This window comes from Microcella sp., from assembly GCF_051860105.1.
Classification (GTDB): Bacteria; Actinomycetota; Actinomycetes; order Actinomycetales; family Microbacteriaceae; genus Microcella.
Genome location: NZ_JBHYEO010000012.1, coordinates 1 through 57289, shown reverse-complemented (window position 1 = coordinate 57289; position 57289 = coordinate 1). Strand labels below are relative to the sequence as shown.

At 71.3% G+C, this 57289-nt stretch carries 50 protein-coding genes, 1 tRNA gene and 1 pseudogene (1 of these 52 cut by a window edge); 40 read left to right on the top strand and 12 right to left on the bottom strand.

Features of this window, described 5'->3' with window-relative positions:
- On the top strand, window positions 1-367 hold the 3' portion of the coding sequence (locus ACTIE9_RS08415) for a UDP-glucose dehydrogenase family protein (protein ID WP_439565131.1). 962 nt of this gene lie to the left of the window's left edge; 367 of the gene's 1329 nt are visible here — the last part of the coding sequence; the start codon falls outside the window, past its left edge; the stop codon is at window positions 365-367.
- Here the strand turns inward: ACTIE9_RS08415 and ACTIE9_RS08410 are convergent.
- A complete protein-coding gene (locus tag ACTIE9_RS08410; RefSeq protein WP_439565130.1) occupies window positions 333-944 on the bottom strand; it encodes a DedA family protein in 612 nt (203 codons plus the stop codon). The genes ACTIE9_RS08415 and ACTIE9_RS08410 overlap by 35 nt on opposite strands.
- Window positions 945-1054: 110 nt before the next feature.
- On the opposite strand from ACTIE9_RS08410, the gene ACTIE9_RS08405 reads away from it, so the two are divergent.
- The 4 genes from ACTIE9_RS08405 (at window position 1055) to ACTIE9_RS08390 (ending at window position 4787) form a co-directional block, all read left to right on the top strand.
- Window positions 1055-2221, top strand: coding sequence for a glycosyltransferase family 4 protein (locus ACTIE9_RS08405; protein WP_439565129.1), 1167 nt, complete (start codon window positions 1055-1057; stop codon window positions 2219-2221).
- Window positions 2222-2250: 29 nt separating this feature from the next.
- A tRNA-Lys gene (locus tag ACTIE9_RS08400) sits at window positions 2251-2323 on the top strand.
- A gap of 210 nt (window positions 2324-2533) precedes the next feature.
- Entirely contained in the window at window positions 2534-4147 is a 1614-nt protein-coding gene (locus ACTIE9_RS08395; protein WP_439565128.1) for an L-lactate permease, read from the top strand.
- Between the two features lie 28 nt (window positions 4148-4175).
- Window positions 4176-4787, top strand: coding sequence for a LysE family translocator (locus ACTIE9_RS08390; RefSeq protein WP_439565127.1), 612 nt, complete (start codon window positions 4176-4178; stop codon window positions 4785-4787).
- Here ACTIE9_RS08390 and ppsA read toward each other — a convergent pair.
- The 3 genes from ppsA to ACTIE9_RS08375 form a co-directional block, all read right to left on the bottom strand.
- Window positions 4784-7171 (bottom strand): phosphoenolpyruvate synthase, encoded by a 2388-nt coding sequence (gene ppsA, locus ACTIE9_RS08385; protein ID WP_439565126.1) that lies wholly within the window; start codon window positions 7169-7171, stop codon window positions 4784-4786. The two genes, ACTIE9_RS08390 and ppsA, sit on opposite strands and share 4 nt — an antisense overlap.
- Complete coding sequence (locus ACTIE9_RS08380; RefSeq protein WP_439565125.1) at window positions 7168-8028, bottom strand: pyruvate, water dikinase regulatory protein; 861 nt, start codon at window positions 8026-8028, stop codon at window positions 7168-7170. Before ACTIE9_RS08380 ends, ppsA begins: the two co-directional genes overlap by 4 nt.
- 159 nt (window positions 8029-8187) lie before the next feature.
- Window positions 8188-9810 (bottom strand): hypothetical protein, encoded by a 1623-nt coding sequence (locus ACTIE9_RS08375; protein WP_439565124.1) that lies wholly within the window; start codon window positions 9808-9810, stop codon window positions 8188-8190.
- Window positions 9811-9982: 172 nt separating this feature from the next.
- Here ACTIE9_RS08375 and ACTIE9_RS08370 point away from each other — a divergent pair, with 172 nt between their 5' ends.
- Window positions 9983-10618 carry a LysE family translocator gene (locus ACTIE9_RS08370; protein ID WP_439565123.1) on the top strand — a complete coding sequence of 212 codons (636 nt, stop codon included), beginning with the start codon at window positions 9983-9985 and terminating at the stop codon, window positions 10616-10618.
- Here ACTIE9_RS08370 and ACTIE9_RS08365 read toward each other — a convergent pair.
- Window positions 10615-10812 carry a hypothetical protein gene (locus ACTIE9_RS08365; RefSeq protein ID WP_439565122.1) on the bottom strand — a complete coding sequence of 66 codons (198 nt, stop codon included), beginning with the start codon at window positions 10810-10812 and terminating at the stop codon, window positions 10615-10617. The genes ACTIE9_RS08370 and ACTIE9_RS08365 overlap by 4 nt on opposite strands.
- Window positions 10813-10945: 133 nt before the next feature.
- On the opposite strand from ACTIE9_RS08365, the gene ACTIE9_RS08360 reads away from it, so the two are divergent.
- Genes ACTIE9_RS08360 through ACTIE9_RS08350 form a run of 3 tightly spaced genes read left to right on the top strand, consistent with a single transcriptional unit; the run spans window position 10946 to window position 16235 of the window.
- Window positions 10946-11503, top strand: coding sequence for a TetR/AcrR family transcriptional regulator (locus ACTIE9_RS08360; RefSeq protein WP_439565121.1), 558 nt, complete (start codon window positions 10946-10948; stop codon window positions 11501-11503).
- 11 nt (window positions 11504-11514) lie between these two features.
- Window positions 11515-14376, top strand: coding sequence for an MMPL family transporter (locus ACTIE9_RS08355; protein ID WP_439565120.1), 2862 nt, complete (start codon window positions 11515-11517; stop codon window positions 14374-14376).
- The gene (locus tag ACTIE9_RS08350; RefSeq protein WP_439565119.1) at window positions 14373-16235 is read left to right on the top strand and encodes a YhgE/Pip domain-containing protein; all 1863 of its coding nucleotides are present in this window, start codon (window positions 14373-14375) and stop codon (window positions 16233-16235) included. Before ACTIE9_RS08355 ends, ACTIE9_RS08350 begins: the two co-directional genes overlap by 4 nt.
- Before the next feature lie 96 nt (window positions 16236-16331).
- Here ACTIE9_RS08350 and ACTIE9_RS08345 read toward each other — a convergent pair.
- Window positions 16332-17847: pseudogene (locus ACTIE9_RS08345) on the bottom strand (amino acid permease).
- 190 nt (window positions 17848-18037) lie between these two features.
- Between ACTIE9_RS08345 and ACTIE9_RS08340 the strand changes: the two are divergent.
- The 5 genes from ACTIE9_RS08340 to ACTIE9_RS08320 are packed head-to-tail and all read left to right on the top strand — an operon-like array spanning window position 18038 to window position 23103.
- Window positions 18038-19417 carry a glutamine synthetase family protein gene (locus ACTIE9_RS08340; protein WP_439565118.1) on the top strand — a complete coding sequence of 460 codons (1380 nt, stop codon included), beginning with the start codon at window positions 18038-18040 and terminating at the stop codon, window positions 19415-19417.
- The gene (locus tag ACTIE9_RS08335) at window positions 19398-20168 is read left to right on the top strand and encodes a gamma-glutamyl-gamma-aminobutyrate hydrolase family protein (protein ID WP_439565117.1); all 771 of its coding nucleotides are present in this window, start codon (window positions 19398-19400) and stop codon (window positions 20166-20168) included. Before ACTIE9_RS08340 ends, ACTIE9_RS08335 begins: the two co-directional genes overlap by 20 nt.
- Window positions 20165-21523 (top strand): aldehyde dehydrogenase family protein, encoded by a 1359-nt coding sequence (locus ACTIE9_RS08330; protein ID WP_439565116.1) that lies wholly within the window; start codon window positions 20165-20167, stop codon window positions 21521-21523. The genes ACTIE9_RS08335 and ACTIE9_RS08330 overlap by 4 nt, the downstream gene beginning before the upstream one ends.
- Before the next feature lie 10 nt (window positions 21524-21533).
- Complete coding sequence (locus ACTIE9_RS08325; protein ID WP_439565115.1) at window positions 21534-22322, top strand: 3-oxoacyl-ACP reductase; 789 nt, start codon at window positions 21534-21536, stop codon at window positions 22320-22322.
- A gap of 10 nt (window positions 22323-22332) precedes the next feature.
- On the top strand, window positions 22333-23103 hold the full coding sequence (locus ACTIE9_RS08320; RefSeq protein ID WP_439565114.1) for a FadR/GntR family transcriptional regulator: 771 nt from the start codon (window positions 22333-22335) through the stop codon (window positions 23101-23103).
- On the opposite strand, the gene ACTIE9_RS08315 is transcribed toward ACTIE9_RS08320, so the two are convergent.
- Window positions 23096-23947, bottom strand: a complete 852-nt coding sequence (locus tag ACTIE9_RS08315; protein ID WP_439565113.1) for a sugar phosphate isomerase/epimerase family protein — start codon at window positions 23945-23947, stop codon at window positions 23096-23098. The two genes, ACTIE9_RS08320 and ACTIE9_RS08315, sit on opposite strands and share 8 nt — an antisense overlap.
- A gap of 199 nt (window positions 23948-24146) precedes the next feature.
- Between ACTIE9_RS08315 and otsA the strand changes: the two genes are divergently transcribed.
- The 15 genes from otsA (at window position 24147) to ACTIE9_RS08240 (ending at window position 42368) form a co-directional block, all read left to right on the top strand.
- A complete protein-coding gene (gene otsA, locus ACTIE9_RS08310; protein WP_439565112.1) occupies window positions 24147-25577 on the top strand; it encodes an alpha,alpha-trehalose-phosphate synthase (UDP-forming) in 1431 nt (476 codons plus the stop codon).
- The gene (gene otsB, locus ACTIE9_RS08305) at window positions 25567-26370 is read left to right on the top strand and encodes a trehalose-phosphatase (RefSeq protein WP_439565111.1); all 804 of its coding nucleotides are present in this window, start codon (window positions 25567-25569) and stop codon (window positions 26368-26370) included. Before otsA ends, otsB begins: the two co-directional genes overlap by 11 nt.
- Before the next feature lie 67 nt (window positions 26371-26437).
- Window positions 26438-29419, top strand: coding sequence for a Na+/H+ antiporter subunit A (locus ACTIE9_RS08300; RefSeq protein WP_439565110.1), 2982 nt, complete (start codon window positions 26438-26440; stop codon window positions 29417-29419).
- Window positions 29416-29844 carry a Na(+)/H(+) antiporter subunit C gene (locus tag ACTIE9_RS08295; protein WP_439565109.1) on the top strand — a complete coding sequence of 143 codons (429 nt, stop codon included), beginning with the start codon at window positions 29416-29418 and terminating at the stop codon, window positions 29842-29844. The genes ACTIE9_RS08300 and ACTIE9_RS08295 overlap by 4 nt, the downstream gene beginning before the upstream one ends.
- Entirely contained in the window at window positions 29844-31421 is a 1578-nt protein-coding gene (locus ACTIE9_RS08290) for a Na+/H+ antiporter subunit D (protein WP_439565152.1), read from the top strand. Before ACTIE9_RS08295 ends, ACTIE9_RS08290 begins: the two co-directional genes overlap by 1 nt.
- On the top strand, window positions 31418-31972 hold the full coding sequence (locus ACTIE9_RS08285; RefSeq protein ID WP_439565108.1) for a Na+/H+ antiporter subunit E: 555 nt from the start codon (window positions 31418-31420) through the stop codon (window positions 31970-31972). The genes ACTIE9_RS08290 and ACTIE9_RS08285 overlap by 4 nt, the downstream gene beginning before the upstream one ends.
- Window positions 31969-32274: a monovalent cation/H+ antiporter complex subunit F gene (locus ACTIE9_RS08280; protein ID WP_439565107.1), complete on the top strand. Its 306-nt coding sequence runs from the start codon at window positions 31969-31971 to the stop codon at window positions 32272-32274. Before ACTIE9_RS08285 ends, ACTIE9_RS08280 begins: the two co-directional genes overlap by 4 nt.
- Window positions 32261-32713 carry a monovalent cation/H(+) antiporter subunit G gene (gene mnhG / locus ACTIE9_RS08275; RefSeq protein WP_439565106.1) on the top strand — a complete coding sequence of 151 codons (453 nt, stop codon included), beginning with the start codon at window positions 32261-32263 and terminating at the stop codon, window positions 32711-32713. The genes ACTIE9_RS08280 and mnhG overlap by 14 nt, the downstream gene beginning before the upstream one ends.
- A gap of 9 nt (window positions 32714-32722) precedes the next feature.
- On the top strand, window positions 32723-34417 hold the full coding sequence (gene ilvD / locus ACTIE9_RS08270; RefSeq protein WP_439565105.1) for a dihydroxy-acid dehydratase: 1695 nt from the start codon (window positions 32723-32725) through the stop codon (window positions 34415-34417).
- A 51-nt stretch (window positions 34418-34468) separates the two neighbouring features.
- Entirely contained in the window at window positions 34469-36301 is a 1833-nt protein-coding gene (locus ACTIE9_RS08265; RefSeq protein WP_439565104.1) for an acetolactate synthase large subunit, read from the top strand.
- A gap of 4 nt (window positions 36302-36305) precedes the next feature.
- Entirely contained in the window at window positions 36306-36815 is a 510-nt protein-coding gene (gene ilvN, locus ACTIE9_RS08260; protein ID WP_255158816.1) for an acetolactate synthase small subunit, read from the top strand.
- Window positions 36816-36885: 70 nt separating this feature from the next.
- Window positions 36886-37911 carry a ketol-acid reductoisomerase gene (ilvC, locus tag ACTIE9_RS08255; protein WP_439565103.1) on the top strand — a complete coding sequence of 342 codons (1026 nt, stop codon included), beginning with the start codon at window positions 36886-36888 and terminating at the stop codon, window positions 37909-37911.
- A 239-nt stretch (window positions 37912-38150) separates the two neighbouring features.
- Window positions 38151-41534 carry a lamin tail domain-containing protein gene (locus tag ACTIE9_RS08250; RefSeq protein ID WP_439565102.1) on the top strand — a complete coding sequence of 1128 codons (3384 nt, stop codon included), beginning with the start codon at window positions 38151-38153 and terminating at the stop codon, window positions 41532-41534.
- Window positions 41535-41586: 52 nt separating this feature from the next.
- Entirely contained in the window at window positions 41587-42060 is a 474-nt protein-coding gene (locus ACTIE9_RS08245; protein ID WP_439565101.1) for a hypothetical protein, read from the top strand.
- On the top strand, window positions 42057-42368 hold the full coding sequence (locus ACTIE9_RS08240) for a hypothetical protein (RefSeq protein ID WP_439565100.1): 312 nt from the start codon (window positions 42057-42059) through the stop codon (window positions 42366-42368). The genes ACTIE9_RS08245 and ACTIE9_RS08240 overlap by 4 nt, the downstream gene beginning before the upstream one ends.
- Window positions 42369-42374: 6 nt before the next feature.
- Here the strand turns inward: ACTIE9_RS08240 and ACTIE9_RS08235 are convergent, their stop codons facing one another.
- Window positions 42375-42776, bottom strand: coding sequence for a DoxX family protein (locus ACTIE9_RS08235; protein WP_439565099.1), 402 nt, complete (start codon window positions 42774-42776; stop codon window positions 42375-42377).
- A gap of 121 nt (window positions 42777-42897) precedes the next feature.
- Between ACTIE9_RS08235 and serA the strand changes: the two genes are divergently transcribed.
- Window positions 42898-44490 carry a phosphoglycerate dehydrogenase gene (serA, locus tag ACTIE9_RS08230; protein WP_439565098.1) on the top strand — a complete coding sequence of 531 codons (1593 nt, stop codon included), beginning with the start codon at window positions 42898-42900 and terminating at the stop codon, window positions 44488-44490.
- Between the two features lie 58 nt (window positions 44491-44548).
- Here serA and ACTIE9_RS08225 read toward each other — a convergent pair whose 3' ends face one another.
- Entirely contained in the window at window positions 44549-44806 is a 258-nt protein-coding gene (locus ACTIE9_RS08225) for a DUF6458 family protein (protein WP_439565097.1), read from the bottom strand.
- 154 nt (window positions 44807-44960) lie between these two features.
- On the opposite strand from ACTIE9_RS08225, the gene ACTIE9_RS08220 reads away from it, so the two are divergent.
- The 6 genes from ACTIE9_RS08220 (at window position 44961) to ACTIE9_RS08195 (ending at window position 50730) form a co-directional block, all read left to right on the top strand.
- Window positions 44961-46007, top strand: coding sequence for a 3-isopropylmalate dehydrogenase (locus ACTIE9_RS08220; protein WP_439565096.1), 1047 nt, complete (start codon window positions 44961-44963; stop codon window positions 46005-46007).
- Between the two features lie 173 nt (window positions 46008-46180).
- On the top strand, window positions 46181-47293 hold the full coding sequence (locus ACTIE9_RS08215; protein WP_439565095.1) for a branched-chain amino acid aminotransferase: 1113 nt from the start codon (window positions 46181-46183) through the stop codon (window positions 47291-47293).
- Window positions 47286-47735, top strand: coding sequence for a hypothetical protein (locus ACTIE9_RS08210; protein ID WP_439565094.1), 450 nt, complete (start codon window positions 47286-47288; stop codon window positions 47733-47735). Before ACTIE9_RS08215 ends, ACTIE9_RS08210 begins: the two co-directional genes overlap by 8 nt.
- Entirely contained in the window at window positions 47732-48049 is a 318-nt protein-coding gene (fdxA, locus tag ACTIE9_RS08205; protein ID WP_409652127.1) for a ferredoxin, read from the top strand. The genes ACTIE9_RS08210 and fdxA overlap by 4 nt, the downstream gene beginning before the upstream one ends.
- 15 nt (window positions 48050-48064) lie before the next feature.
- Window positions 48065-49264 carry a succinyldiaminopimelate transaminase gene (dapC, locus tag ACTIE9_RS08200; RefSeq protein WP_439565093.1) on the top strand — a complete coding sequence of 400 codons (1200 nt, stop codon included), beginning with the start codon at window positions 48065-48067 and terminating at the stop codon, window positions 49262-49264.
- A gap of 149 nt (window positions 49265-49413) precedes the next feature.
- A complete protein-coding gene (locus ACTIE9_RS08195) occupies window positions 49414-50730 on the top strand; it encodes a citrate synthase (RefSeq protein WP_439565092.1) in 1317 nt (438 codons plus the stop codon).
- Window positions 50731-50914: 184 nt separating this feature from the next.
- Here the strand turns inward: ACTIE9_RS08195 and dapD are convergent, their stop codons facing one another.
- Window positions 50915-51922: a 2,3,4,5-tetrahydropyridine-2,6-dicarboxylate N-succinyltransferase gene (dapD, locus tag ACTIE9_RS08190; RefSeq protein WP_439565091.1), complete on the bottom strand. Its 1008-nt coding sequence runs from the start codon at window positions 51920-51922 to the stop codon at window positions 50915-50917.
- Window positions 51923-52030: 108 nt separating this feature from the next.
- Here dapD and dapE point away from each other — a divergent pair, with 108 nt between their 5' ends.
- The 3 genes from dapE to ACTIE9_RS08175 all read left to right on the top strand — a co-directional run bounded on the left by dapE (window position 52031) and on the right by ACTIE9_RS08175 (window position 54689).
- Window positions 52031-53074 (top strand): succinyl-diaminopimelate desuccinylase, encoded by a 1044-nt coding sequence (gene dapE, locus ACTIE9_RS08185; RefSeq protein ID WP_439565151.1) that lies wholly within the window; start codon window positions 52031-52033, stop codon window positions 53072-53074.
- Window positions 53056-54411: a hypothetical protein gene (locus tag ACTIE9_RS08180; RefSeq protein WP_439565090.1), complete on the top strand. Its 1356-nt coding sequence runs from the start codon at window positions 53056-53058 to the stop codon at window positions 54409-54411. Before dapE ends, ACTIE9_RS08180 begins: the two co-directional genes overlap by 19 nt.
- A 110-nt stretch (window positions 54412-54521) precedes the next feature.
- Window positions 54522-54689 carry a DUF3117 domain-containing protein gene (locus ACTIE9_RS08175; protein WP_293172295.1) on the top strand — a complete coding sequence of 56 codons (168 nt, stop codon included), beginning with the start codon at window positions 54522-54524 and terminating at the stop codon, window positions 54687-54689.
- Between the two features lie 48 nt (window positions 54690-54737).
- On the opposite strand, the gene ACTIE9_RS08170 is transcribed toward ACTIE9_RS08175, so the two are convergent.
- Complete coding sequence (locus ACTIE9_RS08170; RefSeq protein ID WP_439565089.1) at window positions 54738-55367, bottom strand: O-methyltransferase; 630 nt, start codon at window positions 55365-55367, stop codon at window positions 54738-54740.
- A 62-nt stretch (window positions 55368-55429) separates the two neighbouring features.
- On the opposite strand from ACTIE9_RS08170, the gene ACTIE9_RS08165 reads away from it, so the two are divergent.
- On the top strand, window positions 55430-55822 hold the full coding sequence (locus ACTIE9_RS08165) for a twin-arginine translocase TatA/TatE family subunit (protein WP_439565088.1): 393 nt from the start codon (window positions 55430-55432) through the stop codon (window positions 55820-55822).
- Window positions 55823-55923: 101 nt separating this feature from the next.
- On the opposite strand, the gene ACTIE9_RS08160 is transcribed toward ACTIE9_RS08165, so the two are convergent.
- Window positions 55924-56850 (bottom strand): LysR family transcriptional regulator, encoded by a 927-nt coding sequence (locus ACTIE9_RS08160; protein WP_439565087.1) that lies wholly within the window; start codon window positions 56848-56850, stop codon window positions 55924-55926.
- Window positions 56851-57289: the final 439 nt, after the last annotated feature.

Sequence of the window (57289 nt, the reverse complement as noted above, 5' to 3'; positions counted from 1 at the left end):
CAAGCCCGACTCCGACGATGTGCGCGACTCGCCCGCCCTCGACATCGCCCGTCGGCTCGCCGTCGAGGGCGCCCGCGTCGTTGCGACCGACCCGGCCGCGGTCGAGACGGCGCGGCCCCTCGCGCCCGCCCTCGACTTCCGCGGCGGCGTGATCGAGGCGGTCACGGCGGCGGATGCGGTGCTGGTGCTCACCGAGTGGCAGCAGTACCGCGACCTCGACCCGGTGCAGCTCGGCGCCCTCGTCGGCGGCCGCATCGTCATCGACGGCCGGCTCTGCCTGGATGCAGAACTCTGGCAGCGCGCCGGGTGGCAGTACCTGGCACCCGGGCGCATCACTCCGCGTTCTCGCGCCCTTCTCGGCGTCTGATCGCCCGCGCCACGAGCGCGTCGATCGCGAGGCCGAGGGTGATCGCGACGACGACCGAGATCACCACCGCGAGCACGGGTACCTCGGCCAGCAGCGCGCCGAAGAAGGCCCCGACGGCGGTGTTGTAGAGCGCCCAGGCCGTGCCCGCCGCCGCGGAGAGGGGCAGGAAGCGCTGCACCGATAGTCCGCTCGCCCCCGCCGTGAGGTTCACGGCGATGCGGGCGAACGGCACGTAGCGCGCGGTGAAGATGAGCGCCGCCGGTCGCGACAGCACAGCGTGCCGCGCGCGGTCGATCGCGACGCGTACGGGGCGCATCCGCTGCCACCGCCAGCGATCGGTGCCCGCTCGTCGGCCGATCGCGAAGCACAGGGCATCGCCCACGATGGCGCCCGCCGCGGCGACGGCGATGATCGGGGCGAGCGGGGGTGAGCCCGTCGCCCCCGCGAGGGCTGCCAGGGCCACGACGACGGTCTCGCTCGGCAGGACGACGAGGAAGGCGTCGCCGACGACGAGCGCGAAGAGCGCCGGCAGCAGCCACGGCGACAGCGCGAGCACTGCGAGCCACGAGTCATCCACGGGGCAGGTCTACGGGCCCGAATCGAGCGGTCGGGGAACAGTGCGTGAACTCTCGATGCGCGAGCCCGTTTCCACCCCCGCGGCCGACGCGGAGCCGTCACCCTGGAGGGGTGAGAATCGCGCTGGTCGCCGAGACGTTCCTGCCCCAGATGAACGGAGTCGTGGGCTCGCTCCTGCAGGTGCTGCGGCACCTCCACGAGCAGGGTCATGAGACCCTCGTGATCGCCCCGCGTCACGATCAGTCGCCCGACGCGCACGCCCTCCACGGTGCCGAGATCGCGCTGCTGCGCTCGATCCCGACCCCCGGCTACCCCGAGCTGCGGCTCACCGTCACGAGCGCGGTGCGGCTCGGGGCGATCCTGCGCGAGTTCCGGCCCGATGTCGTGCATCTCGCCTCTCCGTTCCTGCTGGGGTGGCAGGCGCTGCGGGCGGCCGACGCCCTAGGCATCCCGACCGTCGCGGTCTACCAGACCGACGTGCCCGGGTATGCGCAGCGCTACGGCATCCCCGCCCTGGCACCCGCCTTCTCGCGGCACGTCGCGCGCATCCACCGGCGGGCGACGCTCACGCTGGCTCCCTCGACCGCGTCGATCGCCGAGCTCGAAGCGCTCGGGGTGACGCGCCTGCGGCACTGGGCGCGCGGCGTCGACGGGGTGCGCTTCCATCCCGGGCAGCGCGACGAGCACTGGCGCCGCTCGGTGGCGCCCGCCGGCGAGCTCGTGATCGGGTTCGTGGGTCGACTCGCGCCCGAGAAGCAGGTCGGCGACCTCGCGGCGATCGCCGACATCCCGGGCACGCGGCTCGTCATCGTCGGTGACGGCCCCGAGCGCGCCTCCCTCGAACGGGCGATGCCTGGTGCGGCCTTCCTCGGGTTCCTCGGCGGTGAGCCGCTCGCGCGAGCGGTCGCGGGCTTCGACGTCTTCGTGCATCCGGGCGAGAACGAGACCTTCTGCCAAACGGTGCAGGAGGCACTGGCGAGCGGTGTACCGGTCGTGGCGACCGGGCGCGGCGGACCGCTCGATCTCGTGCAGAGCAGTCGCACCGGCTGGCTCTACCGCCCCGGCGACCTCGACGACCTGCGCGCGCGCGTGCTCGATCTGGTCGGCGACGACGCCAAGCGGCGCGCCTTCGCGGCGGCCGCGCGCGAGTCGGTGGCGCACCGAACGTGGTCGCGACTGGGAGACGAGCTGCTCGCGCACTACCGACACGCGATGAGCACGGTCGCCGGGTCGACGCCCGGCGGCGCCGGTTTGATGAAACGCGCCGAAGCCGCGTAGACTCTGTCTCTGGCCGCCCGAGCGGCCGCGCACCTCTAGCTCAATTGGCAGAGCAACTGACTCTTAATCAGTGGGTTCCGGGTTCAAGTCCCGGGGGGTGTACGAACGGCCCCGTTGCTCTCGCCAGCGCGGGGCCTTTCACATGCCGGCGGGCTGTCGTGTGCGCTGGGCCGTCGGCCTGCGCCGGGCCTCACCCGCGTGAGGGACCTTCGTCACGAATCCTCGCGGAACGCGTGCGCTGACCGCCGCGGAGCCGCAGACTGGGGCAGCGCCGCCTCGGCGCCCCACCCCTCGCGAGCGGAGCCACCACCCGTGTTCGAGCAAGACATCGACCCCGTCTTCGGGTCGCTCGCCCTCTCGGCGATCGCCGCCGCGCTGCCCCTCGTGCTGCTGTTCGTGCTGCTCGGGGTCGCCAAGGTGCGGGCGCCGTTCGCGGCGCTCGCCGCGCTCGGGCTCTCGATCGTGCTCGCGATCGTCGGGTGGAACATGCCGCCGGTGCAGGCGCTCAGCGCCGCCGGCGCGGGAGTGTTCTACGGGCTCTTCCCGATCCTCTGGATCCTCGTCAACGCCCTGTGGGTCTACCGCCTCACTACGGTGACGCCGTGGTTCGAGGTGTTCGGCCGCACGATCCGCTCGGTGAGCGACGATCTGCGCATCCTGTCGATCCTCATCGCGTTCTGCTTCGGAGCGCTGCTCGAATCGCTCGCGGGCTTCGGTGCCCCGGTCGCGATCTCGGCGGCGATGCTGCTCGCGGCGGGCATGGCACCGCTCAAGGCCGCGCTCGTGTCGTTGCTCGCCAACACCGCGCCCGTCGCCTTCGGGGCGCTCGCCGCCCCGGTGATCGCGCTCGCGGGCGTGACCGGTCTTCCGCTGCAGGACCTCGCCTCCATGGCGGGGCGGCAGACGCCGTTCATGGCCCTGCTGGTGCCGCTCATCCTGGTCTTCCTGGTGGATGGCCGCCGCGGGCTGCGGCAGACATGGCCGGTCGCACTCGTCGCGGGCGTGGTGTTCGGTCTCGCGCAGTTCATCACGTCGAACTTCTTCGCCGTCGCGCTGACCGATGTCGTCGCCGCCGTGGCGACGATCGTCGCCGTGCTGCTCATGCTGCGCGTCTGGCAGCCGGCCGAGCTCGTCGGCATGGGCGGGGCGGTCGAGGCCGATGCCCCGGCCATCGTGCGCCCTCCGGCGCGCGAGGTGATCATGTCGGTGGCGCCCTACCTCATCATCATGGTCGTGTTCTCGCTCGCCCAGCTCGGGGCGGTCAAGGAGGTCTTCGCCGCCGCGAGCATCACCTTCCCGTGGCCGGGCCTCGATGTGGTCACGGCGGCCGGCGAGCCCGCGGCGGCTCAGCAGTTCCATCTCGACACCATCGGGGCGACGGGCACCCTGCTGCTGCTCTCGGGGCTGCTCACTGCCGCGCTCTACCGCATCGGCCCCCGCATCGCCGTGCGGGCCTACGGCGCGACCCTGCACCAGCTGCGGTGGACCATCGTCACGGTCACCGCCGTGCTCGGGCTCTCGTTCGTCATGAACCTCTCGGGCCAGGCGACCTCGCTCGGTGTGGCGCTCGCGTCGGCGGGCGGGTTCTTCGTCGTGCTCTCGCCGATCATCGGCTGGATCGGCGTGGCGCTCACGGGGTCGGACACCTCGTCGAACGTGCTGTTCGGGCCGGTGCAGGTCGCCGCCGCCGAGCAGGTGGGCCTGCCGCCCGTGCTCATGGCCGCCGCCAACTCGTCGGCGGGTGTGCTCGGCAAGATGCTCTCGGTGCAGAACCTCGCGGTGGCCGCGGCCGCGGTCGGCATGGTCGGCAGCGAGGGCACCCTGCTGCGCAAGCTGCTGCCGTGGAGCCTCGGCCTGCTCGCTCTCATGATCGTGCTCATCGTGCTGCAGTCGATTCCCGCCGCGCTCGGCTGGATGGTGCCCTGATCGCGTCGCGACGCGGCAGGATGGTGCCGTGAGCATCGACACCTGGCTGATCTTCCTGGTCGCCGCGATCGGCCTGTCGTTCACCCCCGGGCCGAACGGGCTGCTCGCCCTCACGCACGGCGCGATCTACGGGGTGCGCCGCACGGTGTTCACCGTGCTCGGCGGCGCGCTCGGCTTCCTCATCGTCATCGCCATATCGATGTTCGGCATCGGGGCACTGCTGCTCGTCGTGCCCGACGTGCTCACGGTGCTCAAGTGGGTGGGCGGCGCCTATCTCGTGTTCCTCGGCGTGCAGGTCTGGCGGGCGCCGACCATCGCGGTGGCGGCGAGCGGCGATCGCCCGACCGCCTCGGGCTGGTCGCTCTTTCAGCAGGGGCTGCTGGCCGCGGTCACGAACCCCAAGGGCATCCTGTTCTTCGTCGCCTTCCTGCCGCAGTTCATCGACCCGCAGCGTGACCTGGTGCTGCAGTTCGCGATCATGGCGAGCACCTTCATCGTCATCGAGATCATCTTCGAGCTCGTCGTGGCGTCGCTCTCGCAGTCGCTGCAGCCGATGCTGGCCCGCGCGGGCCGCTGGTTCAACCGCGCGACCGGCGGGCTGTTCATCCTGATCGGCGTGCTGCTGCCCTGGCAGCTCTAAGTGGCGCTCGCCGCCTCGCGCGCCGCGAGACGCGTCCAGGTCTCGACGACCGTGTCGGGGTTGAGCGACATCGACTCGATGCCCTGATCGACGAGCCAGTCGGCGAGATCGGGGTGGTCGCTCGGCCCCTGCCCGCAGATGCCCACGTACTTGCCGGCCGTACGGCACGCCTCGATGGCCATCGCCAGCAGTGCGAGCACGGCGGGGTTCCGCTCGTCGAACGAGCCCGCGACGAGCGCCGAGTCGCGATCGACGCCGAGGGTCAGCTGCGTGAGGTCGTTCGAGCCGATCGAGAAGCCGTCGACATGCTCGAGGAACGCGGCGGCGGTGAGGGCGTTCGACGGGATCTCGCACATCATGATCACGCGCAACCCGTTCTCGCCGCGGCGGAGGCCGTTGGTGGCCAGTTCGGCGATCACCGCCTCGAGCTCCGCGACCGTTCGCACGAACGGGATCATGAGCTCGACGTTCGTCAGGCCCATGTCGTCGCGCACCCGGCGCATCGCCGCGCACTCGAGGGCGAAGCTCTCGCGGAAGTCGGACGAGGCGTAGCGGGATGCCCCGCGCCAGCCCAGCATCGGGTTCTCCTCGTCCGGCTCATAGCGCGCGCCGCCGATGAGCCCGGCGTACTCGTTGGTCTTGAAGTCGCTCAGGCGCACGATGACGGGCTCGGGGGCGAAGGCGGCGGCGATCATCGACACACCTTCTGAGACGCGCTGGATGAAGTAGTCGCGCGGTGAGCCGCACGGCGCGGTGCGGGTGTCGACGACAGCGCGCAGGTCGTCGGGCAGGGTGTCGCGCTCGAGCAGCGCCCGGGGGTGGATGCCCACCTGGGTGTTGATGATGAACTCGAGCCGCGCGAGGCCGACCCCGCGGTTCGGCAGCTGCGCGAAGGAGAAGGCCTGATCGGGCGTGCCCACGTTCATCATGAGCTTCGTCGCGATCGGCGGCATGGCGTCGAGGGTCGTCTCGACCTCGTCGACCGCCAGCAGACCGCGGTAGACGCGCCCCTCATCCCCCTCGGAGCACGAGACGGTGACGTCGGAGCCGTCGACGAGCGTGCCCGTCGCGTCGCCCGTGCCGACGACGGCGGGGATTCCGAGCTCGCGGGCGATGATCGCCGCGTGGCAGGTGCGACCGCCGCGGTTCGTGACGATCGCCGAGGCGCGCTTCATGATCGGCTCCCAGTCGGGGTCGGTCATGTCGGCCACGAGCACGTCGCCGGGCTGGAAGCGATCCATGTGCGCGATCGAGTCGAGCACGCGCACGGGGCCCGCGCCGACCTTCTGCCCGATCGCGCGACCCGTGACGAGCACCTCGCTGCGCTCGCGCAGGGTGAAGCGCCGCAGCACCGCACCCGCGCGCGAGACGACCGTCTCGGGCCGCGCCTGCAGGATGTAGAGCAGACCGTCGACGCCATCGCGCGCCCACTCGATGTCCATCGCCCGCCCGTAGTGCTCCTCGATCGTGAGGGCGTGGCGGGCGAGCTCGAGCACCTCGTCGTCGGTGATCGAGAAGCGCCCGCGGTCGGCGGGGTCGACGTCGGTGAAGACCGTGCTCGTCGTCGTGCTCGCGCCCCCGGCGTAGATCATCTTCACGGCCTTCTCGCCGAGAGACCGCGACAGGATCGCGGGCCGACCGGCCCGCACCCCGGGCTTGTAGACGTAGAACTCGTCGGGGTTCACGGCGCCCTGCACGACGGCCTCGCCCAGCCCGTACGACGAGGTGATGAACACGGCGTCGGTGAACCCCGACTCGGTGTCGACCGTGAACAGCACGCCCGAGGCGCCGACGTCGGCGCGCACCATGCGCTGGATGCCCGCCGAGAGGGCGACCTCGTCGTGCGCGAAGCGGTTGTGCACGCGGTAGGCGATCGCGCGATCGTTGAAGAGCGAGGCGAAGACGCTGCGGATCGCCTCGAGCAGGTTGTCGATGCCCGCGATGTTGAGGTACGTCTCCTGCTGGCCGGCGAACGACGCGTCGGGCAGGTCTTCGGCCGTGGCGCTCGACCGCACCGCCCACGACACCGCCTCGGGGTCGGGATCGTCGCGCACGAGGCGCGCGTAGGCATCCCGGATCTCCGTTTCGAGGTCGGCGGGGAACGGCTGCTGCTCGATCCAGCCGCGGATCATCGACCCGGTGCGGGCGAGCTCGGTGACATCGGTCACGTCGAGCGGCATCACGGCACCCATGATGCGGTCGTACAGGCCGTCGCCGGCGAGGAAGCGGTGGTACGCATCCGCGGTCGTGGCGAAGCCACCGGGCACGCGCACGCCCTTGTCGGCCAGCGCGCTCACCATCTCGCCGAGGGAGGCGTTCTTGCCGCCGACCTGGCCGATGTCGTCGATGCCGATGTCGGTGAACCAGAGGATGCTCGCGGTCATGGCCGTGCTCCTTCCGGCGCGCTCGCAGCGCGCCTGCGCAGGGTGGTGGTGATGACGGCCGCCATCTCCTCGACGGAGCGGTCGGTCGAGTCGAGGTGCGGGATTCCGTGGCGCCGATAGAGGCTCTCGGCCCAGCGCACCTCGCGCGTGCACTGGGCGAGCGAGGCGTAGGTCGAGCCCGGTCGACGCGCCTCCCGCACCTGACTGAGCCGATGCGGGTTGGCGGTGAGCCCGAACAGGCGGTCGGCGTGCGCGCGCAGCGGTGCCGGCAGCTGGTCGCGCGCGCCGCCCGCCGGGGGCAGGTCGTCGGCGGTCAGCGGGTAGTTGGCGACCACGATGCCGTGCTGCAGGGCGAGGTACATCGAGGTCGGGGTCTTGCCGCAGCGGGAGGGGGCGATGAGGATCACCTGTGCGCGGTCGAGGGCGCGCAGGCTCTGGCCGTCGTCGTGCTCGATGGCGTACTCGATCGCCCACATGCGCTCGTGGTAACGGTCGAGGTCGCCCAGGCTGTGCACGGTGCCGTGCCCGGGCTGGGCGCTCGTGCCGAGCGCCGCCTCGACCTCGCGCAGGTGCCCGCCGAGCAGGTCGATCACGATCGCGGGCGCCGCGGCGACGACCTGCCGCACGGCGAGGTCGCGGATGGTGCTGAACACCAGCGGGGGAGCACCGGTGGTCGCGGCGCCGATCGTCGCGACGGCTTCGGCGGCGGCGGCGGGGTCGTCGACGAAGGGGATCGTGTGCCGCACGAGGGTCACTCTCGGAAAGCTCACGAGCAGGGCGTTGCCGAGCGTCTCGGCCGTGATCGCCGTGCCGTCGGAGACGAAGAACACCGCGCGCGGGGCGGATGCTGTGCTCATGAGCCCCCTCCCCGCAGCGCCTCGGCGGCGGCGCCGGGCACCCCCAGGCTAGGGCTCGAAGGCCGTCGGCGCAGGGGTCTTTGGTCCTCGTGCCCGCGCCGGAACGACGGAGCCCCGCCGCCGACCGATGCCGACGACGGGGCTCCTGCTCGGGATGCGCTACCGCACGTACACGGTGCTGAACGGTGAGCGGCGTCGCCGGTCGAGCTCGATCGCTCCGATACCCGCGAGGGCGAGCAGTGCGGCGAGCACCAGGATTCCGGCGTTCTCGGCGGGACCGGTGAAGGCCAGCAGCCTCTGCGGCCCCGTCAGCGAGAAGTACTGCAGCGTGCCGTCAGAGCCCACCGTGATGTACGCCACTTGCGTGAGGGGTCCGGAGGGACCCTGGCCGGTCAGCGTGATCGTGTGCGCGCCCGGGGTGATGTCCATCGGCAGCGGCACGACATCGAGGAACCGTCCGTCGAGGTCGGTGAGCCCTTCGGTGACGAGCACCGGGGTCGAGCGCAACACGAGGTTGTACTCCGATTCCGGCAGCAGGCCGCCACCCGACACCTGCACATCGCTCCCCGGAAGGTACTCGCCGATGCCCGCTGCGAGCGCGAGGTCGATGCCGGGGCCGTCGAACGCCGCGGTCTGCACGATGTTGTCGATGTACATGTACGCGCCGGCTGCGCCGCCCCAGCTCTTGTCGTACGAGCCGGAGACGAACACGAAGCGGTAGGTGCCCGCGGCCGGGATGGCGACCGAGGTGGTCGTCCACTCGGCAGATTCACCCGTGGCATCGATGACCTCCGTCTGCGCGCAGGTGTCGACGTTGAGGAGGTAGCCGAAGACGTGGAAATCGTCGGACTCATCGACGGCCTTCCAGTCGAGGCTGATCTGACGCCCGGCCGCGACCGTGAACGGGTTGCTGTACACAGCGGGGCCGTGGATGACGTAGCCGTCGAGGTCGCCACCCAGGTCGCTGTACAGCTCGAGGACCTTGCTGCCCTCACGATCGACATCGGCGCCGTCGATGATCTCCGACTGGTACTCCTCGTAGTCGAGGCCCGCGTTGGCGATGTCATCACCGCGCACCGTCGGGTCGGGGATCGCCGACGCCGCGGCGGTCTCGAAGGCAGTCGACTGGTCAGACGACCAGTCGTATTCGACCACGTACGAGTAGCTCGCTGTTGCGGGCTGCAGAGTGGGCGCGGGCTCGGTGGGAGTCGACTCCTCCGGGCTGGGCTCGGTGGGGGCGGCTTCTTCCGGTGCGGGCTCGGTCGGCGAGGTCTCGTCGGGTGCGGGCTCCGTGGTCGCCGGATCACTGTTCGCCGGATCCGCCACGCTCGACAGCGCGTAGCTCGCTTCTGATACCGGCTCCGGCTCCGGAGCCATCTCGACCTCGAGGTAGTACTCGCTGTAGTCGTCGTCCCACACCAGACGGTCGCCCAGGATCGTCACGGGGTCGCCGTTCGCGTCGTGCACGTAGTACCAGTACTCCGACTCTCCGGGTACGTTCGCGAAGAAGCGGTTCCAGTTCGGCTCAGCCTCTTCGTCGTACTCGCGCAGGTTCGTGTAGTCGGAGGTATCGACCGTGGTGCACCCGGCGATGGCCGTGACTCCCAGGTCGATCGCCTGGTTCATGCTGCTCCAGCCGGTGATGGTGGTGCTGCCGACAGCGTCGTCTTCGAACAGCCCGTTGGTGATGGTCGAGCCTGCGGCGCCGGCCGCGAGTGCGGGGCCGAGCGCGAGAACGGCACCGACCGAGAGCGCAATGGTTGCGCGCGTTCTGGTGATCATGGGGTGAACTCCTCCGGTCGAATGATGAATGTCTTTCGCCGATTCGCGATCAGTGTCCTCCCCGGCGGGGCCTTCTGCCAGGGACCAGAGACACCCAGAACGGGGGATACCCGCTCGCCGTGTTCGTTTCGCGAACACACCCGCCCGCCTGCGCATCACTACGATCAGGCTCATGGTGCCCCTCCCCGAACTGCTCGCCTTCGTCGTTGCGGCGATCGTCATCATCGCGATTCCCGGCCCGAGCGTGCTGTTCGTCATCGGTCGGGCGCTCGTGCTGGGCAAGCGCGGCGCACTGCTGAGCGTGCTCGGCAACGCGGCGGGCGTCGGAATCCAGATCATCGCCGTGGCCGCCGGGCTGGGGGTGCTCGTGGCGCAGTCGGTCGTGCTCTTCACGGTGCTGAAGATCGTGGGGGCGCTCGTGCTCGTGTGGCTGGGCATCCAGGCCATTCGTCATCGTCACGCCGCGGTCGATGCCGACGTCTCGGCGGTCTCGGCACGACCCGCGCGCCTTCTGCGCGAGAGCTTCCTCGTCGGAATCAGCAACCCGAAGACGATCGTGTTCTTCGTGGCGGCGCTGCCGCAGTTCGTCGTTCCCGGCGCCGGCAGCCCGGTACTGCAGATGCTCGAACTCGGGGCGATCTTCCTCGTGCTCGGCGTGGCGGGCGACAGCGTCTACGCCATCGCGGCGGGCGCCGCGCGCGACTGGTTCGCCACGAACCCGCGTCGCATGAGCGGGATGCGCGCGACCGGCGGGGTCGCGCTCATCGGCCTGGGCGGGGCGATGGCCCTGACCGGCAGTTCGAGCTAGTCGTCGAGCTCGAGGGGCCCGTTCTCGCGGCTCTCCTCGATCACCGTTCCGACGGCGATCGCGACGCTGATGCCCCAGCTGACCCACATGAGGGCGAGGCGCCAGTCGCGCGGCCCCGTGCGGGTGGCGTTGATGACACCGACGGCCGAGAAGGCGGCGCCGATCACGGCACCGTTGAAGAGAAACCTGCGCATGCGACCTCCCGTGTCGCGTCCCACGTTAGCGGGTGGTCGCGCGCCGAGGGCGAGCCTGGGATTCGTCCCAGAGCTCCCTAGGAGTCTGACCGAATGGTCAGAGCTCTGGCCGATCGGTCAGTACCGTGGAGGCATGTCCCTCCATGATCAGCTGCGAGAGGTCGCGCTCGCCGAGTTCGCCGTCGCGGGATACGCCGCCACCTCGCTGCAGCGCATCGCTGATCTCGCGGGTACCTCGAAGGCCAGCGTGCTCTACCACTTCGCCTCGAAAGAGCAGCTGCTCGCCGAGATCGTGAACCCCGCGCTCGATGATCTCGAGCAGCTCATCACCCCTCTCGACGACCACGGCGGCCTGCGGCGCGCCGACTTCGTCGAGCGGTTCGTCGATCTGCTGCTGCTGCACCACCAGGTGGTGCCGCTCGTGATCAACCAGGGGGCGACCCTCGACGACGTGCCCGTGATGCACCGGGCGACCGAACTCATGCGCCGCGTCGCCGAGCTGTTCCGGCTCGCGAGCGGCTCCACGATCGAGAAGCTGCGCTTCGGCGTGGCGTTCGGCGGTGTCGCCTACACCCTGGCGGCCGCCGAGCGACTGGGACTCAACGGCGAGATCCCGATCGACGAGGTGCGCTCCGCACTGCTCGAGATCCTGCACGACCTGCTCGTGCCCGCCGACTCCCGCACCGCATAAGGAGGCCCTCGATGGCCACGCTCCTCTACCGGCTCGGCCGGTTCTCGTACCGCCGCGCCCGGCTCGTCATCGTCGCCTGGCTGCTGGCCTTCGCCGCCGCCCTCGGCGGCGGCCTCGCGCTCGGCGGCCAGACCGACGAGACCTTCAGCATCCCCGGCACCGAGTCGCAGGTGGCGCTCGACCAGCTCGACGCCCTCTTCCCGGCCGTCTCGGGCGCGAGCGCGCAGGCCGTGGTCGTCGCGCCCGAGGGGTCCGCGGTGACGGATGCGGGCATCCGCGACCAGATCGACACCCTCGCGCGTGCGCTCACCCGGGTCGACGGGGTCGACTCGGTGCTCGGCCCCTTCGACGAGTTCGCCGACGGGCAGGTGAGCGATGACGAGACGGTCGCGATCGTGCGGGTGCAGCTCGACGGCGCATCGTCCGAGGTGAGCTCCGAGACCATCGAGGCGCTCGTCGGCACCGCCGACACCGTCGACGTCCGCGTCGAGTTCGCCGGCCAGGTCTTCCAAGACACCACCGTCGGGCTCACCGTGAGCGAGGTGCTCGGCGTGCTGTTCGCGGGCGCCGTGCTTATCATCACCTTCGGCTCGCTGCGCGCGGCGTGGATGCCCCTCGCGACGGCCATCATCGGCGTCGGCATCGTCGTCGGCGGCATCCTCGGCCTCGCGGCGTTCCTGCCGGTCTCGAGCTCGGCCCCGCTGCTCGCCGTCATGATCGGCCTCGCGGTCGGCATCGACTACGCGCTGTTCATCCTGTCGCGGCACCGCGGCCAGCTCGCCCGCGGCATGGATCCGGCCGAGTCCGCTGCCGTCGCCGTCGGCACCGCGGGCAGCGCCGTCGTGTTCGCGGGGGCGACGGTCATCATCGCGCTCCTCGGACTGCTCGTCGTCGGCATCCCCTTCCTCTCCGTGATGGGTGTGGGCGCGGCCTTCGCCGTGCTCATCGCGATTGCCGCCGCCGTGACGCTGCTGCCCGCCCTCCTGGGCGTCGCGGGGGCGAAACTCGTGCCGCGCGAGGGCTCTCGAGCCTGGAAGCTCGCCCACCCCGACGCCGCCTCCGCTCCGACCATGGGTCGACGCTGGGTGCGCGGTGTCATGAAGCGCCCCGTGCTCACGAGCATCTCGGTCGTCGCCGTGCTCGGCGTGCTCTCGATCCCCGCCTTCGCGCTCGACCTCAACCTGCCCGACGGCGGCAGCGAGCCGGCCGGCTCGACCCAGCGCGAGGCCTATGACATCATCGCCGACGCGTTCGGGCCGGGCACGGCGGGGCCGCTCCTCGTCACCCTCGACATCACGCAGACGACTGACATCCTCGACGACCTCGCAGCGATCCGAGGCGAGCTCGAGGCGGTCGACGGTGTCGCGAGCGTGAGCCCCGGCATCCCGTCGCCGGGCCTCGAGACCGCGATCTTCCAGGTGGCGCCCGAAACGGCACCCGACGACCCCGCCACCAAGCTCGTCGTGGCCGACCTGCGGGCGGCGGGCGCGCAGATCGAGGCCGAGTTCGGCACCCCGCTCGCCGTCACCGGCGTGACGGCCGTCGGCATCGACATCTCGACGCGGCTCACCAACGCGCTCGTCCCCTTCGGTCTCGTCGTCGTCGGGCTCTCGGTCGTGCTGCTCATGGCCGTGTTCCGCTCGGTGCTCGTGCCCGTCAAGGCGGCCCTGGGCTTCCTGCTGTCGGTCGGCAGCGCCATGGGCGTCACCGTCGCCGTCTTCCAATGGGGATGGGGCGCCGAGCTGCTGCACGCCGAGCCCGGCCCCATCCTCAGCTTCATGCCAATCATCCTCATGGCCGTGCTGTTCGGCCTCGCCATGGACTACGAGGTGTTCCTCGTCTCGGGCATGCGTGAGGAGTTCGTGCGCACGGGCGAGCCGCGCCGCTCGATCGAAGACGGCTTCGCCAACGGCGCGCGCGTCGTCACCGCCGCGGCGCTCATCATGTTCTTCGTCTTCGCGGCGTTCGTGCCCGAGGGCTCGGGGCTCATCAAGCCCATCGCGCTGAGCCTCGCGGTCGGCATCGCCATCGACGCCTTCGTCGTCCGCATGACGCTCGGCCCGGCGATCATGGTGCTCTTCGGCCGGGCGGCCTGGTGGTTCCCGCGCGCGCTCGACCGCGTGCTGCCCGACCTCGATGTCGAAGGCGAGCGCCTGCGTCACCACCGCGATCATCGCGCGTGGGCCGAGACCCAGGGCGACGCCGTGATCGTCGCCGACCGGCTCGGTCTCGCCGGCACGGATGCTGAGCTCACGCTCGTCGCCGGCCCCGGCACGCGCATCGACCTCGTGGGTGACGCGGCCGAACGGCGGCTCGCCGGCGCCACGCTCGCCGGCTACCTGTCGCCGCGCTCGGGCCGCGCCCTCGTCGCCGGGGCCGTGCTGCCCTCCGAGTCGGGTCGCGCGTCGCGCCGCGTCACCCTTGTCGACGTGAGCGGCGACCGACTCGCCCCGACCGTGACCATCGCGGCGCTCGTGAGCGAGCGCATCGCGCTCGCCGCGGGGTACCCGCGCGGGCTCCGCCGCACTCGGCGCTGGATCGCCCGGCTCGCCGCGGCACTGAGCGCTCTCGACGTCGAACCCCTCGGCATCGCCGACCCCGAGACGATCGTGTCGGCACTCGACGCTCGTCGCCGGGCTCTCGTGCTCGCTGCGGTCGCGACGCTCGACGCGACCCCCGTGATCGTGCTCGACCACCGCGACGACGCGCTCACCGCCGACGATGTCGCGCTGCTCGACGCGCTCGTCCAGCGGCTCGCCCCGACCCCGGTCGTGCGGCTCTGGGGCCGCGAGCCGGGCAGCCCGATCGCGGCGGAGGCGTTGACCGTGCGCCTCGATTCCGCATCCGCCCTCATCGAAAGGAGCGGCGCATGACCGCCGCCTCGCCCCTCACCCCGACCCCCCTCGCGCACCGCGGCCGCCTGCGCCGCTGGTTCGCGCTCGTCGCCGCTGTCGCGGTGCCGCTCGCCCTCGTCGGCATCGCGCTCGCCGCGGTCGGCAACGACTCCTCGGCGTTGGAGCGCATCCCCGCGGCGGTCGTGAACGACGACGAGCTGCTCACCACGACCGACGCCGACGGTGCCGAGCAGATCGTCTTCGCGGGCCGCCAGCTCGTGACCGAGCTCACCGGCGGCGATGACACCGGCTTCTCGTGGCGCGTGACGAGCGCCGACGAGGCGGCCGCGGCGCTCGCGCGCGGCGAGGTGTATGCGGTGCTCACGATCCCCGCCGACTTCTCGGCCTCGCTGCTGACGATCGGCACGCCCGAGCCCGTGCAGGCGCAGTTGCAGATCGAGACGGATGACGCGCACAGCTACCTCGCCGGCTCGGTCGTGCAGGCGGTCGGCAGCGGTCTGGCCCAGCAGTTCGGCGCCGAGGTGACGGCGCAATACCTCGATGGGCTGACGAGCGGGCTCGGCGAGCTCGGCGCGGCCCTCGACACCGCCGCTGACGGGGCGACCCAGCTCGGCGATGGCGCGAGCGCCCTGAGCTCGGGGCTCGTCGAGCTCAGCGCGGGGGCGCAGGCCTCGGCCGGGGGAGCCCGCTCGCTCTCGTCCGGTGTGGCCGAGTACACGGCGGGAGTGTCGGCCCTCTCGACGGGGCTCGCTCAGCTGCGCGACGGCGCTACCCAGCTCGATCCGGCCCAGCAGGCGGTGGCCGGGATCCCGGCCAGCGCGGGATCCCTCGCGGGTCAGCTCTCGGCGCTCGCCGCCGCTGTCGCCTCATCGAACCTCAGCCCGGCCGACCAGCAGGCGTTCATCGACGCGCTCACCGACGCGCAGGTGCTCGCCGGCACGGCGGCTGCCGTGATCCCGCCGCTCACGAGCGGCCTCGACGGCATCCAGGCGGGCATCGCCGACAGCGCGCAGGGCGCCGCCGCGCTCGCCGCGGGAGGGCCCGCGCTGCGCAGCGGAGCCGGGCAGCTCGCGAGCGGCCTCGGCTCGCTCGCCGGCGGCACGACCGAGATCACCTCGGGCGCCGAGTCGCTCGCGGCGGGGGTCGACGAGCTCGCGACGGGACTCTCCTCCGGCGCCGGTCAGGTGCCCGAGGCGGGCGACAGCGCCGTGGCGAGCGAGCCGGTCGTCGTCGAGTCGACGCGCACCAACGCCGTCGACGGCGTCGGCTCCGTCATCGCCGAGACGCTCGTGCCGATCGGGCTCTGGATCGGCGCGCTCGCGACCTTCCTCGCCCTGCGACCCGCCGCCCGTGGCGTCATCGGCACGTCGGCGGCGGGCGGCATCATCGTGCGTCGAGCCGTCGGCCGCGCATCCCTCATCGCCCTCGCCCAGGCCGCGCTCGTGACGGCGCTCGTGCACGCGGTGAGCGGGGTCGACCTCGCCCTCCTGCCCGCGACGCTCGCTCTCACGAGCATCATCGCCCTCGCGTTCACGGCGCTGCACGCGGCGCTCACGCTCACCCTCGGGCGGGCGGGGCTCGTCGTCTCGCTGCTGCTGCTCGCCGTGCAGATCGTCGCGACCGGCGGCATCATCCCGATCGCCGCGCTCGCCGACCCGTTCCCGGCCCTGAGCGCCGTGCTGCCGCTCACCTATGCGGTTGACGGCATGCAGGCGCTGCTGGCGGGCGGCGACCCCGCTCGCGTCGTCGCGGCGGTCGCGGTCATGGCGCTGCTCGGCGGGGTGTCGCTGCTCGTCGCGCGGCTCGCGGCCGGCCGGGCGCGGCGGCGGGATGCTCTCGCCGCGTTCGCCCCGACCCTCGTACCGGCCGCCGCGTGACGGCGGGGATGCTCGCGCCGAGAATCCCCGCCCCGCACAGCAGTGCGGGCCGCGAGCTGAACGCTCGCGCCCCGCACCGGTCGTGCTACTCGAGCCTCACTCCTTGGTGAGCTCGTGCGTTCCGCCGCTCATGGCGTACTCCTCCTCGGGGGAGAGCACGAGCTGCTTGCGGTAGTGCAGACCGAAGCCGAGCAGGATCAGCGCGTAGACGATGATGATCGCCACGATGGCCGCCTGGAAGGCCGGGTTGATGAGCAGACCGACGAAGACCAGAGCGGCGATCGCTGCGGCGCTGTAGGCGCCGAACGTGCCCCACGGGCTCTTGTACGGGCGGTTCACGTCGGGGAACTTCCGGCGCAGGATGAGGAACGACACCATCTGCAGGAAGTACGCGACGACCGCGCCCCACACCGCGATGTTGAGGATGATCGCTCCGGCCACCGCGCCGAGGCCCTCCGGGTCGGCCCGACCGAGCAGGTCGAGCACGACGATCGCGACGAAGCCGACGACCGCTCCCACGGTGAGCGCGACCCACGGGGTCTTGTTCTTGCCGGTGAGCGACAGGAACTTCGGGTAGTAGCCGGCCCGCGACAGGGAGTACATGTTGCGCCCGTAGGCGAACATGATGCCGTGCAGCGAGGCCAGCAGGCCGATGAGCGCGAAGATCGCGAGCAGAGCCGCGAGCTCGTCGCCGACGATGGCCCGGAAGCCGTCGAGCAGCGGTTCGAGCGAGACGCCCGTCGCCTCGGCTCCGAGCACGCCCGTGTTGAGGAAGAGCACGAGCACACCGGTGACGATGAGCGTTCCGCGGGCGATCACGCCGGCCCGGGGGATGTCCTTCTCCGGCGTGTGCGACTCCTCCGCCGCGAGCGGCAACTCCTCGATGCCGAGGAAGAACCACATCGCGAACGGCAGGGCGAACAGGATGGCGAGCCAGCCCTCGGGCAGGAACGTCGACGATCCGGCGACGTCGGGGTTCGGCGCCATGTCCCACAGCTTGTCGAACGAGAACAGGCCCGAGGCGAGGGCCATGACCGAGAACACCAGGATGATGCCGATGGCGATGATCGAGACGATGATGGCGAAGCGGAACGAGATGTGCGCACCCGCGGCGTTGAGGGCGACGAACGCGACGTAGAGCACGATCCACCAGATCCACATGTTGCCCGATTCGGCGAGCGAGAAGTTCAGTAGCCCGCCCGTCACGCCGTCGAGGTACTGGGCGGAGAAGAACACGACGACGGCCGTGGTCGCGACGTACTCGATGGTCTCCGCGGCACCGGTGATGAGGCCTCCCCACGGTCCCATCGCCGATCGACCGAACGAGTACGCGCCGCCCGTGTGGGGCATGGCCGCCGACATCTCGCTGATCGAGAAGGTCAGGCCGTAGTTACATGACGACGAGCACGACGAAGGCGATGAGCATGCCGCCGAAGCCCGCGAAGTCGATGCCGAAGTTCCAGCCCGAGAAGTCGCCGGAGATGACCGCGGCGACGGCGAGGCCCCAGAGGCCCCAGACGCCTGCCGATCGGCGCAGCCCGCGCTTCTCGAAGTACGTGTCGTCGACGCTGGTGTACGTGACACCGCCCGTCGCTTTCGTTGTTTCCGCCATTCAGTCCTCCTGGGGGGTGGTGGGGATGGGTCGGCACGCGGGCTACGACGCCGCGTCGCGCCTTGGCACATGAGCATGGCCGCAAAGGTCTGGCTTGTCCACCATTAGAAACGAAAAGGTCAGTCGTTTTCGCAATGCACCCCGGGCCGCTGTGGTACTAATGGTCGACACTCGAGCCAAGGGAGGCCCCATGTCTGCAGCGCCGTCGACGGTCCGCTCCGGAAACCTGACGATCGCCGAGCTCGAGCAGCTCATCGATGCGGGTGAGATCGACACCGTCATCGTCGCCTTCGCCGACATGCAGGGCCGCCTCGTCGGCAAGCGCGTCTCGGCCCGGCTTTTCCGCGAGGAGGTCGCCGCGCACGGCGCCGAGTGCTGCAACTATCTGCTGGCCGTCGACGTCGAGATGAACACCGTCGCGGGCTACGCCCTCTCGTCGTGGGAGACCGGCTACGGCGACATGGTCATGCAGCCCGACCTCGGCACGCTGCGGCGCATCCCGTGGCTTCCGGGAACGGCGCTCGTCATCGCCGACCTGCTCCGCATGGACGGCGGCACGGTCGCTCCGAGCCCCCGGCAGATCCTTCAGCAGCAGATCGATCGCCTCGCCGCGCACGGGCTCGTGCCCTACGTCGGCACCGAGCTCGAGTTCATCGTCTTCGACGAGAGCTACCGGCAGGCCTGGGCGAAGGGCTACGACAACCTGACGCCGGCGAGCGACTACAACATCGACTACGCCCTGCTCGCCTCCAGCCGCATGGAGCCGCTGCTGCGCGACATCCGCAACGGCATGGACGGTGCTGGCATGTACTGCGAGGGCGTGAAGGGCGAGTGCAACTTCGGGCAGCAGGAGATCGCCTTCCGCTACGCGCACGCCCTCGCGACGTGCGACAACCACGTCATCTACAAGAACGGCGCGAAAGAGATCGCCGACGCCCATGGCAAGGCGCTGACCTTCATGGCGAAGTTCAACGAGCGCGAGGGCAACAGCTGCCACATCCACTTGAGCGTGCGCGGCACCGACGGCTCGGCCGTGATGGCCGGCGAGGGCCCGCACGGCTTCTCGCCGCTCATGGAGCACTGGCTCGCCGGCCAGCTCGCCGCCATGCGCGAGCTCAGCCTGTTCTTCGCCCCGACCATCAACTCGTACAAGCGCTACGTGCCGGGCAGCTTCGCCCCCACGGGCATCGCCTGGGGTGTCGACAACCGCACGTGCGCGCTGCGCGTGGTCGGGCAAGGCCACAGCCTGCGCATCGAGAACCGCGTGCCCGGCGGCGACGTCAACCCCTACCTCGCGACGGCGGCGATCATCGCGGCAGGCCTGCACGGCATCGAGAACAAGCTCACCCTGCCCGACATCTTCGAGGGCAACGCCTACGCGGCCGATCTGCCGCGCGTGCCCTCGACGCTGCGCGACGCGACCGAGCTGTTCGCGGGCTCCGAGCTCGCGCGCGCGGCGTTCGGCGACGAGGTCATGGCCCACTACCTCAACATGGCCGCCGTCGAGCTGTCGGCCTTCGACGCCGCGATCACCGATTGGGAGCGCATCCGTGGCTTCGAGCGTTTCTGAGCCGACGGGCGCCGCGCCCCGCCCCGTCATCGGGCTGACCACCTATCTCGAGCAGGCGACGAGCGGGGTGTGGGATGTCCCCGCCGCGTTCCTGCCGAAGGTCTACTTCGACGCCGTCGCGCGCGGGGGCGGCCTCGCCGTGCTGATCCCCCCGCAACCGATCGACGCCGCCGGTGCCGATGCGATCCTCGACGGGCTCGACGGTCTCATCATCACGGGCGGCAAGGACGTCGATTCGCGTCGGTACGGGCAGCAGCCCCACCCGACCAACGACGAGCCGCGACTCGACCGCGACGCGCTCGAAGACGCGCTGCTCGAGCGCGCCATCGCGCGCGACATGCCCTTCCTCGGCATCTGCCGCGGGCTCCAGGTGCTCAACACGATGCTCGGCGGCAGCCTCATCCAGCATCTGCCCGACGCGATCGGGTCGACGCGCTACAACGCGGGCGGGGGCGTGTTCACCCCCAACCCGGCGATCACGGTGCCCGGCACCCGCGCCGCCGCCCTTCTCGGCGAGCGCGTGACGGTGCAGAGCTACCACCATCAGGCGATCGACGAGGTCGCCGACGGCCTCACCGTGAGCGCGCGCGGCGACGACGGGGTCATCCAGGCCGTCGATGTCGACGCGCTCACCTTCGGGGTCGCCGTGCAGTGGCACCCGGAGGAGGACGCGGCGGAGGATGCCCGCCTGTTCGCCGCGCTCGTCGAGGCGGCGGCCGCGTACCGCGACAACCGGAAGGCCCGCGCATGAGCGAGACCACCCTCGTCAACCCTGCCGACGAGACCGTCATCGGCACCGTGCGGCACACGACCCTCGAGGAGGTCGACGCCGCTGTCGACCGCGCGGTCGTCGCCCAGCGCGCGTGGGCCGCGCTCGCGCCGGTCGACCGGGCCCGCGCGCTGCGTCGTTTCGCCGCGACCGTCGACGCGCACATCGAGGAGCTCGCGCAGCTCGAGGTGCGCAACTCGGGCCACCCGATCGGCGCCGCCCGCTGGGAGGCGGGCAACGTGCGCGACGTGCTCGACTACTACAGCGGCGCGCCCGAACGGCTCATCGGCCAGCAGATCCCCGTCGCGGGCGGGCTCGACGTCACCTTCCACGAGCCGCTCGGCGTGGTCGGAGTCATCGTGCCCTGGAACTTCCCCATGCCGATCGCCGGCTGGGGCTTCGCGCCCGCCCTCGCTGCGGGCAACGCCGTGCTGCTCAAGCCCGCCGACTGGACGCCGCTCACGGCGATCCGCCTCGGCGAGCTCGCGCTCGAGTCGGGCCTGCCCGAGCACCTCTTCCAGGTGCTGCCGGGCCGCGGCTCCGTCGTCGGCGACCGCTTCGTCACGCACGAGAAGGTGCGCAAGGTCGTCTTCACCGGGTCGACCGAGGTCGGCAAGCACGTCATGGCCGGATGCGCGGCGCAGGTGAAGCCCGTCACGCTCGAGCTCGGCGGCAAGAGCGCGAACATCGTCTTCGCCGACGCCGATCTCGAGGCAGCGGCATCCGGAGCCCCCGGTTCGGTCTTCGACAACGCGGGGCAGGACTGCTGCGCGCGCTCGCGCCTGCTCGTGCAGCGCAGCGTGCTCGACCGCTTCCTCGAGCTGCTCGAGCCGGCCGTGCGGGGGTTCCGCGTCGGCGACCCGAACGATGAGGCGACCGAGATGGGGCCGCTCGTCTCGAAGGGCCACTTCGAGAACGTCGCCGCCTTCCTCGACGGGAGCGTGCCCGTCGCGTTCACGGGCACGGCCCCCGACGGCCCCGGCTACTGGATGGCGCCGACCGTGCTGCTGCCCACCCGCACCGACCGCGTCGCGACGGAGGAGATCTTCGGCCCCGTCGTCTCGGTGCTGCCCTTCGACGACGAGGCCGACGCGATCGCGCTCGCGAACGACTCGATCTTCGGTCTGTCGGGCTCGATCTGGACGCGCGACCTCGGTCGCGGCATCCGCGTCGCCCGCGGGGTCGAGAGCGGCGCGCTGAGCGTCAACTCGCACTCCTCCGTGCGGTACGCGGCCCCCTTCGGCGGGTTCAAGCAGAGCGGACTCGGGCGCGAGCTCGGTCCGGATGCTCCGCTCGCCTTCACCGAGACCAAGAACGTCTTCTTCTCCCACAGCTAAGGAGCTCGCCATGACCATCACCCCCATCGACCTGACGCAGCGCCTGAAGGGCAAGGTCGCCGTCATCACGGGCGGCGCCAGCGGCATCGGTCTGGCCACCGCGCGCCGCTTCGCCGCCGAGGGCGCGACCGTCGTCATCGGCGACATGAACCCCGAATCGGGCGAGGCCGCCGCGGCCGAGGTCGGCGGCCTGTTCGTGAAGGTCAATGTGACCGACGAGGCCGAGGTCAACAACCTCTTCGACACGGCGCAGTCCACCTACGGCTCGCTCGACATCGCCTTCAACAACGCCGGCATCTCGCCGCCCGACGACGACTCGATCGAGACCACCGAGCTGCCCGCGTGGGACAAGGTGCAGGAGGTCAACCTCAAGAGCGTCTACCTGTGCTCGCGCGCCGCGCTGCGCCACATGGTCGCCCAGCAGTCGGGCTCGATCATCAACACCGCCAGCTTCGTCGCCGTCATGGGCAGCGCGACGAGCCAGATCTCGTACACCGCGAGCAAGGGCGGCGTGCTCGCCATGACCCGCGAGCTCGGCGTGCAGTTCGCCCGGCAGGGCATCCGCGTGAACGCCCTGTGCCCCGGCCCCGTCAACACGCCCCTGCTGCAGGAGCTCTTCGCGAAAGACCCCGAGCGCGCCCAGCGGCGGCTCGTGCACATTCCGAAGGGCCGCTTCGCCGAGGCGGAAGAGCTAGCGGCGGCGGTCGCCTTCCTCGCGAGCGACGACGCCTCCTTCATCACCGCCTCGACGTTCCTCGTCGACGGTGGCATCAGCGGCGCCTACGTGACGCCGCTGTAGGGTCGCGAGCATGGCGGGCGGTGACGAGGCGGCAGAGCGCGGAGTCGAGCCCGCGGGCAGCGTCGAGCCGCTCGAATCGCTCGCGCACGAGGCGCTGTCGCGCCCGGTGCGCGGCGGCAACGCGTTCGAGGAGACGCTCGCGCGGCTGCTGCAGCTCATCCGGCTCGGCCTCGTCGCGCCGGGCGACGCCCTCGCCCCCGAGCGCGAGCTCGCGGCGCGCTTCGAGGTGAGCCGCGACACCGTGCGCGAGGCCATCCGCTCGCTCGCCGACGCCGGCTACCTCGAGTCGCGCCGCGGTCGCTACGGGGGCACGTTCGTCTGCGATCCGCTGCCCGTCACGGGCGGCGACCCCGCGCCGTCGGTGACTCCCGCCGAGCTCGACGACATCCTCACCCTCCGCGCCGTGCTCGAAGTGGGGGCCGCGCGCGCCGCGGCCGCCCGCACGCTCACGGCGTCCGAGCGGGAGTCGCTCGGCGCGCGGCTGCACGAGCTCGCCGCCGCCGACCCCGCCGACTACCGCCGGCTCGACTCGAGGCTGCACCTGACGATCGCCGAGCTCTCGGGCAGCCCGAGCCTCGTCTCGCTCGTCGCCGAGAACCGCATGAGCGTGAACCGGCTGCTCGACCGCATCCCCCTGCTCGCGCCCAACATCGCGCACTCCGACCAGCAGCACGAGCAGATCGTCTGGGCCGTGCTCATGGGCGACCCCGACCGTGCCGCGACCGCGATGACGGAGCACCTCGAGGGCTCGCAGTCGCTGCTGCGGGCGTTCCTCAGCTAGACGTCGGAGGTGTCGCGTCCGGGCGTCCGGTCGTGCCGCTCGCCGTCCGGGTGCCCGCGGTGTGCTGGCGGGCGAATGCGAGAGTCTCCCGCAGCCACGCGAGACGGCGCTCGTCATCGGTGCCGCACGCGCGCGAGTTGATCTCGGCGACGATCGACCCGTCGAATCCGCTCGCCGCGAGCAGCGCGAGTACCTCGGCGACCGGCTGGGCGCCGCGCCCCGGAACGAGGTGCTCGTCGAACAGCTTCGTGTTCGGCTCGACGCTCGAGCCGTCGCACAGGTGCACATGCCGCAACCGGTCGCCCCAGCGCTGCGCGAGGTCGAGCGCGCTCACCCCGGCGAGGGCGGCGTGCGAGAAGTCGAGGGTCAGGGCCGAGATGTCGAGCACACCCGGATCCCAGTGCGGCGCGTAGGGGTGCCGGTCGCGCCCGCGCACGGTGAGCGGGAACATGTTCTCGGCCGCGATCGTGATGCCCGACGAGGCCTGCAGCTCGCGCACCGTCTCGACGAAGGCGGCCGCGCTGCGGCGCTGCCAGCGGTAGGGCGGGTGCACGACGACCGTGGTCGCTCCCACGTCGCGCGCGAGAGCCAGGCTGCGCTCGAGCTTGACGCGCGGGTTGCGGCCGAACACGAAGGTGCTGAAGAACAGCACGGGGGCGTGGATGCTGAGCACGGGCATCCCGAACCGCTCGCTCAGCGCGCCGATGACGCGGGGGTCGTGCGTGTCGCGGTCGCTCGTCACCATGATCTCGACCCCGTCGAAGCCGGCCTCGGCGGCCAATCGGAAGGCGTCGTGCAGGCGCCGCGGCAGCACGCTCGTGGTGCCCATGCCGATGCTGATCACGTCGTCACTGTACGACGACGCCCCACGCGCGGGCCGCAGGCCCGGGTGAACGCCGCATGACGATCGGTCGAATCGTCGACCCTCTGCGGGTCGCCCCCGCGGGAGGGGCTCGGAGCCTCGGCTGATACCGTGGAACGAGCCGGACAGCCCCGCACCGAACGATTCCCCCGGATCGCACTACCGGAGACGAGCGAGCGACATGACCGACACCATCCGCCACGACTTCGTCGTGGTCTCGAACCGACTGCCCGTCGACCGCGTGATCGACGCGGACGGCGTCGAGCGTTGGCAGCGCTCGCCGGGCGGCCTCGTGACGGCGCTCGAGCCCGTCATGCGCGCCTCGCGCGGGGCGTGGGTCGGCTGGGCCGGCCAGCCCGATCTGACCATCGAGCCCTTCGTCTCCGACGACGCGACCCTCGTTCCGGTGCCGCTGAGCCCGCTCGAGATCGAGCAGTACTACGAGGGCTTCAGCAACGACACCCTGTGGCCGCTGTATCACGACGTCATCGCGCCCCCGAGCTTCCACCGCGAGTGGTGGGAGGCCTACGTCGAGGTCAACCAGCGATTCGCCGACGCGAGCGCTCGCGTCGCCGCGCCCGGCGCGACCGTCTGGGTGCAGGACTACCAGCTGCAGCTCGTGCCGCGCATGCTGCGCGAGCAGCGGCCCGACCTCACGATCGGCTTCTTCAACCACATCCCCTTCCCGCCGTACGGCATCTACGCACAGCTGCCGTGGCGGCGCCAGGTGATCGAGGGCCTGCTGGGCGCCGACGTCATCGGGTTCCAGCGGGTCGCCGATGCGGGCAACTTCTCGCGCGCCGTGCGCCGGTTGTTCGGCTACGCGACGCGCACCCCCGAGATCCACGTCCCCGACGGGCTCGGCGGCCACCGCTCCGTCATCGCCAAGGCCTTCCCGATCTCGATCGACGTCGAGAGCTTCGAGCAGATCGCCCGCCGGCCCGAGGTGCAGGCGCGCGCGCAGCAGATCCGCGACGATCTCGGCAACCCCTCGACGATCCTGCTGGGGGTCGACCGCCTCGACTACACGAAGGGCATCCGGCATCGCCTGAAGGCGTTCGGCGAGCTGCTGCGCGACGGCGCGCTCTCGGTGGGGGATGCCGTGCTCGTGCAGGTCGCGAGCCCGAGCCGCGAGCGCGTCGCGGCCTACATGCAGCTGCGCGATGAGATCGAGCTCACGGTGGGGCGCCTCAACGGCACGTACGCCACCATCAGCCACAGCGCCGTCGCCTACCTGCATCACGGGTATCCGCGGGAGGAGATGGTGGCGCTCTACCTCGCCGCCGATGTCATGCTCGTCACCGCCCTGCGCGACGGCATGAACCTCGTGGCGAAGGAATACGTGGCCTGCCAGCTCGATGAAGACGGCGTGCTCGTGCTGAGCGAGTTCGCCGGTGCCGCCGACGAGCTGAAGAACGCCCTGCTCGTCAACCCGCACGACATCGACGGGCTGAAGGCGGCGATGGTCGCTGCCGTGCGGATGCCGCAGCGCGAGCGCACGACCCGCATGCGCGCCCTGCGGCGCCGCGTGCGCGAGAACGATGTGGCGCGCTGGTCGAGCACCTTCCTCGACACGCTGCGGCACGCGAACCACCACTCCGATGCTCGCTGACGCCGCGCTCGATGCGGCCCTGCTCGCCGCCCTCGACGCGTTCGCGAGGCGCGAGCGCGTGCTCGTCGCCCTCGACTTCGACGGCACGCTCGCGCCCGAGGTCGACGACCCCGGGCAGGCGCGGGCCCTGCTCGAGGCTCAGAGCGCCCTGCTCAGACTGCGCGCCCTGCCCGGCACGATCGTCGCCCTCGTGTCGGGCCGCGCGCTCGAGAGCCTCGCGGCGGTGGGCGGGTTGCCCGACGATGCTCCGCTGATCGGCTCGCACGGGCTCGAGGTGCGTTTCACCGCGGGGGATGCCCGCCCGGCCGTCGACGCCGCCGACCGCGAGCGCGTGCGCGCCCTGCGATCGCGGCTCGAGCCGCTCGTGGGCGCGACCGCGGGGGCGTGGATCGAGGATAAGCCGGCGGGTTTCGCGGTGCATACCCGCCTCGTCGACGCGACCGCGGCATCCGCCCTCGTCGAGGCTGTTCGCGGGGAGGCGCATGCCGCCGACCCGGAACTCACGGTGCGCGACGGCAAGAACGTCGTCGAGTTCGCTGTGCGCGACGCGACGAAGGGCGACGGCCTGCGCGCCCTCCGGGCGCGGTTCGCCCCCGACGCCGTGCTGTTCGCGGGCGATGACGTGACCGACGAAGACGCCCTCGCCGTGCTCGAGCCGGGCGATCTGGGCATCAAGGTGGGCCCGCCGCCCACCGCGGCCGCGCATCGCGTGGCGGGCCCGGCCGAGGTGGCGGCGCTGCTGCACCGGCTCGCCGACGTTCGGGATGCTCTCGGCTCACGCCCGGTAGACTGAGGGCATCCGGCGATCGCGCCGTGACGCCCTGCCCCCTTGCCGAACCGCCGACACCGAGGGAGGACGCATGCTCATCGTCCTGATGGTGTTCGGCGCGGCCGCGATCGCCGTGCTTCCGCTCGCGCCACGGCTCGGGGCGCGCGTGTTCTGGGTCGCCGCGCTCGTGCCGCTCGGAGCCTTCGTGCACACGGCGCTGCAGGCGCCCGCCGTTCTGTCGCAGAACCCCGCGGTGGTGCCGGTCGAGCGGCTGACCTGGATCCCCCAGCTCGAGCTGACTCTCGATCTGCGCATGGACACCCTCTCGTGGGTGCTCGCCCTCGTCGTGACCGGCGTCGGAAGCCTCGTGCTGATCTACTGCGCGGCCTACTTCCGCGACGACGAGCCCGGGCTCGGGCGCTTCGCGACCGTGCTGCTGGCCTTCGCCGGCGCCATGTACGGCCTCGTGCTGGCCGACGACGTCTACCTGCTCTTCGTGCTGTGGGAGGCCACGAGCGTCTTCTCCTACCTGCTCATCGGCCACTACACGCACCGCAGGGCCAGCCGCGGCGCCGCGCTGCAGGCCCTCATCACGACGACGCTCGGCGGCCTCGTCATGCTCGTGGGCCTCGTGCTGCTGGCCGTGCAGGCGGGCACGTCGAACCTCACGGCGATCTTGGCCGAGCTCCCGGCGGGGCCGCTCACGACGACCGCGATCATGCTCGTGCTGGTCGGCGCGCTGTCGAAGTCGGCGATCGTGCCGCTGCACTTCTGGCTGCCCGGCGCGATGGCCGCGCCCACCCCGGTGAGCGCCTACCTGCATGCCGCGGCCATGGTGAAGGCGGGCATCTACCTGATCTTGCGGCTCGCCCCCGCGGGCGTCGACGTGCCGGGATGGCGCGAGGTGCTCGTGGTGCTCGGTCTCGCGACGCTGCTGCTCGGCGGCTGGGCGGCGCTCAAGCAGACCGATCTCAAGCTGCTGCTCGCCTACGGCACCGTCAGCCAGCTCGGCCTGCTCGTCGTCGTCGCCGGTTTCGGCACGCGCGACACCGCGCTCGCCGCGCTCGCCCTCCTGCTCGCGCACGCACTGTTCAAGGCGGCGCTCTTCCTCGTCGTCGGCATCATCGACCACGAGGCGGGCACCCGCGATCTGCGCAAGCTTTCGGGCCTCGGCCGGCGCTCGCCGTGGCTCGCCGGCATCGCCGCCGTCGCGCTGGCCTCGATGGCGGGGGTGCCGCCCGTGATCGGCTTCGTCGCGAAAGAGACCGTGCTGTACTCGCTGCTCGCGGCGGCCACCGGGCAGACGGGCGAGGCGCCGCTCGACGCCGCGGCTCAGGGGTGGGCGACCGTCGCACTCGTCGGCGTGGTGGTGGGGTCGGCGCTCACCGTCGCGTACAGCATCCGGTTCTTCTGGGGGGCCTTCGCCCGCAAGCCCGGCGTCGACGACGTCACCGCGCTCGCGACCGTGAGCCGCCGGTTCCTGCTCGCGCCCGCCGTGCTCGCCGTCACGAGCCTCGCCCTCGGGCCGCTCGCGAGCCTCGTCGATGCCGGCATCGCCGGGTACCCCGCGCTCTTCCCGTATCCGGGTGAGGGGGCCTACCACCTCGCCCTGTGGCACGGGCTCACTCCCGAGCTCGGCCTCTCGGTGCTCGCGATCGGCCTGGGCGCCGCGCTCTTCGCGGCCCGCGCCCCGGTCGCCCGCCTGCAGGCCCGGCTCGCCCGCGACTACACGGCATCCGACGCCTATTGGGACTCGGTCGGGGCGGTCGACCGCCTGGCCGTGCGCGTCACGAGCCTCACCCAGCGCGGCTCGCTGCCGTTCTACCTCGGGGTGATCCTCGTCGTCTTCATCGCGGTGACCGCGACGGGCCTGCTGCTCGGAGACACCTGGCCGGCCGCGCTGCGCCTCTGGGACCACCCCGCGCAGCTCGCGATCGGTGCCGTCATGATCATCGCCGCCATCGCGGCGACCCAGGCGCAGAAGCGCTTCGCCGCGCTCGTCATCGTCGGGGTCACGGGCTTCGGGATGTCGGCGCTGTTCGCCCTCCAGGGCGCCCCCGACCTCGCCCTCACCCAGGTCCTCGTCGAAGTGGTCACCCTCATCGCCTTCGTGCTCGTGCTGCGACGGCTCCCGGCCCGCCTCGGCGACAAGCACGGCAGCACCCACCGCCTGCTGCGCGCCGGCATCGGCATCGGCGTGGGCCTCGTCATGGCGCTCGTCGCCGTGATCGTCGCCGGCGCGCGCATCGAGCAGCCCATCTCGCTCGCCTGGCCGCAGCTGGCCTACGAGATCGGGCACGGCCGCAACATCGTCAACGTCGCCCTCGTCGACCTGCGTGGGTGGGACACCATGGGCGAGCTCGCCGTCGTCATCGCCGCGGCCACGGGCGTCGCGAGCCTGCTGTTCCTGCGCAGCCGCGGAGACGCACCGCCCCGCATCGGCCGAGCGACGGTCAAGCGGCGCATCTCGGCCCGCCTCGACCGCGTGCGCGAGCAGGGTGAGCAGGGCGAGCTGCGCAACGCCTGGATCCTCGCCGGCCCGACGCTCGACCCACGGCACCGGTCGATCCTTCTCGAGGTGGTCGTGCGGCTCACCTTCCACGCGATCATCGTCATCTCGCTCTACCTGCTGTTCGCCGGCCACAACCTGCCGGGCGGGGGCTTCGTCGGCGGGCTCGTCGCCGGGCTCGCCCTCGTCGCCCGCTATCTCGCCGGGGGGCGCTACGAGCTGAGCGCCGCTCTGCCGCTCGGGGCGGGCGCCGTGCTCGGCACGGGCCTCATCATCGCCGCGGGCACCGCCCTCGTGCCGGTGCTCCTCGGCGCCCCGCCGCTCACCTCGGCCTACTGGGAGGGCGAGGTGTGGCTGCTCGGCGAGATCGAGTTCGTCACCTCGACGATCTTCGACATCGGCGTCTACCTCGTGGTCGTCGGGCTCGTGCTCGACGTGCTGCGCAGCCTCGGCGGTGAGGTCGACCGCCAGGGCGGCGATGAGCTCGCGCCCGCCGGGCGCTCCGGCGCCGCATCCGGCTCTCTCATCACGGAGCCCACGGCACCCACAGGAGGTGCCCGATGACCGTCTCCCTCGTGCTCGTCGTCGTGATGGCCGCGCTCATCGCGTGCGGCGTCTACCTGCTGCTCGAACGCAGCCTCACCCGCGTCGTGCTCGGGTTCCTGCTCATCGGCAACGGCGTGAACCTGCTCATCCTCATCATGGGCGGCCCGTCGGGCTTCGCGCCCATCTACGACGAGAGCCTCGACCCTGGCGAGTACAACGACCCGCTGCCGCAAGCGCTCATCCTCACCGCGATCGTCATCACCTTCGCCGTCTCCGCCTTCCTGCTCGCGCTCATATACCGGTCGTGGCGCCTCGCGAACGCCGATGATGTCTCCGACGACGCCGACGACGTGGCGCTGCGGTCGGGAACCCTCACCATGCCGATCGAAGAGGTCTCGCCCGACGAGGGCGACACCGACTTCCCGGTGGAGGTCAGCCGATGATGGCCGCGCTCGTCGCTCTCGTCGTGCTCGTGCCGCTGCTCGCGGCCGCGCTCACCCTGGTGCTCGGGCGCCGCGCGCGGCCGCAGCGCATCGTCGCGGCCCTCGCCCTCGTGGTCGTGCTCGGCATGAGCATCGCCCTGCTCATCGGGGTCGATGCGGGAGACGCGATCGTCGTCGAGGCGGGCAACTGGCCGGCGCCGTTCGGCATCGTGCTCGTGGTCGACCGGCTCTCGGCGCTCATGCTCGTCGTGTCGTCGCTCGTGCTGCTCGCCGTGCTCATCTTCTCCATCGGTCAGGGTCTCGCCGACGGAGACGACGAGACTCCCGTCTCGATCTACTACCCGACCTACCTGATCCTCACCACGGGGGTCATGGTCGCTTTCGTCGCGGGCGACCTGTTCAACCTCTACGTGGGCTTCGAGATCCTGCTCGTGGCGAGCTACGTGCTCATCACGCTCGGCGGCACGCAGGCGCGCATCCGTGCCGGTGTCACCTACGTCATCGTGAGCCTGCTGTCGTCGATCCTCTTCCTCGCCTCGATCGGCATGGTCTACGGCGCCCTCGGAACCGTGAACCTCGCGCAGGTCGCCGAGCGGGTGCAAGACCTCCCCGTCGACGTGCAGATCTTGCTGCACGTCATGCTGCTCGTCGCCTTCGGCATCAAGGCGGCCGTCTTCCCGCTCTCGTTCTGGCTGCCCGACAGCTACCCTTCGGCACCCGCCCCGGTCACCGCGGCCTTCGCCGGCCTGCTCACCAAGATCGGCGTCTACGCGATCATTCGCGTCGAGACCGTCATCTTCCCGACCCCCGAGCTCAACCCGGCGCTCATGGTGCTCGCGCTGCTGACCATGGTGGTCGGCGCGCTCGGTGCGGTCGCCCAAGCGGATATCAAGCGCATCCTGTCATTCACGCTCGTGAGCCACATCGGGTACATGATCCTCGGCGTCGCCCTCGGCACGGTGGCGGGCACGGCCGCGGCGATCTACTACATCGTGCATCACATCGTCGTGCAGACCACCCTCTTCCTCGCCGCGGGCCTCGTGGAGCGCGAGGCCGGCAGCACGTCGATCACCCGCATCGGCGGCCTGCTCGCGAGCGCACCGCTCGTCGCCGTGTTGTTCTTCATCCCCGCCCTCAACCTCGGCGGCATCCCGCCGTTCTCCGGGTTCATCGGCAAGCTGGGGCTCTTCCAGGCCACCGCGGCCCAAGGGGATGCCCTCGCCTACGTGCTGATCGGCGCCGGAGCCCTCGTCTCCCTCCTCACGCTCTACGCGCTCGTGCGCGTCTGGAACCTCGTGTTCTGGCGGCCCGCGGGCGATGTGGAGGGTGACGAGACCCGTCTGCTCCGCGCGGTCGAAGAGGCGCCCGACAGCGGCGACGCGCCCTCCGAGACCCGAACGACCCCCCGTCTGATGACGCTCAGCACCGCGGGCATGGTCGTCGTCGGTCTCGCCCTCACCGTGTTCGCCGGGCCGCTCTACGCGGTCGCCGATCGGGCGGCGCAGAACCTCGACGGAGCGGAGTCGTACATCGAGCTCGTGCTGCCGGGTGCGACCACCGGGGAGGGATCCCGATGAGCGACGCGACGACGCCGGTGCAGCGCACCCGCGTCACGGTGCGCCAGCAGCTTCCCCTCCTGGCGGCGCTCGTGCTGCTCTGGATGATGCTGTGGGGCTCCGTCACACCCCTGACGATACTCACGGGCATCATCGTGGCGCTCGCCGTCACGCGCGCCTTCTACCTCCCCGCCGTCGAGCTCTCGGGGCGCTTCAACCCGTTCTGGTTCGTCGTCTTCGTCGGGCGGGTGCTCGGGGAGATGGTGGTCGCGTCGTTCCAGGTGGCGCTTCTCGCCCTCGGGCCGCGCGCGCGCCACGGCAGCGCGCTCATCAAGGTCGACCTGACGACGCGCTCCGACTTCATCCTCACCGGCACCGCGCTCGCGGTCTCGCTCGTGCCGGGTTCGATCGTCGTCGAGGTCGACCGCGCGAGCACGGTGCTGTACGTGCACTCGCTGTCGGTGCGCACCGCGGCCGACGTCGAGAAGGCGCGCGCCCACGTGCTCGGGCTCGAGCGCGATCTGCTGCGGGCGTGGGGCTCGAAGGCCGAGTGGGAGGCGGTGCGCGCATGACCGTGCTGCACATCATCGCCGGAGCGATCGCGGCCGCGGCCGTGCTCCTCGTCCTCCTGCGTCTCATCACGGGGCCGACGCTCATCGATCGCCTCATCGCGAGCGACGTCATGCTCACCACCCTGATCCTCGTGATCGGCGCCGAGATGGTGATCTCGGGTCACACGCGCTCGATCCCGCTCATGGTCGTGCTCGCCGCCACGGCGATCCTCGGCAGCGTGGCCGTGGCGCGCTTCATCACGCGCGCGGGCGCCGATCAGAGCAGTGCGGTGGCGGGGGAGGACGACGATGCTCGACGCTGAGCCGTGGAACGGCATCCTCGACACCGTCGCGGCGGTGCTCCTCATCATCGCCGCGCTGCTGACGCTCGCGGCCGCGATCGGCCTGCACCGGTTCCCCGACCCGATCTCGCGGCTGCATGCGGCCACGAAGCCGCAGATCCTCGGGCTCATCCTCGTCGTCATCGCCCTCGCGCTCAGCGCGCGCAGCGGCACCGTGCTGCTGCTGCTCGTGCCGGTCGTCGTGTTCCAGCTGCTGACCGCGCCCATCTCCGCCCACATGGTGGGGCGCGCGGGCTACCGCAACGGCGACTACGACCCCGCCACGCTGCTCGTCGACGAGCTCGCGCCCGACGTCGACGCGGCGCGCGGCACCGAGCTGCCGGGCGGCTCGTGGGGCGACGAGCCGCGGGCGGGCGAGAGCGGCTCCTCGCCGTCGAAGCCCCCCGGCACCGGGTCGTAGACTCGACGTATGTCGAAGGCCGACCACAAGCCCCGTTCCCGCGTCGTCACCGACGGAATCGAAGCCACCACCTCGCGCGGCATGCTGCGTGCGGTCGGCATGGGCGATGACGACTGGGATAAGGCCCAGATCGGCATCGCGAGCTCGTGGAACGAGATCACCCCGTGCAACCTCTCGCTCGCGCGTCTGGCGCAGGCGGCCAAGGAGGGCGTGCACGCCGGCGGCGGGTATCCGCTGCAGTTCGGCACCGTGAGCGTGAGCGACGGCATCTCGATGGGCCACGAGGGCATGCACTTCTCGCTCGTGAGCCGCGAGGTCATCGCCGACTCGGTCGAGACCGTCATGCAGGCCGAGCGCCTCGACGGCTCGGTGCTGCTCGCGGGCTGCGACAAGTCGATCCCCGGCATGCTCATGGCCGCCGTGCGCCTCGACCTGGCGAGCGTGTTCCTCTACGCGGGCTCGATCGCGCCGGGCTGGGTCAAGCTCAGTGACGGCACCGAGAAGGAGATCACGATCATCGACAGCTTCGAGGCTGTCGGCGCCGTCAAGGCGGGCAAGATGTCGGCCGAAGACGCCCACCGCATCGAGTGCGCCTTCGCGCCCGGGGAGGGTGCCTGCGGCGGCATGTACACCGCCAACACGATGGCCTCCGTGGCCGAGGCGCTCGGCCTGAGCCTTCCGGGGTCGGCGAGCCCCGCATCCTATGATCGCCGCCGCGACATGTACGCGCACCGCAGCGGCGAGGCCGTCGTGAACCTGCTGAACTTGGGGCTCACGGCACGCGACATCGTCACGCGCGAGGCGCTCGAGAACGCCGTCACGGTCGCCATGGCGCTCGGCGGCTCGACCAACGTCGTGCTGCACCTGCTCGCGATCGCCAACGAGGCCGAGGTGCCGTTCACGCTGGAGGACTTCACCCGCATCGGCAACCGCGTGCCGCACATCGGCGACCTCAAGCCCTTCGGCCGCTACGTCATGAACGACGTCGACCGCCAGGGCGGCCTGCCCGTGCTGCTCAAGGCCCTGCTCGATGCGGGGCTGCTGCACGGCGACGTCATGACCGTCACCGGCAAGACGATGGCCGAGAACCTCGCCGAGCTGAACCCCGACCCGCTCGACGGCGACGTGCTGCGCACGCTCGACAACCCGATCCACGCCACGGGCGGCATCACGATCCTGCACGGGTCGATGGCGCCCGAGGGCGCGGTCGTCAAGACGGCGGGCTTCGATGCCGCCGTGTTCGAGGGCCCGGCCCGCGTGTTCGAGCGCGAGCGCGCCGCGATGGATGCCCTGACCGCCGGGGAGATCTCAGCGGGCGATGTCGTCGTCATCCGCTACGAGGGCCCCAAGGGCGGCCCGGGCATGCGCGAGATGCTCGCCGTGACCGCCGCCATCAAGGGCGCAGGGCTCGGGAAAGATGTATTACTCTTGACAGACGGTCGATTCTCAGGCGGCACAACCGGACTGTGCATCGGCCACGTAGCTCCCGAAGCGGTGGACGCTGGTCCCATCGCCTTCGTGCGCGATGGTGATCTGATCCGGGTTGATATCGCTGCTCGCTCCCTCGACCTACTGATCGACGCAGACGAGCTTGAGGCGCGCCGCACCGACTGGGCGCCCCTGCCTCCGCGTTACACCCGTGGCGTTCTCGCCAAGTACTCGAAGCTCGTGCGGTCTGCCGCGCAAGGAGCAGTCACGGGATAAGCGCGGTTCTCCCCGCTCTCGCACCACCGAATCCCAAGGAAGCGTCTAACGATGACCACGGAATCGACCCCCGTGCCGAGTCCTGCCGCCGCGCCCGGCGGCACCGCCCGAACGACCGAACCGCCCGTTCTCACCGGCTCGGGCGCCATCCTCGCCTCGCTCGAGCGGCTCGGTGTGACCGATGTCTTCGGCCTGCCCGGCGGCGCGATCATGCCCTTCTACGACGAGCTCATGTCGTCGACGGCGATCCGCCACATCCTCGTGCGCCACGAGCAGGGCGCCGGCCACGCGGCCGAGGGCTATGCGGCCGCGAGCGGCCGCCTCGGCGTCTGCATCGCCACGTCGGGCCCCGGCGCGACCAACCTCGTCACCGCGATCGCGGACGCCCACATGGACTCGGTGCCGCTGCTCGCCATCACCGGCCAGGTCTTCTCGACCTCGATGGGCACGGACGCCTTCCAGGAGGTCGACATCACGGGCATCACGATGCCGATCACCAAGCACTCCTTCCTCGTCACGAAGCCCGAAGACGTGCCCGGCGTGATCGCCGCGGCCGTGCACATCGCGACGACGGGCCGGCCCGGGCCCGTGCTCGTCGACGTCACGAAAGACGCGCAGCAGAAGTCGGCGCCGTTCATCTGGCCGCCCAAGATCGACCTGCCCGGCTACCGCCCGGTCACCAAGGCGCACGGCAAGCAGATCCAGGCCGCCGCGCAGCTGATCGTCGAGTCGCGCAAGCCCGTGCTCTACGTCGGCGGTGGCGTCGTGCGCTCGGGGGCGCACAAAGAACTGCTGGCCTTCGCCGAGAAGACCGGTGCGCCCGTCGTGACGACGCTCATGGCCCGCGGCGCGTTCCCCGACTCGCACCGGCAGAACCTCGGCATGCCCGGCATGCACGGCACCGTTCCCTCGGTGCTCGCGCTGCAGGAGAGCGACCTGCTCGTCGCCATCGGCTCGCGGTTCGATGACCGCGTGACGGGCAAGGTGAGCGAGTTCGCTCCCGGTGCGAAGGTCATCCACATCGACATCGACCCGGCGGAGATCGGCAAGATCCGCCACGCCGATGTTCCGATCGTGGGGGATGCCCGCGAGGTGCTGCTCGACCTGCTGCCCGCCTTCGAGGCCGCCGTCGCGCAGTCGGCACCCGACATCGTCGACTGGTGGAAGCGGCTCGAGACCCTGCGCTCGCAGTACCCGCTCGGCTACGTCGACGACCCCGACGACGGGCTGCTCGCCCCCCAGGCCGTGATCGAGGCGATCGGCAAGCTCTCGGGCCCCGAAGCCGTCTACGCCGCGGGCGTGGGTCAGCACCAGATGTGGGCCGCGCAGTTCATCAAGTACGAGCGCCCCGGCGCGTGGCTGAACTCCGGCGGCGCCGGCACGATGGGCTACGCCGTGCCCGCCGCCATGGGGGCCAAGGTCGCCCAGCCCGAGCGCCTGGTGTGGGCGATCGACGGCGACGGCTGCTTCCAGATGACCAATCAAGAGCTCGCGACCTGCACGATCAACAACATCCCGATCAAGGTCGCGATCATCAACAACTCGTCGCTCGGAATGGTGCGGCAGTGGCAGACCCTGTTCTACGACGGCCGCCACTCGTTCACCGACCTCGAGACCGGCTCGACGAGCGCCGGCGAGCAGACGCGCATGGTGCCCGACTTCGTGAAGATGGCCGACGCCTACGGCGCGCTGGGAATCCGCGTGACGAAGCCGGAAGAGGTCGAGCCGGCCATCCGCCTCGCCATGGAGACGAACGACCGCCCTGTCGTCATTGACTTCATCGTGAGCCGCGACGCCATGGTGTGGCCGATGGTGCCGCAGGGCGTCGGCAACTCCTCGGTTCAGTACGCCCGCGATCACGCCCCCGACTGGTACGAGGAGTAAGCCCATGACCTACCACGTGCTCTCGCTCCTCGTCGAGGACAAGCCCGGTCTGCTCACCCGTGTTGCGGGCCTGTTCGCCCGGCGCGGCTTCAACATCCGCTCGCTCGCGGTCGGCACGACCGAGGTCGAGGGGCTGTCGCGCATCACCGTCGTGGTCGAGGTCGAGGGCCTGCCCCTCGAGCAGATCACCAAGCAGCTCAACAAGCTCATCAACGTGCTCAAGATCGTCGAGCTCGACCCCTCGAGCTCGGTGCAGCGCGAGCACATGCTCGTCAAGGTGCGCGTCGACAACTCCACGCGCTCGCAGATCCTCGAGGCGGCGAACCTGTTCCGCGCCCGCGTCGTCGACGTCGCCACCGACTCGCTCGTCATCGAGGTGACGGGTGACACCGCCAAGGTCGAAGCGCTGCTGCGCGTGCTCGAGCCCTACGGCATCAAAGAGATCGCGCAGTCGGGCCTGCTCGCCATCGGCCGCGGCTCGAAGAGCATCAGCGAGCGCGTTCTCAAGAACTGACACCGCACCCCACCGCGAGTCCCCACCCCATCGAACTTCTGCACCCCATCGAACAAGGAGAACCCCGATCGTGACCGAGATCTACTACGACAACGACGCCGACATCGCGCTCATCCAGAGCAAGAAGGTCGCCATCGTCGGCTACGGCTCGCAGGGCCACGCCCATGCCCAGAACCTGCGCGACAGCGGGGTCGAGGTCGCCATCGCCCTCAAGACCGGCTCGAAGTCGATCCAGAAGGCCAGCGACGACGGCTTCAGCGTCATGACCGTCGCCGACGCGGCCGCCTGGGCCGACGTCATCATGATCCTCGCGCCCGACCAGCACCAGCGCTCGATCTACAGCGAGAGCATCAAGGATGCGCTGAAGCCGGGCAAGACGCTGGCCTTCGCGCACGGTTTCAACATCCGCTTCGGCTACATCGACGCCCCCGAGGGCGTCGATGTCATCCTCGTCGCCCCCAAGGCCCCCGGCCACACGGTGCGCCGCGAGTTCGTCGCCGGCCGCGGAATCCCCGACATCATCGCCGTCGAGCGCGACGCGACCGGTCACGCCTGGGATCTCGCGCTCTCGTACGCCAAGGCCATCGGCGGCACGCGCGCGGGCGTGATCAAGACGACCTTCACCGAAGAGACCGAGACCGACCTGTTCGGCGAGCAGGCCGTGCTCTGCGGCGGAACCTCGCAGCTCGTGCAGTACGGCTTCGAAGTGCTCACCGAGGCGGGCTACCAGCCCGAGATCGCCTACTTCGAGGTGCTGCACGAGCTCAAGCTCATCGTCGACCTCATGTGGGAGGGCGGCATCGCCAAGCAGCGCTGGAGCGTGAGCGACACGGCCGAGTACGGCGACTACGTCTCGGGCCCGCGCGTTCTCGACGCGAGCGTCAAAGAGCACATGAAGGCCGTGCTCGCCGACATCCAGTCGGGAGCCTTCGCGAAGCGCTTCATCGACGACCAGGACGCCGGAGCGCCCGAGTTCATGGAGCTGCGCCGCAAGGGCGAGCAGCACCCCATCGAGGAGACCGGTCGCAAGCTGCGCGCCCTCTTCGCGTGGAAGCAGCAGGACTCGGACTACGTCGACGGCAGCGCTGCGCGCTGACGTCGCCGCAGTCGGCGACGCTGTGCTTGTTGGTTCAGATGCGCGAGCGCGCCTGAACGCCGACGGCAGCGCTGCGCGCTAGCCACTGACCTTCCCGGCCATCCGCCGGGAACCCCACGAGGCCGCGACCCCCGCAACCCGGGGTCGCGGCCTCGTGCTGTGCGCGGGGCCCCGGCCGTTCACCCGACACACCCGTGGGTGTCGGCATCCGTTCACGCGCGGGCGAGACCGTGGCGACCGTGACCGTGACGCTCGAGCGCACCCCCTCCGGCCTGCTGTTCCGCACCGCGATCGCCGGGGGCGTCGCCCTCTCGGTCGTGCTGGGCGCCCTCGCGCCGCTCTCGGCCGCCGCGCAGCCCATCGGCGAAGGGGGCAGCAGCGGCTCGCACCTCCGGCGCGACGATCACCCCGTCATCATCAGCGAGATCGCCCCGGGCTGGGGTGCTCGCCCCGAGGCGGGCTACGTCGAGCTGCAGAACGTCTCGACCGAGCCGGTCGATCTCACGGGCTGGAACCTCTACCGCTGCTCCGAGGAGGGTCTGCGGGCCAAGCGCGGCGCTCCGGACTCCGAGTTCTCGGGGGTCGTGCTGGCACCCGGCGAGCAGTACCTCATCGCACGGGCGGGCGAGCAGCCGGCCGGCGCGCGGCCCGACGACGTGATGAGCGCTCCGTTCGGAGCCGGCGGATACGGCTACGTGCTCGAAGACCCGCAGCAGCGGGTGGCCGACTCCGTCGCCGTGTACCCGACGACTCCCTGGATGATGCGCAGCGAGTGCGATCCGGGCGGGTCGCTGCCTGACATCGTCGACACCGCGGCGGGGGAGAGCTACCAGCGTCTCGACGCCACGACCACCGCCGACGGCCGCTTCGTCATCGCTCTCGCGACTCCGGGCGAGCCGAACAGCACGCGCCCCGCATCGACAGCGCCCGCGACCAGCATCGCGATCGCCGAGGTCGCGCCCTTCGGCGCAGGGGGCAGCGGCGACGATGTCGTCGAGCTGCGCAACGACGGAGCTCGAGCCGTGTCGCTCGCGGGCTGGACCCTCGATCGGTGCACCGCCGAGGGCGAGCGGTGGCGCGGGGTGCCGCAGGTCGTGTTCGGCGAGGATGACGCGATCGCTCCGCAGGGGACGCTCGTGATCGTCGGGCCCGAGTCGAGCATCCGCGGCGCCGACGCGGTCATGACCACCTCGCTCGCCGACGGGGCCTACGGGCTCCAGTTGCGCGACGCCGACGGGGCGCTCGTCGACGAGGTCGCGTCGGCGCACCAGCGCGACAGCGCCTGCCAGTCGGGCGCCGACAAGCTGCCCGCGACTCTCGACGCGGCGCGGGGGGAGAGCCACCAGCGCCGTCCGGATACCGGCGCATGGATCATCGCTCCCCGCACACCGGGTGCAGAGAATGCCCGCGCCGAGAACTCCCTGCGCGCCGAGCCGATGCTCGACACCGGCGTCGTGATCTCCGAACTCGCGACCGATCCCCTCGACGTGCGCGCCATCGAGGAACCGCACAACTTCGTCGAGCTCACCAACCGCTCCGACCGTGCTATCGACGTCGGCGACTGGCGAGTCTGGGCCTGCGATCGTGAGGGGATGCGCCGAGCCACGCCGCTCGCGGTGCTCGCCGAGGGCACGCTGCTGGCCGCGGGGGAGTCCGTGGTCATCGCCGCCGAGGGCACCACGACGGATGCGCTGCTGCGGTTCGAACGCCCCCTCGACTTCCTCGGCTCGGGCGTGCTGGTCGAGACCGCCGACGGTGGCATCGCCGACCGGGTCGGAGTGTTCCACGTCAACGAGATGGATGAGAGCGTCGAGCCGCCTTCGCCCTGCACGAACGCGGTCTCGCTCGTCACCTTCCAGCCCGACCGGCTCCGGGGTGAGACGTACCATCGCGTCGCTCGGTCGGGCGTCGACCTCGTGGACTTCATCACGGCTCCCGCGACCCCCGGCGTGAACGAGGTGACGACCAGCGCTCGGGCATCGGTCGTCGACGAGCCGCGCTCGCGGGCCGCGCGGGAACGGGTGCCGCTGCCGGGCGACCTCGTGAGCACGGCTGTCGCGGCGCTCGACGAGGTCGTCGAGCCCTCCGCCCCCTCCGCTCTGCGCGTCGTGACCGGCACGACGGGGGCAGAGGGTGCGCTCGGCTGGTCGCTCGCGGAGGAGCGGCTGATCGCGAGCGACGTGCCGCTCGGCGGCGCGACCGTCGGCGCGGCGCTCATCGAGGCTGTCTCGAGCGGCTTCGACTTCCCGGCGGTGCGTCTCGAGCTCGCCCAGTCGGTCCAGGGGCGAATCGCCTGGCAGGGTGAGGTCAGCCCACGGCACCGCGTGGTGCTCTCGCGGTGGCAGGCCGACATCGAGCAGTGGAGCGTGATCGGCGACGCCGTCGCCGACGTGAACGGAGTCGTGGCCGTGGAGGGGGAGACCCCCGCGACCGAGGCGCTGCTCGTGCAGGTGCTGCCCGCCGAGCGCTCCGACGCCGACCTCGCGCCCGACGGAGCGTTCGAGCGCGCGGACGCCGTCGATGCGAGCATCGTGCACCTCACCGACACCCAGTACCTGAGCGAGGGGTATCCCGAGGAGTACGAGCGCATGACGGGGTGGATCGTCGAGCTCGCGCAGCGGCGCGACCTCGCCGCCGTCGTGCACACGGGCGACCTCGTGCAGAGCTGGGTCGACCCCGATCAGTCGGATGCTCGGGCGCGGATCGAGTTCGCGCGGGCATCCGCGGCGCAGGCGGTGCTCGAGCGGGAGGGCCTCGTCACGACCGTGCTGCCCGGCAACCACGACACCAAGCGCGGTATCGACGCCGGTCTCTACAACGAGTACTTCGGGCCCGAGCGCTACGCCGATGCACCCGGTTTCGTCGCGCCGATCGCGCCCGGCGATGCCACCTCGAGCTACACGATCGTGCAGGCCGGGCCCGCGCCCGTGCTCGTGCTCTCGATCGGCTACGGCTACGGCGAGCGCGAGCTCGCGTGGGCCGAGCGCATCGTGCAGCAGCACCCCGGCCACAACGTCATCGTCGCCACGCACGAGCACCTGACGCCGCTCACCCGCTGGGATCCCGCTCGGCGCGCCACCGACAACCGCTGGCTGAGCCGCGCCGACGAGCTGTGGGAGCGGGTCGTCGCCCCGAACCGCAACGTCGTCGCGGTGCTCGCCGGGCACTATCACGGGCTCGGCGCGATCGTCACGCCCGATGCGGGAGGCCTCGAGGGCCACGACGTGGTCGAGCTGCTCGCCGACTACCAGGAGTTCCGCACCGGCACAGGCGAGCGCGCCACCGGGTTCCTTCGACTGCTGCAGTGGGATCTCGCGTCCGGCCAGCTGCTCGTCGACACCTACTCGCCCCGCCTCGATTCGACCGTCTCGGCCGCGTACGACTACCCGCAGTTCGTGCTCGAGAGCGGCGTCGAGAGCCGCCCGGCGAACGGCCGACCGTGGAACATCGTCGCGCTCGGCGCCGAGGGCCTCTATGGCGTGGCCGACGACGAGTTCGCGGTGCCCGTGACGCTGCAGTACGCGAAGACGCTCCGGATGACCGGTCTGACCCTTGCCGCCCCCGACCCCGGGCCGCTCGAGCCGGAGGCCCGCGGGTCGCACCTGTCCGCACCCCGGGTGTGACCGCCGCCCCGCTCCCGTGAGCCGCCAAGCATGCGATCGGTAGGCTCGCAGCATGCCCCGCCCTCCCGCGCCCGACGACGACGCCGCACTGCGGTGGGACGAGTTCGATGACCCGAGCTATGTCGAATCCGACGCCGCGATCGCCGCGCGCGCCGCTGCGGAGGCGGGCGATGACGCTGACGCGCGTGACGCATCCGGCACCGGCGCGACGGGGGACGCCCCGGCCGCCCCCGAGCGCCCCGCCACGGGGCAGCGGCTGCTCACGGCCCTCTTCGCCCTCGTCTACGTCGCCTGGTCGGTGGGCTGGATCATCGGGGTCGGACTCGTTCCGCTCAGCGGCCCCACCCTGGTGGTCGAGGTCATGTACCAGTTCAGCGAGTTCCTCGCGATCGTGGCGAGCGCGCTGTGGTTCGCCGCGGTGGTGACGCTCACGCGCGGAGGCCGCGCCGTCCACCGCTTCGGCTGGCTCGCTCTCGGCACCCTCGTGCTGCTGCCCTGGCCGATCGTGCTGGGGGTGCTCGCGTGACGCGCGCGCACGTCGGGGTGGCCGCGGCGCTCTCGGTGCTCGTCGGGTGGTTCGTGTTCGATGCGGTGAGCTCGCTCATCGCCTTCCCTCTCGAGCTGGCCCAGCTCGGGCTCGGCGCCGGCCCCGTGCTGCTCGGGGCGCTGTGGGCGGGCGTCGTGATGCCCGTCGTGCTCTACATCGCGGCCGTTGTCGTCGCCCGGCGGCAGCCGTTGACGCGCTTCACGCTCGTGCTCATCGTGGCGCTCGCGGCCGCGGCGGCCGTGCGGCTCTCACTCATCGCGCTCGCGACGGGCTCGATCCTGCTCTGAGCTCGCTCAGCCCAGGCCGACCCAGAGCACGAGAGCGATGAGCAGCACCTGCATCGCCAGGCGCGGCCAGAACGGCACGGCGACGACGCCGAAGCGGTCGCGGTGCCGCGCCGCGTAGGCGTTGGCCGGGAAGACGCAGACGAGGAACACCGCGAGAGCGATGCCCGCGGCTGCGCGCGTCGGCTCCCACAGCAGTCCGAGCCCGCCGGCGATCTCGGCGACCCCCGTCACCCACACCCACGCGACGGGGGAGAACGGCCGCCCGTGGAAGGCCGCGGGCACCATCGCCGCCATGCCCCGCACGACGGGGGGCACGAAGTGGGTGATGCCGATGGCGACGAAGACGACGGCCGTGATGACGCGGGCCAGGTCGACGGGCTCGAGCGCGGCATCCGTGACGATCGTCATGGCCGCCATTCTGCCCGCGCGCCCTGCGATACCCTGAGAGCATCGGTCGCCCCCACTGGCGTAGGCCACCGCATACCACCGCATCTCTTGTCGGTACCTCTCCGCGTTAGGACCTCACCCCGTGCCCAAGCCGGTCGTGCTCATCGCCGAAGAACTCAGCCCTGCCACCGTCGACGCCCTCGGGCCCGACTTCGATATCCGCCACGTCGACGGCACCGATCGCCCCGCCCTGCTCGCCGCGCTCGCCGAGGCGAGCGCCGTGCTCATCCGATCGGCGACGCAGATGGATGCCGAGGCCATCGCCGCATCGAAGACCCTCAAGGTCATCGCCCGCGCGGGGGTGGGCCTCGACAACGTCGACGTTCCCGCGGCCACGAGCGCGGGCGTCATGGTGGTCAACGCGCCGACGAGCAACGTCATCAGCGCCGCCGAGCTCGCGATCGCGCACCTGCTGTCGCTCGCGCGTCACGTGCCCGACGCGAACGCCTCGATGAAGGCGGGGGAGTGGAAGCGCTCGAAGTTCACGGGCGTCGAGCTCTACGAGAAGACGGTCGGCGTCGTCGGCCTCGGCCGCATCGGCGTGCTCGTCGCCCAGCGCCTCGCGGCGTTCGGCGTCGAGCTCATCGCCTACGACCCCTACGTGCCGCCCGCGCGCGCGCAGCAGCTCGGCGTGACGCTCGTGAGCCTCGACGAGCTCATGCAGCGCAGCGACTTCATCACGATCCACATTCCCAAGACGCCCGAGACGACGAACCTCATCGGCGCGGCCCAGTTCGCGATCGCCAAGCCCACCCTGCGCATCGTCAATGCGAGCCGCGGCGGCATCATCGACGAGGATGCCCTCCGGGAGGCGCTCGTCTCCGGCCAGATCGCCGGCGCCGGCCTCGACGTCTTCGTGCACGAGCCGCCCGTCGGCTCGCCGCTGCTCGAGCTGCCCACCATCCAGCTCACGCCGCACCTGGGGGCCTCGACCGATGAGGCGCAGGAGAAGGCCGGCGTCTCGGTGGCGAAGTCGGTGCGCCTCGCGCTCGACGGCGAGCTCGTGCCCGACGCCGTCAACGTGGCGGGTGGCGTGATCGACCCGAGCGTGCGCCCGGGCATCCCGCTGATGGAGAAGCTCGGGCAGGTGTTCGCCGCGCTCGCCGACGCCTCGTTCGCGAGCATCGACGTCGAGGTGCGCGGCGAGATCGTCGCGCACGACGTGAACGTGCTCAAGCTCGCCGCGCTCAAGGGCATCTTCAGCGCGATCTCGAGCGAGCAGGTGAGCTACGTCAACGCACCGCTGCTCGCCGAGCAGCGCGGCGTGGCCGTGCGGCTGCTGACCGACGCCGCGAGCGAGGAGTACCGCAACCTGCTCACCATCCGCGGCTCGCTCAGCGACGGCACGCAGTTGAGCGTGTCGGGCACGCTCGTCGGCGCCAAGCAGGTGCAGAAGATCGTCGAGATCAACGGCTACGACGTCGAGGTGCCGATGGCCGAGCACTTCATCGTCATGGTCTACACCGACCGGCCGGGCATCGTCGCGATCTACGGCAAGGAGTTCGGCGAGGCCGCCATCAACATCGCGGGCATGCAGATCGCCCGGCGCACGGCCGGCGGTCAGGCACTGAGCGTGCTGACCGTCGACTCGCGCGTGCCGGACGACCTGCTGGAGCGCGTGCGCACGGCGATCGATGCGAGCGTCATGCGTGAGATCACGATCGTCGAGCAGTAGTCCCGTCATGACAGCAGCCCCGCCGACGCATCGGCAGGGCTGCTGGACGGTCGGGATGCTACTCGACCGGGTCGGACGCGATCGACTCGCGACGCGTGACCTGCTCGCCGCTCCCGGCGTCGACGTGCGTGTGCTGCGTCGTGACCGACGAGCGCTTGCGCGCCATCAGCACGCCGCCGATGAGGATCATCACGACACCGGCGACCATGAGGATGTACCCCACGGTCGACAGCGCGATCCAGTCGAGCGTGACGTTCACCGCGAAAGCCAGAATGGCGCCGACGGCGAACAGGAAGATTCCGAATCCAATGCTCATCAGGGGAGCTCCTTTCGATTCGTTGGGCGACTCTATGGGGCCGCCGAGCAGGTTCGCGCCCCCTTGACAAGCGGCCCTCGCGTCCCGACTACTCTGGAGAGGTCGCCCTGCCCCGGCATTCCCGGGGCAGACGTCGTGAACCTGGGAGGTTTCTGTGACACGCACCCTCGACCTCGCCGTCATCGGCGGCGACGGCATCGGCCCGGAGGTCACGGCGGAGGCGCTCAAGGCGCTGCGCGCGGCCGTGGGCGACGAGGTCGCGGTCTCCGAGACGGTGTACCCGCTCGGCGCTGAGCACTACCTCGCCACCGGCGAGATCCTGACCGACGAGACGCTCGCGGCTCTCGCGCAGCACGACGCCATCCTGTTCGGCGCGGTCGGCGGCGACCCGCGCGATCCGCGGCTCGCGGGCGGCATCATCGAGCGCGGGCTGCTCCTGAAGCTGCGCTTCGCCTTCGACCACTACGTCAACCTGCGGCCCACGCTGCTCGCCCCGGGCATCGCCTCACCGCTGCGCGACCCGGGCGCGGTCGACTTCGTCGTCGTCCGCGAAGGCACCGAGGGTCCGTACGTCGGCAACGGCGGCCGATTCCGCCAGGGCACCCCGCACGAGGTCGCCACCGAGGTGTCGATCAACACCGCCTTCGGCGTTGAGCGCGTCGTGCGCTTCGCCTTCGCGCAGGCGGCCGCGCGCCGCCAGAAGCTCACGCTCGTGCACAAGACCAACGTGCTCGTGCACGCCGGCGCGCTGTGGCAGAGCACGGTCGACCGTGTCGCGCCCGAGTTCGCATCCGTCGCCGTCGACTACCTGCACGTCGACGCCGCGACCATCTTCCTCGCGACCGATCCCTCGCGGTTCGACGTGATCGTCACCGACAACCTGTTCGGCGACATCCTCACCGACCTCGCCGCGGCGATCGGCGGCGGCATCGGGCTCGCGGCCTCGGGCAACCTCAACCCCGACGGCGCGTTCCCGAGCATGGTCGAGCCCGTGCACGGTTCGGCACCCGACATCGCGGGGCAGCAGAAGGCCGACCCGACCGCCGCGATCCTCTCGGTCGCGATCCTGCTCGACCAGCAGGGGCTGCCGGATGCCGCGGCGCGCATCCGCGCCGCGGTGCTCGCCGACCTCGCCGAGCGCGGCACGTCGACCCGCCGCACGAGCGAGGTCGGAGACGCCATCGTCGCCCAGCTGCGCTGACCCGGCGGGCGTCCCGAGCGCCCGCTTGCGCTAACCCGCTGGCCGTCACCTGCGCTGACCCGCCGGGGGCCATCCGCGCTCGATTGGCCGGAGAGGCTCCGGCCCCCGCAGAGTACGCTGTATCCACGCTCTTCCGGGGCCCAGCGGGCCGCCGGCGACCCTCGAGGATCCCCATGACGAACCTGCTGCCGATGGCCACCCGCGAGCTCACGTGGGCCGTGACCCCGAATGAGGCCGCCCGTCCGGTCGCCGAGCGCGAGGCGATCCTCGCCGACCCGGGCTTCGGCAAGCACTTCACCGACCACATGGTCGACATCTGCTGGAGCGAGATGGGCGGCTGGCACCGCGCGCGCGTGCAGCCCTACGGCCCGATCGCGCTCGACCCGGCGGCCTCGGTTCTCCACTACGGGCAGGAGATCTTCGAGGGCCTCAAGGCCTATCGTCACGCCGACGGCTCGATCTGGTCGTTCCGGCCCGACGCCAACGCGCGCCGGCTGCAGCGTTCGGCCAAGCGACTGGCGCTGCCCGAACTGCCCGAGCAGTACTTCATCGAGTCGCTCAAGCAGCTCATCGCCGTCGACGGCGACTGGGTGCCGAGCGCGCCGGAGACGAGCCTCTACCTGCGCCCGTTCATGTTCGCGAAAGAGGCATTCCTCGGTGTGCGCCCCGCGCACAAGGTCGCCTTCTACGTCATCGCCTCGCCCGCGGGCGCCTACTTCCACGGCGGGGTCAAGCCCGTCTCGATCTGGCTCTCGACGCAGTACTCGCGTGCGGGCAAGGGGGGCACGGGGGCCGCCAAGACCGGGGGCAACTACGCCGCCTCGCTCGTGGCCCAGGCCGAGGCGACCGAGCACGGTTGCGCTCAAGTGCTGTTCCTCGACTCGGTCGAGGGGCGCTACATCGAAGAGCTCGGCGGCATGAACGTCGTGCTGGTCTACAAAGACGGCACGCTCGTGACCCCGCAGAGCGACTCGATCCTCGAGGGCATCACGCGCGACTCGATCCTGCAGCTCGCCGAAGACCGCGGGCACCGCGTCGAGCGGCGTCGCGTGAGCATCGACGAGTGGCGCGAGGGCGCGGCATCCGGCGACATCGTCGAGGCGTTCGCGTGCGGCACCGCCGCCGTCGTGACCCCGATCGCGATGATCAAGGCCGCCGACTTCGAGATCGGCAGCGCCGATGCCGAGGCGGGCGAGCTGACCATGTCGCTGCGGGCCGAGCTCACCGATATCCAGTACGGCCGGCGCGCCGACCCGCACGGCTGGATGCTGCGGCTGGATGCCTGACCCCGACTTCACCCGCATGACCGCGCCGGTGCGGGCGGGGGTGGCGGCGCTCTGCCTCGGGGCCGGGGCCCTGCTCGGTCTCATCGGCACGTTCGCGCACCAGTCGCTGCCGCCCGTCGGTGTGGTGATCGCCCTGCTCACGGTCGCGCTCTACGTCGTGGGGCTGCGCGCCTGGGGCGGCGTGCGCACGCCCGCCGCCGCGGGCGCGCTCGGTGTCGGCCTCATGAGCGGTCTGCTGGCGACGGCGACGGGGGGCTCGGTGCTGGTTCCCGCCAACGCTGTCGGCTACACGTGGCTCTTCGGCATCACCGGCATCGCGTTCCTCGCTCTCGCCTGGCCGCACATCCAGCGGGCTCCCCAGCCGCGTGCCGATACGATGGAGGGGTCAGCGTCTGCCACCTCGACAGCGCCTCCCGAAGTGAAGGAACGACCACTGCCGTGACCTACGTGATCGCCCTGCCCTGCGTCGACGTCAAAGACCGCGCCTGCATCGACGAGTGCCCCGTCGACTGCATCTACGAGGGCGACCGGATGCTCTACATCCACCCCGACGAGTGCGTCGACTGCGGCGCCTGCGAGCCCGTGTGCCCCGTCGAGGCCATCTACTACGAAGACGACGTGCCCGAGCAGTGGGCTGACTACTACACGGCCAACGTCGAGTTCTTCAGCGAGATCGGCTCGCCCGGCGGAGCCGCCAAGGTCGGCGTGCTGCCCGGCGACCACCCGATCGTCGCCGCGCTGCCGCCCCAGGCGTAGCGCGCGGTCTGGCGCATGACCCTGGAGCTGCCCGACTTCCCCTGGGACTCGCTCGCGCCGTTCGCGACCCGCGCTCGCGAGCACCCCGACGGCATCGTCGACCTCTCGGTCGGCTCGCCCGTCGACCCCACGCCCGCGGTCGTCCGCGATGCCCTCGTCGCCGCGACCGACGCGCACGCCTACCCGCAGACGATGGGCACGCCCGCCCTGCGCGCAGCGATCGCGCGCTGGTACGCCCGTCGTCGTGATGTGACCCTGATCGGCCCGGATGCGGTGCTCCCCACCATTGGATCGAAAGAGCTCGTCGCGCTCCTGCCCCTCCTGCTCGGCCTCGGGCCCGGCGACATCGTCGTCTACCCGCGCACGGCCTATCCGACCTACGCCGTCGGGTCGGCGATCGCCCGCACGGCCGGCGTCGCGGCGGACGACCCGTCTGACTGGCCCGCATCCACCCGCCTGGTGTGGCTGAACAGCCCGGGCAACCCGACGGGCGCCGTGCTCGGCGTGCCCGCGCTGCGCGCCGCGGTCGCTCGGGCCCGCGAGCTCGGGGCCGTGCTCGTCAACGACGAGTGCTACGCCGAGCTGGGGTGGCAGCCCGAGCGCTGGGCCGACGACAGCGTGACCGCGGGCGTCGCGGGCGCAGGTGGAGCGGGCGCCGGCGGAGCGGGCGTCGGCGGAGCGGGCGCCGGCGGCGACTATCGTGTGCCGAGCATTCTCGACCCCCGCGTGACCGACGGCGACCACACGAACCTGCTGAGCGTCTACTCGCTCAGCAAGCAGTCGAACCTCGCGGGCTATCGCGCCGCGTTCCTCGCGGGTGACGAGGCGATCGTGCGGCGGGTGCTCGAGGTGCGCAAGCATGCCGGGCTCATCCCTCCCGCGCCCGTGCAGGCGGCCATGGTCGCCGCGCTCGACGATGACGCGCACGTGGCGGCCCAGCGGGAGCGGTACCGCGCGCGCCGCACGGTGCTGCGTGCGGCCCTCGAGGGGGCGGGGTTCCGCATCGACCACTCCGAAGCAGGCCTCTACCTGTGGTGCACGCGCGGTGAGCCCGCCCTCGCGACGATCGCCCTGCTCGCCGAGCACGGCATCCTCGCCGCACCCGGCACGTTCTACGAGGGCGACTCGTCGCAGCACGTGCGGCTCGCGCTCACGGCGACCGACGAGCGCATCGCCGCGGCGGCGCAGCGTTTGGCGCACCTCTCCAAGGCCTGAGCCGCGGTCTTGGCCGGTGCATCACTGGTGCCCGGTTGCGCATAGGCTGTAACCGGGTCACTCCCGGGCCGCCACCACCACCATGGCTCGTTCTCGGGACCCCGCCCCCACACCGATCCCACGACGATCACACCCCGCGAGGAGGCGCAGTGAGCGACGGCGCACTGAACGACGGCGTACCCAGCAACGGCGACCAGAAGGCCACGCTGCACTTTCCCGGCGGTACGGCCGAGTTCCCGATCCTGTCGAGCGTCTCCGGCGCCTCGAGCCTCGATCTCTCGTCGCTCACCCGGCAGACCGGGCTGACCGCGCTCGACTACGGCTTCGTCAACACGGCCTCGACGAAGAGCGCCATCACCTACGTCGACGGCGAGAACGGTCTGCTGCGCTACCGCGGCTACTCGATCGAGGACATCGCCGAGAACTCGACCTTCCTCGAGGTCGCCTGGCTGCTCATCTACGGCGAGCTGCCGAGCGCCTCCGAGCTCGCCGACTTCGACGAGCGCGTGCGGCGCCACACGCTCCTGCACGAAGACCTCAAGCGCTTCTTCGACTCGCTGCCGCACCAGGCGCACCCCATGTCGGTGCTGTCCAGCGCGGTGAGCGCCCTCTCGACCTACTACGGCGACTCGCTCGACCCGCACAACCCCGAGCAGGTCGAGATCTCGACCATCCGCCTGCTCGCCAAGCTGCCGGTCATCGCCGCCTACGCCCACAAGAAGGCGATCGGTCAGGCGTTCCTCTACCCCGACAACTCGCTCGACTTCATCGGAAACTTCCTGCGCCTCAACTTCGGCATCATGGCCGAGCCCTACGAGGTCAACCCCGTGCTCGTGAAGGCGCTCGACCGCCTGCTGATCCTGCACGAAGACCACGAGCAGAACGCCTCGACGTCGACCGTGCGTCTCGTCGGCTCGACCGGGGCCAACCTCTTCGCCTCGATTTCGGCGGGCATCAATGCGCTCTCCGGCCCGCTGCACGGTGGCGCCAACGAGGCCGTGCTCGACATGCTCGCGCGCATCCGCGATTCGGGCGAGAGCGTCGAGCGCTACGTCGAGCGCGTCAAGGCCAAAGAAGACGGCATCAAGCTCATGGGCTTCGGTCACCGCGTCTACAAGAGCTACGACCCGCGCGCCAAGCTCGTGAAGGCCAGTGTGGATGCCGTGCTCGCCGATCTCGGCGTGAGCGACCCGCTGCTGCAGATCGCGCGCGAGCTCGAGGCCATCGCCCTCGCCGACGACTACTTCATCGAGCGCAAGCTCTACCCCAACGTCGACTTCTACACGGGCGTCATCTACAAGGCCATGGGGTTCCCCACCCGCATGTTCACGGTGCTCTTCGCCATCGGCCGCCTGCCGGGCTGGATCGCCCACTGGCGCGAGATGAACGACGACCCGCAGACGAAGATCGGCCGCCCGCAGCAGCTGTACATCGGCTCCGCGCACCGGGAGTGGCCGCAGCGCTAGCGGGTCACCCACCGATCGCACGGCGTGCGTCGCGTTCGCTCCTTCGGAATCGCGACCCTGGAACCCGGCGAGTCCCGCTCCACCTGCGGCGTGTCGCGATCTCGACCAGCACCAGAGAACAGCGAAGCTGCGCGAGGCTGACGCCCGCGATGGATGCTCGCGCCGAGCATCCCGAAGCGGGTGATTACGCGTGCAGGGCCTCGTTGAGCTGCACGCCCGCGCCCGTGCGGGGCAGCACCTCGACGGCGCCCGTGACCGAGCTGCGGCGGAACAGCAGCCCCGGAACGCCCGAGAGCTCGGCCGCCTTGACGACCCGCGGCTGCCCGTCGGCGCCGACCGTGCCGTCGACGACGACGACCTTCTGCCCGGCCGTCACGTAGAGGCCCGCCTCGACGACCGAGTCGTCGCCGATCGAGATGCCGATGCCGCTGTTGGCGCCGAGCAGGGCGCGCTCGCCGATGGCGATGCGGCGCGTGCCCCCGCCCGAGAGCGTGCCCATGATCGAGGCGCCACCGCCGATGTCGCTGCCGTCGCCGACGACGACGCCCTGGCTGATGCGCCCTTCGACCATCGAGGCGCCGAGGGTTCCGGCGTTGAAGTTGATGAAGCCCTCGTGCATGACGGTCGTGCCGGGCGAGACGTAGGCGCCGAGCCGCACGCGCGAGGCGTCGGCGATGCGCACGCGCGGGGGTGTGACGTAGTCGAGCAGGCGCGGGAACTTGTCGACGCCGAGCGCCGAGACGCCCGCCTGCTGCAGCGCGGGCCGGCGCGCGTCGAAGTCGTCGGGGTGCATCGGTCCGGCGGTCGTCCACATGACGATCGGCAGGTGCCCGAACACGCCATCCAGGTTCAGCGTGTTCGGGGCGACGAGGCGGTGGCTCAGCAGGTGCAGGCGCAGGTAGGCATCGGGGGTGGAGGCCGGCGGCGCATCGAGGTCGATCGAGACCGTGCGGGCCTCGCGTCGCACGCCCCGCCGCGCATCCTCGCCCTGCAGATGCTCGATCTCGGCGGGCACGATGTAGGGGTCGCGCCCGTGCGGCAGTGTGCCGAGCGCGGGGTGCGGAAACCAGGTGTCGAGCTCGGCGCCGTCGGCGAGCCGCAGCGTCACGAGACCATAGCCCCAGGCGTGGCGCGTCGCGCGCTCGGAGTCGGTGGCAGAGTCGCTGGCAGAGGGGGCGGCGGGGCTCGACATGCCTCCAGGCTACCGGCGCCGCATTACCCTGGAGTCGTGACCGACTCGACCGCCGTGCCCGTCGCCGAGCTGCCGGTGCACGACGGGGTCGTGGCGCTGACGGCGGCGATGGTCGACATCGCGAGCGTCTCAGGCGATGAGCGGATGCTCGCCGACGCGATCGAGCGCGTGCTGAGCATCCACGCCCCGCACCTGGAGGTGCTGCGCGACGGTGACGCGATCGTCGCCCGCAGCCGGCTCGGTCGCGCGCAGCGCGTGGTCATCGCGGGCCACATCGACACGGTGCCGATCAATGCCAACCTGCCCAGCCGGCTCGAGGGCGATGCACTGACGGGCACCCTGCACGGCCGCGGAACGGTCGACATGAAGGGCGGCTGCGCCGTGATGCTCGCGCTCGCCGTCGAGCTGGTCGAGCCCGCCTACGACGTGACATGGGTCTGGTACGACCACGAGGAGGTCGCGAGCGACCTCAACGGACTCGGCCGGCTCGCGCGCGTGCACCCCGAGCTGCTCGCCGCCGACTTCGCGATCCTCGGCGAGCCGACGAGCGCGGTCGTCGAAGGCGGCTGCAACGGCACCCTGCGGGTCGAGCTGCGCGCGGCGGGCCGCCGGGCGCACTCGGCACGAGCGTGGATGGGCGAGAACGCGATCCACGCCCTCGCCCCCGCCCTCGCGGCGCTCGCCGCCTATGAGCCGCGCGCGATCGAGGTCGATGGCCTCGTCTACCGCGAGGGCCTCAACGCCGTCGGCATCGGCGGGGGAGTCGCCGGCAACGTGATCCCTGACGCCGGCGTGCTCACCGTCAACTACCGCTTCGCCCCCGCCGCGACGGCCGCCGAGGCCGAGCAGTACCTGCGCGAGCTGTTCGGGGCCGTGTCGCCGGAGCTCGAGCTGGTGGTCACCGACTCGGCCGGTGGGGCCCGCCCGGGGCTGGATGCTCCGCTCGCGCAGCACTTCATCGCCGCGGTCGGCGGCACCCCCGCGCCGAAGTACGGCTGGACGGACGTCGCCCGCTTCGCCGAGCTCGGCATCCCCGCCGTGAACTACGGCCCCGGCGACCCCTCGCTCGCCCACACCGACGACGAGCGGGTGCCGGTCGAGCAGATCATCGCCTGCGAGCGCGGGCTGCGGGCGTGGTTGAGCGGGGCGTGAGCGCCCTCGCCGCGTCGACCGACGGCGCCACGGCGACGCTGCTCGATCGGATGCGCCGCCTGCCCTGGTGGCTCGGGGTGCTGGCGATCTGGGGCGTCTCGCGGCTCATCACCACGAGCATCCTGCTGTCGTTCGCGGCTCGGCAGGGCGAGAACGCCTGGACGGGGGCCACCCCCGGCTACCTCGATTTCGCGCGCCTGTGGGACGCCCACTGGTACTACATCATCGCCGCGGTGGGCTACCCCGACGAGATCCCGCGCGACGAGAACGGTCTCGCGGGCGAGAGCGCGTGGGCCTTCATGCCTGTGTACCCGGGGCTCGTGCGCATCGGCATGGCCCTGACCGGCGACTTCTCGGCGCAGGGCTTCGCGGCGGTCGCGGTGACGATCTCGGTGCTCGCGAGCCTTGCGGCCGCGCTGCTGTTCTTCGTGCTCGCGCGGCGCTGGCTCGCCTCCGGCACGGCGATGCTCGCCACCGCGCTGTTCTGCGTCGCCCCGCTCTCGCCGATCATGCAGGTCGCCTACGCCGAGGCGCTGCACCTCGCCCTGCTGTTCGGCGCGCTCATTCTCGTGCTCGACCGGCGCTGGGTGCTGCTGCCGTTCGTCGTGACGGTCATGGCCCTCACACGGCCGAGCGGTCTCGCTTTCGCGCTGCTGCTCGTGCTCGTCTGGGGCTGGCGGTGGATGCGCCGCCGCGTCGAGCCGTTCGAGCCGGTCGAGCGGGTGCGGCTCGGTCTCGCGGCGGTGATCGCGGGGCTCGCGGGGCTCGCCTGGCCGGGCATCGTCGCGCTCTCGACCGGCGAGCTGCTCGGCTACATCGACACCGAGCTCGCATGGCGCCGGCCGTACACCGGAGACGTCGAGCTGCTGCCCTTCACGCCGTGGTGGCAGGGGGCGCAGTGGTGGGCGGGCCAGCAGTGGTGGCCGGGGCCCGTGCTGCCGGGGCTGCCGTGGTCGACGGGCGAGGTGCTCGGGCCGGTCATCCTTCTCGTCGTGGTCACCCTCGCCGCGGCGGCGTTCGCCCTGCCCGCCATGCGCCGCATGCCGATCGAGCTGCGGTTCTGGCTCATCGCCTACGCGCTCTACCTGCTCGCCGTGTTCTTCCCGCAGTCGAGCACGTTCCGGTTGCTCGTGCCGCTCGCACCCGCACTGGGGGCCGTGGCCCTCGGCATCGCGAGCGTCGGCACGGGGCGCCTCGCACGAGGTTGGTCGCCCGCTGTCGCACGCGGACTGCGCGTCGGGCTGGCGGTGCTCGCGCTGACGCTCGGAGTGCTGGGTCAGGTCGCCTGGGTGCACATCGGCTGGTGGGTCGACGGCTACGACTGGACTCCGCCCTGATCGGCGGGTGAACAGCCGCTGAACCCCGCCCTCGGCGGGCTCGCTCGATTTAGCCGTTGGGCGAGTGTGAGGGATAATAGAAGGCACTGTTCAGCGAAAGGGGAGACCACATGGCAGCCATGAAGCCGAGGACCGGCGACGGCCCGATGGAGGCTGTCAAGGAGGGTCGCCTCATCATCGTGCGCGTGCCGCTCGAAGGCGGCGGGCGCCTCGTGGTGTCGGTCAACGACGACGAGGCGAAAGAGCTGCACGACGCTCTCGCCGCGGCGATCGCGTAGCGCGAGCGCACCCGCAGGTCGCGCCTCGCGCGACGACGTCCACCGCGTTCAGCGTGCGGTAACGATCTGCAGCAGTCCGTCGCCGACCGGTGAGATCGCCAGGTGCACGGCCGGTGACTCGCGGAGGTCGGTGATCAGCGCGCGCAGTTCTGCTGTCACGCCGTCGCGCTTCGCCGGGTCGGGCACGGTGTCGCGCCAGAGCCCGTGCGGAACGAGCACCGTACCGCCCGGGCGCACGAGCCGCAGCGCGTGCTCGAGGTTCTCCGCGAGCGCGTGCGCGTCGCCGTCGATGAGCACGAGGTCGTAGCTGCGCTCGTTCATGCGGGGCAGCACGTCGCTCGATCGTCCCGTGATGAGGCGCACCTTCGTCGCCGGATGCCCGGCGTCGGTGAAGTGCCGGCGGGCGGCCTCGTGATGGTCGGCCTCGACGTCGATCGAGGTGAGCTGAGCATCCGGAGCGCCCTGCAGCAACCACAGCCCCGAGACCCCGATTCCGGTGCCGATCTCGATGATCGCCTCGGCGTCGAGGGCGGCCGCGATGAGCGCGAGCTGCGCCCCGGTCGCGGGGCTGACCGCCTCGACCCCGAGCTCGAGCGACTGCGCGCGCGCGGCGCGGATCACGTCGGGTTCGACCGTCTGGTCTTCGACGTACTTCCACGACAGGTCTTTGCTGGCCACGGTGCTCCTTCTCCGAGACAGCCTAGGGCGAAGACCTCAGCCGACCGGGCTATTCTCGAGGGGTGTCCTGGGGCCTGACGTTCGAGAAGCTGCTGCTCATCGGGCTGATCGCGGTCATTCTCATCGGCCCCGACCGGCTGCCGGGCTATGCGGCGCAGTTCGGGCGGCTGATCCGCTCGCTGCGCGACATGGCCAACGGCGCGAAAGACCGCTTGCGCGAGGAGATGGGCCCCGACTACGACGACGTCGACTGGAAGAAGCTCGATCCGCGCCAGTACGACCCGCGGCGCATCATCCGCGAGGCCCTGACCGACGAGTCCGCCCCGCCCACCCGTCCAGGCCAATCCCCGGGTGTGGGTGTCGCTGCCGCACCCGTGCGCGAGTCCGCCTACGCCCAGCGGCAGCGCCTGCTGCGCGAGGGCCGGCCGGCACCGTTCGACTCCGAGGCGACCTAGGTCTCGCTGGCGGGGATGCGCGCTGAGCGCTCGCTGCCGTGTCGCGAGGCACCGCTCGTGTCGAGGCGCGCTCGCTCATCGCTCGCGCCGTGTGCGCTGGCTCAGCGCTCGCCGACCGTGCGGTATCCCTCGACCACGCGCGCGGCTTCCGCCTGCAGCAGCTCGATCACGCGGCGCACGCTCGGCCGTTCCGCTCGGTCGGCACGGAGCAGGGCCGAGATCTGGCGCTCGGCCGGCAGCCCGCTGATCGGGCGCGTGACGATGCCGTTGCCATGGCTGCGGGACGTGAAGCGCGGCAGGATCGCGATGCCGACGCCAGCCGCCACGAGGCGCTCGACGATGAGGTTGTCCATGATGCGCTGAACGATGCGCGGCTCGCGCCCGACCGCGGCCGACAGCCGCTCGTGCACGCGGTCGTAGGGGTAGCCGACGGGCGCGCCGATCCAGTCTTCATCGACGAGGTCGACGGCACGCACGACGCTCTTCTCGACGAGCGGGTGCCCCACCGGCAGCGCCACGTCGAACGGCTCGGTCATGAGGGGCACCACGCGCAGGCCCCGGTCTTGCCAGTGCGCGGGGATGCCCTGCGAGTCGGCGATGACGATGTCGTAGTCGGGCGTCAACTGGGCGAAATCGGGCAACGGCATGTCGTGATCGGTGACGACGACCTTGAGCCCGGGCTCGTCGCGCAGCGCCAGCAGCACGCCCGGCAGCAGCATCTGGCCTGCCGTCGGGAAGGTGCTCACCGAGACCGAACCCTGCGGGCTCTGGGTGAACTCGTTCCAGAGCGCTTCGGCCGACTCGATCGCGATGGCGATGTGTCGTGCTGTCTCGGCGAGGGCGAGCCCCGCGCCGGTGAGTACGAGCCCGCGACCGTGCCGCTCGGTGAGGGGAACCCCGACCTCGGCCTCGAGCACCTTGAGCTGCTGGGAGACCGCCGATGCGGTGCGGTGCGTCGCGGCGGCGACGGCGGTGATGCTGCCGCGGTCGGCGAGCTCGCGCAGCAACTGGAGGCGTCGGATATCCATATGACAACCCTAAAGCACAACTGAAGAGTCAGTTCAGAAAGTATCGATTGTGCTAAAGACTGCGGAGCGATGGAATGGAGTCGTTCAGGAACCCAAGGAGAACCCCGACATGACCGCCGTGCTCATCACTATCGCCCTTCTCGCCGTCGCCGCCATCGCGTCGACCGTCGTCGTCGCCGCGCGCGACGGCTACCGCCGAGTGCCGGCGATCCAGCGCTGAGCCCGGCGCCTTCGGGCGCGCTCCCGCGACGGCCGTCGGACCTCGTGCTCGCCTTTCCAGGGGCGGGCGCGGGATCCGGCGGCCGTCGTCGTCGGCGCGGGGGGCATCGCGCGCTCCCCTCGGCCCCTGCGAGAACAGCAGCGCCCGCCCGGCTCGCCGCGCGACCCGCGGCGCCCGCCCCGCTCGCCGCGCGACCCGCGGCGCCCGCCCCGCGCGACC

Bases quoted from the DNA above. Each gene is read 5' to 3' on its own strand.
- otsB (WP_439565111.1), top strand. From the start codon at position 25,567: ATGCTCGCTGACGCCGCGCTCGATGCGGCCCTGCTCGCCGCCCTCGAC.
- ACTIE9_RS08265 (WP_439565104.1), top strand. From the start codon at position 34,469: ATGACCACGGAATCGACCCCCGTGCCGAGTCCTGCCGCCGCGCCCGGC.
- ACTIE9_RS08325 (WP_439565115.1), top strand. From the start codon at position 21,534: ATGACCATCACCCCCATCGACCTGACGCAGCGCCTGAAGGGCAAGGTC.
- ACTIE9_RS08380 (WP_439565125.1), bottom strand. From the start codon at position 8,028: ATGAGCACAGCATCCGCCCCGCGCGCGGTGTTCTTCGTCTCCGACGGC.
- ACTIE9_RS08375 (WP_439565124.1), bottom strand. From the start codon at position 9,810: ATGATCACCAGAACGCGCGCAACCATTGCGCTCTCGGTCGGTGCCGTT.
- ACTIE9_RS08330 (WP_439565116.1), top strand. From the start codon at position 20,165: ATGAGCGAGACCACCCTCGTCAACCCTGCCGACGAGACCGTCATCGGC.
- ACTIE9_RS08360 (WP_439565121.1), top strand. From the start codon at position 10,946: ATGTCCCTCCATGATCAGCTGCGAGAGGTCGCGCTCGCCGAGTTCGCC.
- ACTIE9_RS08350 (WP_439565119.1), top strand. From the start codon at position 14,373: ATGACCGCCGCCTCGCCCCTCACCCCGACCCCCCTCGCGCACCGCGGC.
- ACTIE9_RS08365 (WP_439565122.1), bottom strand. From the start codon at position 10,812: ATGCGCAGGTTTCTCTTCAACGGTGCCGTGATCGGCGCCGCCTTCTCG.
- ACTIE9_RS08355 (WP_439565120.1), top strand. From the start codon at position 11,515: ATGGCCACGCTCCTCTACCGGCTCGGCCGGTTCTCGTACCGCCGCGCC.
- ACTIE9_RS08285 (WP_439565108.1), top strand. From the start codon at position 31,418: ATGAGCGACGCGACGACGCCGGTGCAGCGCACCCGCGTCACGGTGCGC.
- ACTIE9_RS08295 (WP_439565109.1), top strand. From the start codon at position 29,416: ATGACCGTCTCCCTCGTGCTCGTCGTCGTGATGGCCGCGCTCATCGCG.
- ACTIE9_RS08340 (WP_439565118.1), top strand. From the start codon at position 18,038: ATGTCTGCAGCGCCGTCGACGGTCCGCTCCGGAAACCTGACGATCGCC.
- dapC (WP_439565093.1), top strand. From the start codon at position 48,065: ATGACCCTGGAGCTGCCCGACTTCCCCTGGGACTCGCTCGCGCCGTTC.
- ACTIE9_RS08320 (WP_439565114.1), top strand. From the start codon at position 22,333: ATGGCGGGCGGTGACGAGGCGGCAGAGCGCGGAGTCGAGCCCGCGGGC.
- dapD (WP_439565091.1), bottom strand. From the start codon at position 51,922: ATGTCGAGCCCCGCCGCCCCCTCTGCCAGCGACTCTGCCACCGACTCC.
- ACTIE9_RS08225 (WP_439565097.1), bottom strand. From the start codon at position 44,806: ATGAGCATTGGATTCGGAATCTTCCTGTTCGCCGTCGGCGCCATTCTG.
- otsA (WP_439565112.1), top strand. From the start codon at position 24,147: ATGACCGACACCATCCGCCACGACTTCGTCGTGGTCTCGAACCGACTG.
- ACTIE9_RS08280 (WP_439565107.1), top strand. From the start codon at position 31,969: ATGACCGTGCTGCACATCATCGCCGGAGCGATCGCGGCCGCGGCCGTG.
- ACTIE9_RS08175 (WP_293172295.1), top strand. From the start codon at position 54,522: ATGGCAGCCATGAAGCCGAGGACCGGCGACGGCCCGATGGAGGCTGTC.
- ACTIE9_RS08300 (WP_439565110.1), top strand. From the start codon at position 26,438: ATGCTCATCGTCCTGATGGTGTTCGGCGCGGCCGCGATCGCCGTGCTT.
- ACTIE9_RS08235 (WP_439565099.1), bottom strand. From the start codon at position 42,776: ATGACGATCGTCACGGATGCCGCGCTCGAGCCCGTCGACCTGGCCCGC.
- mnhG (WP_439565106.1), top strand. From the start codon at position 32,261: ATGCTCGACGCTGAGCCGTGGAACGGCATCCTCGACACCGTCGCGGCG.
- dapE (WP_439565151.1), top strand. From the start codon at position 52,031: ATGGTCGACATCGCGAGCGTCTCAGGCGATGAGCGGATGCTCGCCGAC.
- ACTIE9_RS08210 (WP_439565094.1), top strand. From the start codon at position 47,286: ATGCCTGACCCCGACTTCACCCGCATGACCGCGCCGGTGCGGGCGGGG.
- ilvN (WP_255158816.1), top strand. From the start codon at position 36,306: ATGACCTACCACGTGCTCTCGCTCCTCGTCGAGGACAAGCCCGGTCTG.
- ACTIE9_RS08290 (WP_439565152.1), top strand. From the start codon at position 29,844: ATGGCCGCGCTCGTCGCTCTCGTCGTGCTCGTGCCGCTGCTCGCGGCC.
- ACTIE9_RS08245 (WP_439565101.1), top strand. From the start codon at position 41,587: ATGCCCCGCCCTCCCGCGCCCGACGACGACGCCGCACTGCGGTGGGAC.
- ACTIE9_RS08215 (WP_439565095.1), top strand. From the start codon at position 46,181: ATGACGAACCTGCTGCCGATGGCCACCCGCGAGCTCACGTGGGCCGTG.
- ACTIE9_RS08160 (WP_439565087.1), bottom strand. From the start codon at position 56,850: ATGGATATCCGACGCCTCCAGTTGCTGCGCGAGCTCGCCGACCGCGGC.
- ppsA (WP_439565126.1), bottom strand. From the start codon at position 7,171: ATGACCGCGAGCATCCTCTGGTTCACCGACATCGGCATCGACGACATC.
- ilvD (WP_439565105.1), top strand. From the start codon at position 32,723: ATGTCGAAGGCCGACCACAAGCCCCGTTCCCGCGTCGTCACCGACGGA.
- ACTIE9_RS08370 (WP_439565123.1), top strand. From the start codon at position 9,983: ATGGTGCCCCTCCCCGAACTGCTCGCCTTCGTCGTTGCGGCGATCGTC.